Source organism: Actinomadura sp. 9N215, assembly GCF_044326345.1.
In the GTDB taxonomy this organism is placed as follows: Bacteria; Actinomycetota; Actinomycetes; order Streptosporangiales; family Streptosporangiaceae; genus Spirillospora.
In genome coordinates this window covers 1-57,671 of the sequence record NZ_JBIRBA010000035.1, presented here as the reverse complement: position 1 = coordinate 57,671, position 57,671 = coordinate 1, and the positions used below count along the sequence as shown (strand labels likewise).

At 67.1% G+C, this 57,671-nt stretch carries 52 protein-coding genes and 2 pseudogenes (1 of these 54 running past the window's edge); 38 read left to right on the top strand and 16 right to left on the bottom strand.

Annotation, left to right across the window (positions count from 1 at the left end; genetic code table 11):
- A protein-coding gene (locus ACH34T_RS38845) for a LysR family transcriptional regulator (protein WP_396025992.1) crosses the window boundary here: on the top strand, positions 1-548 show its 3' portion. 358 nt of this gene lie to the left of the window's left edge; 548 of the gene's 906 nt are visible here — the last part of the coding sequence; the start codon falls outside the window, past its left edge; it ends in the stop codon at positions 546-548.
- Between the two features lie 99 nt (positions 549-647).
- Here the strand turns inward: ACH34T_RS38845 and ACH34T_RS38840 are convergent, their stop codons facing one another.
- Together ACH34T_RS38840 and ACH34T_RS38835 are read right to left on the bottom strand one after the other, a co-directional pair.
- On the bottom strand, positions 648-854 hold the full coding sequence (locus tag ACH34T_RS38840) for a hypothetical protein (RefSeq protein ID WP_396025991.1): 207 nt from the start codon (positions 852-854) through the stop codon (positions 648-650).
- 152 nt (positions 855-1,006) lie between these two features.
- The gene (locus ACH34T_RS38835; protein WP_396025990.1) at positions 1,007-1,765 is read right to left on the bottom strand and encodes a poly-gamma-glutamate hydrolase family protein; all 759 of its coding nucleotides are present in this window, start codon (positions 1,763-1,765) and stop codon (positions 1,007-1,009) included.
- 243 nt (positions 1,766-2,008) lie between these two features.
- Here ACH34T_RS38835 and ACH34T_RS38830 point away from each other — a divergent pair, with 243 nt between their 5' ends.
- Complete coding sequence (locus ACH34T_RS38830; RefSeq protein ID WP_396025989.1) at positions 2,009-2,149, top strand: hypothetical protein; 141 nt, start codon at positions 2,009-2,011, stop codon at positions 2,147-2,149.
- Between the two features lie 11 nt (positions 2,150-2,160).
- Here the strand turns inward: ACH34T_RS38830 and ACH34T_RS38825 are convergent, their stop codons facing one another.
- Positions 2,161-4,812, bottom strand: a complete 2,652-nt coding sequence (locus ACH34T_RS38825) for an AMP-binding protein (protein WP_396025988.1) — start codon at positions 4,810-4,812, stop codon at positions 2,161-2,163.
- Between the two features lie 106 nt (positions 4,813-4,918).
- On the opposite strand from ACH34T_RS38825, the gene ACH34T_RS38820 reads away from it, so the two are divergent.
- From ACH34T_RS38820 to ACH34T_RS38810, 3 genes are read left to right on the top strand one after another with little or no spacing between them, the layout of a single operon-like run.
- Complete coding sequence (locus tag ACH34T_RS38820; RefSeq protein ID WP_396025987.1) at positions 4,919-5,896, top strand: iron ABC transporter substrate-binding protein; 978 nt, start codon at positions 4,919-4,921, stop codon at positions 5,894-5,896.
- A gap of 4 nt (positions 5,897-5,900) precedes the next feature.
- Positions 5,901-7,412: an ABC transporter permease gene (locus ACH34T_RS38815; RefSeq protein WP_396025986.1), complete on the top strand. Its 1,512-nt coding sequence runs from the start codon at positions 5,901-5,903 to the stop codon at positions 7,410-7,412.
- The gene (locus tag ACH34T_RS38810; protein WP_396025985.1) at positions 7,409-8,500 is read left to right on the top strand and encodes an ABC transporter ATP-binding protein; all 1,092 of its coding nucleotides are present in this window, start codon (positions 7,409-7,411) and stop codon (positions 8,498-8,500) included. Before ACH34T_RS38815 ends, ACH34T_RS38810 begins: the two co-directional genes overlap by 4 nt.
- A 409-nt stretch (positions 8,501-8,909) precedes the next feature.
- Here ACH34T_RS38810 and ACH34T_RS38805 read toward each other — a convergent pair whose 3' ends face one another.
- Positions 8,910-9,047 carry a hypothetical protein gene (locus ACH34T_RS38805; protein WP_396025984.1) on the bottom strand — a complete coding sequence of 46 codons (138 nt, stop codon included), beginning with the start codon at positions 9,045-9,047 and terminating at the stop codon, positions 8,910-8,912.
- A gap of 7 nt (positions 9,048-9,054) precedes the next feature.
- On the opposite strand from ACH34T_RS38805, the pseudogene ACH34T_RS38800 reads away from it, so the two are divergent.
- Positions 9,055-9,177: pseudogene (locus ACH34T_RS38800) on the top strand (integrase core domain-containing protein); the annotation flags it as partial.
- 388 nt (positions 9,178-9,565) lie between these two features.
- On the opposite strand, the gene ACH34T_RS38795 reads toward ACH34T_RS38800, so the two are convergent.
- The 4 genes from ACH34T_RS38795 to ACH34T_RS38780 all read right to left on the bottom strand — a co-directional run bounded on the left by ACH34T_RS38795 (position 9,566) and on the right by ACH34T_RS38780 (position 12,648).
- Entirely contained in the window at positions 9,566-10,288 is a 723-nt protein-coding gene (locus ACH34T_RS38795; RefSeq protein WP_396025983.1) for a S1 family peptidase, read from the bottom strand.
- Between the two features lie 1,087 nt (positions 10,289-11,375).
- Positions 11,376-11,708: a DUF6193 family natural product biosynthesis protein gene (locus tag ACH34T_RS38790; RefSeq protein ID WP_396025982.1), complete on the bottom strand. Its 333-nt coding sequence runs from the start codon at positions 11,706-11,708 to the stop codon at positions 11,376-11,378.
- Positions 11,684-11,881, bottom strand: a complete 198-nt coding sequence (locus ACH34T_RS38785) for a DUF6193 family natural product biosynthesis protein (RefSeq protein ID WP_396025981.1) — start codon at positions 11,879-11,881, stop codon at positions 11,684-11,686. Before ACH34T_RS38785 ends, ACH34T_RS38790 begins: the two co-directional genes overlap by 25 nt.
- 107 nt (positions 11,882-11,988) lie before the next feature.
- Positions 11,989-12,648 (bottom strand): DUF4360 domain-containing protein, encoded by a 660-nt coding sequence (locus ACH34T_RS38780; protein WP_396025980.1) that lies wholly within the window; start codon positions 12,646-12,648, stop codon positions 11,989-11,991.
- Positions 12,649-13,453: 805 nt separating this feature from the next.
- On the opposite strand from ACH34T_RS38780, the gene ACH34T_RS38775 reads away from it, so the two are divergent.
- The 15 genes from ACH34T_RS38775 to ACH34T_RS38705 all read left to right on the top strand — a co-directional run bounded on the left by ACH34T_RS38775 (position 13,454) and on the right by ACH34T_RS38705 (position 28,070).
- On the top strand, positions 13,454-13,660 hold the full coding sequence (locus tag ACH34T_RS38775) for a hypothetical protein (protein WP_396025979.1): 207 nt from the start codon (positions 13,454-13,456) through the stop codon (positions 13,658-13,660).
- Between the two features lie 803 nt (positions 13,661-14,463).
- Entirely contained in the window at positions 14,464-15,642 is a 1,179-nt protein-coding gene (locus ACH34T_RS38770; RefSeq protein ID WP_396025978.1) for an NAD(P)/FAD-dependent oxidoreductase, read from the top strand.
- Positions 15,643-15,670: 28 nt separating this feature from the next.
- Complete coding sequence (locus ACH34T_RS38765) at positions 15,671-16,054, top strand: cupin domain-containing protein (RefSeq protein ID WP_396025977.1); 384 nt, start codon at positions 15,671-15,673, stop codon at positions 16,052-16,054.
- 52 nt (positions 16,055-16,106) lie between these two features.
- A complete protein-coding gene (locus ACH34T_RS38760; RefSeq protein WP_396025976.1) occupies positions 16,107-17,744 on the top strand; it encodes an ABC transporter substrate-binding protein in 1,638 nt (545 codons plus the stop codon).
- A complete protein-coding gene (locus tag ACH34T_RS38755) occupies positions 17,741-18,715 on the top strand; it encodes a quinone oxidoreductase family protein (protein ID WP_396025975.1) in 975 nt (324 codons plus the stop codon). Before ACH34T_RS38760 ends, ACH34T_RS38755 begins: the two co-directional genes overlap by 4 nt.
- Before the next feature lie 101 nt (positions 18,716-18,816).
- Positions 18,817-20,022: a CaiB/BaiF CoA transferase family protein gene (locus tag ACH34T_RS38750; protein ID WP_396025974.1), complete on the top strand. Its 1,206-nt coding sequence runs from the start codon at positions 18,817-18,819 to the stop codon at positions 20,020-20,022.
- 11 nt (positions 20,023-20,033) lie between these two features.
- A complete protein-coding gene (locus ACH34T_RS38745) occupies positions 20,034-20,636 on the top strand; it encodes an isochorismatase family protein (RefSeq protein WP_396025973.1) in 603 nt (200 codons plus the stop codon).
- On the top strand, positions 20,636-21,574 hold the full coding sequence (locus ACH34T_RS38740) for a hydroxymethylglutaryl-CoA lyase (protein WP_396026029.1): 939 nt from the start codon (positions 20,636-20,638) through the stop codon (positions 21,572-21,574). The genes ACH34T_RS38745 and ACH34T_RS38740 overlap by 1 nt, the downstream gene beginning before the upstream one ends.
- Before the next feature lie 45 nt (positions 21,575-21,619).
- Positions 21,620-22,363, top strand: coding sequence for an arylmalonate decarboxylase (locus tag ACH34T_RS38735; RefSeq protein ID WP_396025972.1), 744 nt, complete (start codon positions 21,620-21,622; stop codon positions 22,361-22,363).
- Positions 22,364-22,420: 57 nt separating this feature from the next.
- Positions 22,421-23,203 (top strand): putative hydro-lyase, encoded by a 783-nt coding sequence (locus tag ACH34T_RS38730; RefSeq protein WP_396025971.1) that lies wholly within the window; start codon positions 22,421-22,423, stop codon positions 23,201-23,203.
- Positions 23,204-23,327: 124 nt separating this feature from the next.
- Positions 23,328-24,098, top strand: a complete 771-nt coding sequence (locus ACH34T_RS38725) for a GntR family transcriptional regulator (RefSeq protein ID WP_396025970.1) — start codon at positions 23,328-23,330, stop codon at positions 24,096-24,098.
- A gap of 10 nt (positions 24,099-24,108) precedes the next feature.
- Complete coding sequence (locus tag ACH34T_RS38720) at positions 24,109-25,209, top strand: ABC transporter permease (RefSeq protein ID WP_396025969.1); 1,101 nt, start codon at positions 24,109-24,111, stop codon at positions 25,207-25,209.
- Positions 25,206-26,072 carry an ABC transporter permease gene (locus tag ACH34T_RS38715; protein ID WP_396025968.1) on the top strand — a complete coding sequence of 289 codons (867 nt, stop codon included), beginning with the start codon at positions 25,206-25,208 and terminating at the stop codon, positions 26,070-26,072. The genes ACH34T_RS38720 and ACH34T_RS38715 overlap by 4 nt, the downstream gene beginning before the upstream one ends.
- Positions 26,069-27,061: an ABC transporter ATP-binding protein gene (locus ACH34T_RS38710; protein WP_396025967.1), complete on the top strand. Its 993-nt coding sequence runs from the start codon at positions 26,069-26,071 to the stop codon at positions 27,059-27,061. The genes ACH34T_RS38715 and ACH34T_RS38710 overlap by 4 nt, the downstream gene beginning before the upstream one ends.
- Positions 27,042-28,070: an ATP-binding cassette domain-containing protein gene (locus ACH34T_RS38705; protein WP_396025966.1), complete on the top strand. Its 1,029-nt coding sequence runs from the start codon at positions 27,042-27,044 to the stop codon at positions 28,068-28,070. Before ACH34T_RS38710 ends, ACH34T_RS38705 begins: the two co-directional genes overlap by 20 nt.
- A gap of 760 nt (positions 28,071-28,830) precedes the next feature.
- Here ACH34T_RS38705 and ACH34T_RS38700 read toward each other — a convergent pair.
- Positions 28,831-29,631: a hypothetical protein gene (locus ACH34T_RS38700; RefSeq protein ID WP_396025965.1), complete on the bottom strand. Its 801-nt coding sequence runs from the start codon at positions 29,629-29,631 to the stop codon at positions 28,831-28,833.
- A gap of 378 nt (positions 29,632-30,009) precedes the next feature.
- On the opposite strand from ACH34T_RS38700, the gene ACH34T_RS38695 reads away from it, so the two are divergent.
- The gene (locus ACH34T_RS38695) at positions 30,010-30,225 is read left to right on the top strand and encodes a hypothetical protein (RefSeq protein ID WP_396025964.1); all 216 of its coding nucleotides are present in this window, start codon (positions 30,010-30,012) and stop codon (positions 30,223-30,225) included.
- A gap of 839 nt (positions 30,226-31,064) precedes the next feature.
- Here the strand turns inward: ACH34T_RS38695 and ACH34T_RS38690 are convergent.
- The gene (locus ACH34T_RS38690) at positions 31,065-32,555 is read right to left on the bottom strand and encodes an ABC transporter substrate-binding protein (RefSeq protein ID WP_396025963.1); all 1,491 of its coding nucleotides are present in this window, start codon (positions 32,553-32,555) and stop codon (positions 31,065-31,067) included.
- 386 nt (positions 32,556-32,941) lie between these two features.
- Here ACH34T_RS38690 and ACH34T_RS38685 point away from each other — a divergent pair, with 386 nt between their 5' ends.
- The 4 genes from ACH34T_RS38685 (at position 32,942) to ACH34T_RS38670 (ending at position 35,074) form a co-directional block, all read left to right on the top strand.
- Positions 32,942-33,628 (top strand): GntR family transcriptional regulator, encoded by a 687-nt coding sequence (locus tag ACH34T_RS38685; RefSeq protein WP_396025962.1) that lies wholly within the window; start codon positions 32,942-32,944, stop codon positions 33,626-33,628.
- A gap of 154 nt (positions 33,629-33,782) precedes the next feature.
- On the top strand, positions 33,783-33,977 hold the full coding sequence (locus ACH34T_RS38680) for a hypothetical protein (protein WP_396025961.1): 195 nt from the start codon (positions 33,783-33,785) through the stop codon (positions 33,975-33,977).
- Between the two features lie 83 nt (positions 33,978-34,060).
- Positions 34,061-34,834: a hypothetical protein gene (locus tag ACH34T_RS38675; RefSeq protein ID WP_396025960.1), complete on the top strand. Its 774-nt coding sequence runs from the start codon at positions 34,061-34,063 to the stop codon at positions 34,832-34,834.
- Positions 34,835-34,879: 45 nt separating this feature from the next.
- Positions 34,880-35,074, top strand: a complete 195-nt coding sequence (locus ACH34T_RS38670) for a hypothetical protein (protein WP_396025959.1) — start codon at positions 34,880-34,882, stop codon at positions 35,072-35,074.
- 127 nt (positions 35,075-35,201) lie between these two features.
- Here ACH34T_RS38670 and ACH34T_RS38665 read toward each other — a convergent pair whose 3' ends face one another.
- Entirely contained in the window at positions 35,202-35,420 is a 219-nt protein-coding gene (locus ACH34T_RS38665; RefSeq protein ID WP_396025958.1) for a hypothetical protein, read from the bottom strand.
- 149 nt (positions 35,421-35,569) lie between these two features.
- Between ACH34T_RS38665 and ACH34T_RS38660 the strand changes: the two genes are divergently transcribed.
- Positions 35,570-35,710: a hypothetical protein gene (locus ACH34T_RS38660; RefSeq protein ID WP_396025957.1), complete on the top strand. Its 141-nt coding sequence runs from the start codon at positions 35,570-35,572 to the stop codon at positions 35,708-35,710.
- A 96-nt stretch (positions 35,711-35,806) separates the two neighbouring features.
- On the opposite strand, the gene ACH34T_RS38655 is transcribed toward ACH34T_RS38660, so the two are convergent.
- Positions 35,807-36,127, bottom strand: a complete 321-nt coding sequence (locus ACH34T_RS38655) for a hypothetical protein (RefSeq protein ID WP_396025956.1) — start codon at positions 36,125-36,127, stop codon at positions 35,807-35,809.
- Between the two features lie 34 nt (positions 36,128-36,161).
- Positions 36,162-36,521 (bottom strand): YncE family protein, encoded by a 360-nt coding sequence (locus ACH34T_RS38650; protein ID WP_396025955.1) that lies wholly within the window; start codon positions 36,519-36,521, stop codon positions 36,162-36,164.
- A 607-nt stretch (positions 36,522-37,128) separates the two neighbouring features.
- On the opposite strand from ACH34T_RS38650, the gene ACH34T_RS38645 reads away from it, so the two are divergent.
- The 6 genes from ACH34T_RS38645 to ACH34T_RS38620 all read left to right on the top strand — a co-directional run bounded on the left by ACH34T_RS38645 (position 37,129) and on the right by ACH34T_RS38620 (position 41,172).
- The gene (locus ACH34T_RS38645; RefSeq protein WP_396025954.1) at positions 37,129-37,458 is read left to right on the top strand and encodes a DUF317 domain-containing protein; all 330 of its coding nucleotides are present in this window, start codon (positions 37,129-37,131) and stop codon (positions 37,456-37,458) included.
- A 97-nt stretch (positions 37,459-37,555) separates the two neighbouring features.
- Positions 37,556-38,020: a hypothetical protein gene (locus ACH34T_RS38640; protein ID WP_396025953.1), complete on the top strand. Its 465-nt coding sequence runs from the start codon at positions 37,556-37,558 to the stop codon at positions 38,018-38,020.
- Between the two features lie 246 nt (positions 38,021-38,266).
- Positions 38,267-38,758 (top strand): DUF2975 domain-containing protein, encoded by a 492-nt coding sequence (locus tag ACH34T_RS38635; RefSeq protein ID WP_396025952.1) that lies wholly within the window; start codon positions 38,267-38,269, stop codon positions 38,756-38,758.
- Positions 38,758-38,979, top strand: coding sequence for a helix-turn-helix domain-containing protein (locus tag ACH34T_RS38630; RefSeq protein WP_396025951.1), 222 nt, complete (start codon positions 38,758-38,760; stop codon positions 38,977-38,979). The genes ACH34T_RS38635 and ACH34T_RS38630 overlap by 1 nt, the downstream gene beginning before the upstream one ends.
- Positions 38,980-39,313: 334 nt before the next feature.
- Entirely contained in the window at positions 39,314-40,525 is a 1,212-nt protein-coding gene (locus ACH34T_RS38625) for a hypothetical protein (RefSeq protein WP_396025950.1), read from the top strand.
- 506 nt (positions 40,526-41,031) lie between these two features.
- Positions 41,032-41,172, top strand: a complete 141-nt coding sequence (locus ACH34T_RS38620) for a hypothetical protein (RefSeq protein ID WP_396025949.1) — start codon at positions 41,032-41,034, stop codon at positions 41,170-41,172.
- Positions 41,173-41,652: 480 nt separating this feature from the next.
- On the opposite strand, the gene ACH34T_RS38615 is transcribed toward ACH34T_RS38620, so the two are convergent.
- A complete protein-coding gene (locus ACH34T_RS38615; protein WP_396025948.1) occupies positions 41,653-42,180 on the bottom strand; it encodes a luciferase family protein in 528 nt (175 codons plus the stop codon).
- Between the two features lie 112 nt (positions 42,181-42,292).
- Here ACH34T_RS38615 and ACH34T_RS38610 point away from each other — a divergent pair, with 112 nt between their 5' ends.
- Complete coding sequence (locus ACH34T_RS38610) at positions 42,293-42,667, top strand: winged helix-turn-helix transcriptional regulator (protein WP_396025947.1); 375 nt, start codon at positions 42,293-42,295, stop codon at positions 42,665-42,667.
- Positions 42,668-42,747: 80 nt separating this feature from the next.
- On the opposite strand, the gene ACH34T_RS38605 is transcribed toward ACH34T_RS38610, so the two are convergent.
- Both ACH34T_RS38605 and ACH34T_RS38600 read right to left on the bottom strand, forming a co-directional pair.
- Complete coding sequence (locus tag ACH34T_RS38605) at positions 42,748-42,975, bottom strand: hypothetical protein (protein WP_396025946.1); 228 nt, start codon at positions 42,973-42,975, stop codon at positions 42,748-42,750.
- Between the two features lie 389 nt (positions 42,976-43,364).
- Positions 43,365-43,496: pseudogene (locus ACH34T_RS38600) on the bottom strand (IS3 family transposase); the annotation flags it as partial.
- A 571-nt stretch (positions 43,497-44,067) separates the two neighbouring features.
- On the opposite strand from ACH34T_RS38600, the gene ACH34T_RS38595 reads away from it, so the two are divergent.
- From ACH34T_RS38595 to ACH34T_RS38580, 4 genes are all read left to right on the top strand, one after another.
- Complete coding sequence (locus ACH34T_RS38595; RefSeq protein ID WP_396025945.1) at positions 44,068-47,967, top strand: RICIN domain-containing protein; 3,900 nt, start codon at positions 44,068-44,070, stop codon at positions 47,965-47,967.
- Between the two features lie 79 nt (positions 47,968-48,046).
- Positions 48,047-55,198, top strand: a complete 7,152-nt coding sequence (locus ACH34T_RS38590; RefSeq protein WP_396025944.1) for a polymorphic toxin-type HINT domain-containing protein — start codon at positions 48,047-48,049, stop codon at positions 55,196-55,198.
- 147 nt (positions 55,199-55,345) lie between these two features.
- A complete protein-coding gene (locus tag ACH34T_RS38585; RefSeq protein WP_396025943.1) occupies positions 55,346-57,292 on the top strand; it encodes a WD40 repeat domain-containing protein in 1,947 nt (648 codons plus the stop codon).
- Between the two features lie 240 nt (positions 57,293-57,532).
- The coding region (locus ACH34T_RS38580) for a transposase (protein WP_395992756.1) at positions 57,533-57,671 on the top strand (139 nt) is incomplete at its 3' end.

Below are 57,671 nucleotides of genomic sequence, written 5' to 3'. Positions count from 1 at the left end.
AACTGCGTGTCGAAAGCATCGGCATGGCCGCCGAGAACGCTCTTGTCGCCGTGCGGGCGGGGGACGTCGACGTCGTCATCGTGCCCTCCTACGGCGGCGCACCGCTGGACGTGCCCGATGGGCTGCACAACGAATTGCTGTTCCACGACCCGGTACGGCTCGCGGTTCCCGCCGACCACCCGGCGGCGCGCAGCCGGGTCCCGGTCCAGATCGCCGACCTGGTGGACGAACGCTGGATCGCCGGAGCGCCGGGCAGCTTCTTCGGGCAGTTGGTGCCGCGACTGTGCCACCAGGCCGGGTTCCGGCCCGACATCACGCATCACAACGGCGACTCCGCGATCATCGCCTCACTCGTCGCCGCCGGCCACGGCATCGCCTTCATCCCGGCGTCCGCGGATCTCGGATCATGGCCCGGCGTCGCGATCCAGGAAGTCGACGCCAAGGACGCCGAGCGCGACGTACTTGCCGTCATGCGCGCCAGCAGCCGCCACCGCCCGACCGTCGGCACGGTGCTGCAAGCCATCCGGCATCGATGCCCTCCGGCCTGACACCTCCGTAACCGGCTGACCGAGAACGGCGTCTGGCCGTCCCCCGGGAGGCGCCACGACTTGGATGGTCCGTCTCCCATCTACCTGGAGGACCTCCTCTCAACGGACGACACGCGCCTCGCCTGAGGGCTTTGTGCGGGTGGGGCGGCAGCGGAGTTGCTGGGTCATGGCCTTGTTGACGACGAGGACCACGGCGCTCACGATGACGGCTCCGCCGAGCAGCAGGTTGGGGCTCAGCGGCTCCTGGCCGAGCAGTGCGCCCAGCGTCACCGCGACCATCGGGTTGACGTAGGCGTAGCTGGCCACCGTAACCGTAGTAGGCCGTCTCGTATTCGATTGATGGGACGTCGCCGATCGCGGTATGCAGTCGGCGGTCGTTGTACCAGCCGCTCCACTCGACAATGACGTATTCGAGCTGGTCCCGAGTTGGGGCCTACCAGATCCGGCGTGGGGATCAGTCAGCCTGCGACGGTGGCCAGGGCCTTGTCGACCGCCGCGGTGTATTTCTTGAACGCCGTGGTCTGATGGGATGGGTCCTCGATCCAGGCGCGGTTCAATTTGCCGTCTGCGAAGAACGCCCTGCGCTGGGCGGTGGTCAGTTCGAGTTGTACGCCCATGCCCCTGCGGTTCTTGTTGACGATGTTCTCCTTGCTCATCCCGTCGAGGTCGTCGGGTGCCGGCTCGACCGAGAAGTCGGCCTCCTTCAGCGCCGCCACGACACGAGAGCGCAGTAGTGCGTCGCGTCCGCCGATATAGGTCCTGGCGGTGTCGCCGCTCATCCCGTGCCAGGAGATCGTGTAGCTGACGCCTTGGGCCAGTTTGAGCCCCTTGGGTTCGTCGAACCTGGTGGAGGTGATGTGCAGGTCCTGGTTGCCTTCGCTCTTGATGCCCTCGAAGGAGTAAAAGCCATAGCTCTGACGTGCTCTCGCGGCATGGTCGGCAAGCTGGGTGGTGCCGGCCTCGATCGCACCTCCATGGATGGCGATATGCGCGGCTTTGGCCCCGGGTGGCCAGCGGAGGCTGCGCCGGTAGTCCTGGCCCTCCTCCTCGTTGCGGGCGAGATCGGCGTAGTCGCGATACTTGTCTGCGGTGTCCCGCGCGTCGGCGCGGGAGGGCGTTGCACGATTCGTCGGGAAGGCACTGGCCGCGACCGGTGCAGCGATGCCGATCGTGACGCTCACCGCCGTCAGAGCGGAAGCAGCCATGGTGAGTTTCATGAATCTCCTCCATGCTTCGCGGTCCCTCGAGCCCGGCGGGGCGCAATCATGTGGGCTCATTCATGGCCGATCATCTCCGGACACTATGTCAACCCATACCCAACAAACCGCCAAACTCCCGCAAGTACCTCGTCGGCAAACGATCTTCGTTCGCCATTACGGCGATCAGCCAGCCGAATCACATTGAACCGCTTTCCAGACGACCCTTGCGACCTGCCAATTCATGTTCGAACGTGGCCACTGATGGTGTGGATCGCGGTGATACCCGCCCTGACCGTGCTGCGACTGGCCACGGGTGGTCTGCTGGAAACCGTTCCGCGGGCTGTTGCGATCGCCGGTGATGGCCACCTCCGCCGTGCCGATCGTGGTCTGCGTTTTTCCTGAGGTTTCGGTGGTCACTGCGAGGGGCCTCTGAACAGGACGGACAGATCGTCCGCCTGATAGCCGACGGTGAGAGGCGGCGGGGAGGTGTGGCCAGCCTCGTCTGGTGACGGGTGACCTCTGTCGGTCACAGGGTGAACCTTCCCGGGTTCTTGGAGACTCGTCCGCAAGGCTGGGGGTGGCTCAGGTGTCGGTGACCGGAAGGTCGTCCTGCTGCTTCGGCCGGTCGTATAGCGGATGGCCCTCGTGGCGACGGCGGTGTAGGCCAGGCCGGCCGCGAGTGAGGCGAGCAGGGCCAGGGGCTCGGAGTGCTCGTCCAGCAGCGGGTAGACCTGCCAGTGGACCAGGTAGATGTAGAGCGATCCGGCGGCGAGCGGGCCGGTGAGGCGGTTGAGCCAGGCGGTGCTCGGCAGGAGCGGGACCCAGATCAGCAGGGCCACGCCGATGATGAGGATGATCTCTCTGAGCTGCTCCCCTGGGCCGAAGTATCCCGGGATCGTGGCCAGCCCGATCGTGGTCACCAGCAGACGTTGCCCCACACCGGCGGCCTTCGCCGCGGCCCAGCCGAGGGGGAACATCCAGAGGGCGGTGATCGCGTCCGGCAGGTCCGTGAGCCCACCGAGGTCGTAGCGGACGATCAGCATGGCCAGCAGGAGCCCGAGGGCGAAGGGGAAGGGCGAGCGCCGCTCCGCCGGTTCCAGGGCCGGGACGCTCAGCCACGCGGCCATGGCGAGCAGGATGTAGACGATCACCTCGATGAACCAGTAGTTGCTGTCGCGCCCGGTCGCGCTGTTCAGCAGCAGCGCGTCGACCAAGTGGTAGTCGGCGGTGAGGAGTGCCGCGAGGACGATCCAGGCGACGCTCGGCACGGCTATCCGCGCCAGGGTGCCCAGGACGTGCCGGCGGCGTTCGCGCCTGCCCGCCGAGGTGAGGTGGAAGCGGGCGAAGTTGAAGCCCGCCACCGCCAGCAGTACGTGTGCCCCGCCCTGGATCCAGAAGAGGCCGATGTGGGAGCCGACGATGAGGACGATCGCGGCGGCGCGCAGCGCGATGCCCGTCTCCAGCGCCCGCAGCCTGGTGCCGCGGGCCGAGCGCCGCAGGTCGCGGATGCGCCGCGTGGGCCAGTCCGGGGGAAGGTGGCCGAGTGCTTCCTCCAGCTTCAGCGACATCTCCACGTAGGACAGCGAGTCGCCGCCCAGGCCGACGAAGGTGTCGTCCTCGGTGACGCCGGGATGGTCCAGGACCTCGGCGTACAGGCGGCACAGGTCCGTGGTGGCCGCCGGGTCGGTGCGGGCCAGCCGGAGCACGGCATCGTAGTCGAGCTTGCCGGTAGGGAGCCGGGGCAGGTCGGGCAGGACGTGCACGCTGACCGCCTTGGCGGGCAGGCCGCACTCGGCCGCCACGAGCCGCCGGACGATCCGTCCCGCGGTGTCGCCTGTGACGGCCACGACCAGTCCCGCGTCGTCGCCGGCGCAGCATGCGGTCAGGCCGTGTCCGGCGAGTGTCTCCTCGACGTGCTGGAGGTCGATCCGCAGGCCGTACGGCTTGGCGAACCGGCTGCGGCGTCCGATGATCTCGTATGTCCCGCCGGGCAGGCGCCGCGCGACGTCGCCGGTGCGCAGTTCGTCGACGGCGCGGCCGAGGGCCAGGTCGGCGGGGCTCTCGGCGTAGCCGAGCATGACGTTCGGCCCGGCGTACACGAGTTCGCCGGTGTCGGATCCGGGGACGTCCGGCAGCGGCTCCAGGCGGAAGGAGCCGCCGGGGATCGGGACGCCGATCGCCCGCGGATGGCGGGACGCGAGTTCGGGCGGCAGGTAGGCCATGCGGGCGGTCGCCTCGGTCTGGCCGTACATGACGACCAGGTCCCAGCCGTGGCGCTTTCCGAGCGCCGCGTAGCGTTCCACCTGGGCGGCGGGCAGCCGTCCGCCCGCCTGGGTGAGATAGCGCAGGTCGGGCAGCCGCATGTCGGCGAAGCCCACCCGGTCCAGCAGCTCGAAGGTGTAGGGGACGCCTGCGAGGGTCGTGCCGCAGGCGACGCGGAAGAGTGTCCAGAAGCGGTCGTCGGTCACCGAGAGGCCGGTGAGGACGAGGCCCGCCCCGCGCAGCAGGTGGCTGTTGATGACGGACAGGCCGTAGCAGTAGTACATCGGCAGGGTCGTGGCGGCGCGGTCGCCGGCGCGGATGCCCAGCGAGGCGGCGATGGACGCGGCGTTCGACCGCAGGTTCTCGTGCGACAGCCGGACGAGCTTCGGTGAGCCCGTCGAACCGGACGTGCTCAGCAGCAACGCGAGGTCGGGGTGCAGCGTGTGTGCGGAGCCTGTGCGGCGCTCGTCGAGCGTCCCGTCCGGGTAGGCCACGACGTCCGGGTCGTAGGCGTCGGTCAGGGACCGCAGGAAGCCGGGTCGGTCGTGCGGTGCGAGCAGGACGGGGTGCCCGGACGACAGCGCCGCCAGGTAGACGACGAGGGCGTCGACGGTGTTGGCGCCGGCGAGCAGGACGAGCCGCCGTCCGGTGCCGAGGCGCCGGGCGGCGGCCGCCACCCGGTCGGCGAGCTCGCGGTAGGAGAGGGCGCCGTCGGCGGTGATGACCGCCGTCCGGTCGCCGTGACCGGCCAGGTCGCGGGCGAACGGGACGACCGCGGGCACCGAGGGATGGGGGTTGCTCACCCTGGGCATTTTAGGTAAGGCTAAACTAAATGCCAATCTTCTTCTAGATCACCCTCCCGAGGAAATCATGCGAAACCCCCTGCGCCGATACTCCTCCGTTTTGATCTTGACGGCCCTCGTTCTCTCACTCGGGACCGCATGCGGCATCGGGGGCGACGCCGGCCTGGTCATCTACTCCGGTCGCAACGAGGGGCTGGTGAAGCCGCTGCTGGAGAAGCTGGAGAAGGCCGTCGGCACCGACGTCGAAGTGCGGTACGGCTCCAGCGCCGAACTGGCCGCGCAGATCCTGGAGGAGGGCGGCAAGTCGAAGGCCGACCTCTTCCTGTCCCAGGACGCCGGTGCGCTCGGCGCCCTGGCGAAGGAGGGGCGCCTGGAGAAGCTGCCCCAGACGTCCCTCGACAAGGTGCCCGCGAAGTTCCGTGGAAGCGCCGGGGACTGGGTCGGACTCTCCGGCCGCGTCCGCGTGCTGGCCTACCACCCCACGCAGGTGCCCAAGCCGCCCAACACGGTGCGCGACCTCGTCAAGCCGGAGTGGAAGGGCAAGGTCGGCTACGCGCCCACCAACGCCTCCTTCCAGGCGTTCGTCACCGGTATGCGGGTCCTGGACGGCGACGAGGCCACGCGCGCCTGGCTCAAGGGCATGAAGGCCAACGGCGTCAAGGCCTACAACGACAACCTCGCCTTGCTGGACGCGGTGAACTCCGGGCAGGTCTCGATCGGGCTGATCAACCACTACTACTGGTACGAGAAGGTCGCCGAGAAGGGGGAGGGAAGTGTCACCGCCAAGCTGCACTACCTTCCCGGCGGCGACCCCGGCGCGCTGATCAACGTCGCGGGCACCGGGGTGCTCAAGGGCAGCGAGCACCAGGCGACCGCGCTCAAGGCCGTCGACTATCTGCTGTCGAAGGAGGCGCAGACCTACTTCAGTGACAAGACCAAGGAGTATCCACTGGCCGCGGGGATCGTCGGCACCGTGCCCGGCCTGCCTCCCCTGGACTCGCTGAAGGCCCCCGAGATCGACCTCGGGAAGCTCGACTCGCTGCAGCAGACCCTGACGATGCTGCGCGAAGCGGGGATGGTCTGAACCGATGGCCGCGGCCCGCGTCCCGAGGACCCTGCTCGGTCCGGCGTGCCTGGCCGGGGCCTTCGCCCTGCTGCCGCTCGGCTACCTCGCCGTGCGGGCCCTGGAGCGGGGCCCCGGATTCGCCTGGGACGTCGTCACCACCGCGGGCACCGCGCAGCTCCTCGGCCGCAGCGTGGTCCTGGCCGCCGTCGTGGTGGCGGCCTGCCTCGTCCTGGGGATCTCGCTGGCCTGGCTCACCGTGCGGACGTCCCTGCCCGGCGCCCGCGCCTGGTCGGTGATCGCCACCCTGCCGCTGGCCGTGCCCAGCTACGTGGCCGCCTTCGCCTGGCTGTCGGCAGTGCCGGACCTGTCCGGATTCACCGGATCGGCGTTGGCGCTGACCCTCGTCAGCTACCCCTACGTCTACCTGCCGGTGGCCGCCGCGCTCCGGGGCATCGACCCCGCGCAGGAGGAGACGTCCCGCTCGCTCGGATCGGGCCCGGCGCGGACCTTCCTCCGTGTCGTCCTGCCGCAACTGCGCCCGGCAGCGGCGGGCGGCGGGCTCCTCGTCGCGCTGTACGTGCTGTCCGACTTCGGCGCGGTGTCGCTGATGCGGTACGACACGTTCACACGCGGCATCTACACCTCCTACCAGGCCAGCTTCGACCGCACCCCGGCCGCCGCGCTGAGCGTGGTGCTGGTGGTGATGACCATCGCTCTCGTCGCGCTGGAGACCCGGACCCGTGGGCGGCGCGGGCACGCCAGGACCGGAACCGGGACCGCGCGTCCCGCCGTCCCGATGCCGCTCGGACGGCTGACGGTCCCCGCCCTGTCCTGGTGCGGGGCGGTCGCCGCCGCCGCCGTCGCGTTCCCGCTGGCCACGCTCGCTTACTGGCTGGCCACCGGGAACCGCTCCACCTGGGACCCGGCCGGGCTCCTGAGCACCGCGGGCGCCACCCTCGGCGTGGCGGCGGCCGGCGCCGCGCTCACCACCGGGCTCGCCCTTCCCGTCGGCGTTCTCGCGGCCCGCCATCGGGGACGGGCCGCCGAGCTGATCGAACAGGCCGCCTACGCCGGACACGCCCTGCCGGGTATCACCGTCGCCCTGGCCATGGTGTTCTTCGCGGTCCGTTACGCCACCCCCGTCTACCAGGAACTGCCGCTGCTGGTCTGCGCCTACGCGGTGCTCTTCCTGCCGGTCGCGGTCACCGCCACGCGCGCCGCCGTCCTGCAGGCGCCGCCCGTCCTGGAGGACATCGCCCGCTCGCTCGGCCGCGGGCCCCTGCGCGTCCTGGGCAGCGTGACCGTGCCGCTGGCCGCCCCCGGCGTCACGGCCGGCGCGGCCCTGACCTTCGTGATCTGCATGAAGGAACTGCCGGCCACCCTGCTGCTGCGTCCCACCGGCATGGACACCCTCGCCACCAGGCTGTGGACCGAGACCGGCGTCGGGTCCTACGCCGACGCCGCCCCGTACGCCGCCGCGCTGATCCTGCTCGCCGCCGTACCCTCCTACCTCCTCGGAAGGCAGCGTCCATGACCGATCTGCGCATCAAGGAGCTGACCAAGGTGTACGGCCCGGATCGCGGTGGGAGGACGACCCCTGGCACCCCCCGGAGCAGCACGGGCACGACCGTCCTGGACGGGCTCAGCCTCGACGTCCCGAGCGGTTCGCTGGCCGCCGTGCTCGGCCCGTCCGGCTGCGGGAAGACCACCCTGCTCCGCGTCATCGCCGGCTTCCTGCGAGCCGACGCGGGCACCGTCACGGTGGGCGGACGGACCCTGACCGCCCCCGAGACGCACGTCCCCCCGGAACGCCGCCGCATCGGCATCGTCCCCCAGGAAGGTGCGCTGTTCCCTCACCTGAGCGTTGCCCGCAACGTCGCCTTCGGCGTCACCGACCGTTCGGGACGCCGGCGTCGCGCCGAGGAGATGCTCGAACTGGTGGGATTGGCCGGATACGGCGGCCGGATGCCGCACGAACTGTCCGGTGGACAGCAGCAGCGCGTCGCCCTGGCCCGCGCCTTGGCCCCTGAGCCCACGCTCGTCCTGCTCGACGAGCCGTTCAACGCCCTGGACAGCGCACTGCGCGCCGGAGTACGCGCCGACGTCCGCGCCGCTCTGCGCGCGACCGGCGCCACGGCCGTTCTCGTCACCCACGACCAGCAGGAGGCCCTGTCCGTCGCGGATCTCGTCGCCGTCATCCACGAAGGACGAGTCGCGCAGTGCGGCGCCCCGCAGGAGGTGTACAGCCGTCCCGCCAGCCCCTGGGTCGCCGGATTCGTCGGCGACGCCGTCCTCCTGCCCGGGACCGCCTCGAACGGCACCGCCACGACGGCCCTCGGCACGATCGAACTGCGCGCACCTGCCGAGGCACCCGGCGACGGCACAGTCATCCTGCGACCAGAGCAACTGAGGCTCACCGAACCCACCGGAACAACCCCCGGCGGCACGGTGACCGACGTGCGCTACTACGGACACGACGCCATGATCACCCTTTCCGTCGAGGGGCTCGAACGCCCGGTCGACGTCCGGGTCGACGGCCACCTACACCTCCGCCCCGGCGACCAGACCGGCCTCCACCCCACCGGCCAGGCCACCTTCCACCCCGGACCGCCCCGACATTGAGCCCCTCAACCGGCACCGCCGGAACCGGGGGTCGGGACAGCCCCTGGACCGGTGCCCGATGCGCCTGGAACAACCAGGACCCAGGCTGCCCTCAGTGCGGCCCAGGCGGCGGCCGCCATAGCTATCGTGGACGCTGTTCGAGCAGGTCACAGCTGGTGGGCCGCGCGAGACTCGAACCCACAACCTACGGATTAATAGCTGCGCCATGGGGGTTGTGTCGGTGGGCGACACGCCAATAAACCCACACCACATCATCGCCACTGGCGCGCTATCGCCGCGCGCAGGGTGAAGCTCGGTTGTGTCGCAGAGTGCCGCCCGCGAGGGCATCTCAATGGGTGGCCCGTCTGGGCAGTGTGCTTCTTTGTGGATGAGTCTGTTGTTTGCCCGGCTACTGTGGGTCGCCGGTTTGTCAGGAGTAGAGGAACTGGTCGGGCGGCAGGCGCCATATCTGGAGTGTGCTGGTCAGTTCGGACTCGTCGGCGGCTGTCGCGGCCCGGACCATGACGGCGCCGATGTCGCGGTCGAAGAGTTCAGCCGACTTGACCAAGAAGTGGGTGCGGCGCTCGGTCGGCGGAACCAGCGTGTGCTGGGACAACGCGCTGGCCGAATCGTTCTTCGCAGCATTGAAGAACGAGTGGCTCAACCGTATGAAATTTGCCACACGAGCAAAGGCCCGGTTGCACGGTTGAGGATCCCGTGGATCACGTTCCAGCCTGCAGAGCATCACCGATCTTGGAGTCATGCCCTTTGTTTGTTCCGACCAACTCGATCAGGGCGGGGTCATCGCCTTCTGTCGCCGCTCCGTCATGCCTGCTCTTCACGGCTGACACGGTGGTATTTATTGGAGGCCGGCCCGGCTTTTGGGCGTTGATTGGTGTGCAGTCCGAGGATGATGAGCGGCTCATGGCGTAGACGGAGCCGATCGTCGAGCAGTCGTCCGGGCCTGGCGCACACCGTTGGTGACGAATAGCGGGACGGTCCGCGGGCGCGGCGTGTGGCCCGCCATGCATGCGGAAACGCCCGGCCGGGAGGGGTTCCGGCCGGGCGGTCCGGGCGCGCGGGCGGTCAGACGCCGGCTGTTGAGCGGATCCAGGAGCGGCTGGCGGGCACGCTTCCGTAGGTCTGCGTTGACCGGCCGTCGGCTGTGGAGGCGACGCCGACCTGCTGGCCGTTGTAGCGTTGCGGGCCGCCGGAGTCGCCGCTCCAAGCGTTGCCGGTGATCCTGCTGCTGCAGATCGCCTGGCCGCTGTGGTAGTCACGGCACGTTGTGGAAGTGACGCGGACGTCCGCGCACTTGAGCTGTTCCGAGATCGGGCCGTTGTAGCTGGTGTAGCCCCAACCGCAGATCTGGTTCGTCGAGCCGTTCGGCGGATTGGTGTCGGCGAGCTGGGAGAAGGTGGTGTTGTGGGCGCTGGACAACTGCACCAGGGCCAGGTCTCCCTGCGGCGACACCTGGTAGTTGGTGACGGCGATCGTGGTGGCGCGTGATCTGTAGACGCTGCCGACGCGGACGGTGATGCCGCTGCTGACGCAATGCCGCGCGGTCAGCACCCAGGTCGGGGCGATGATGGTGCCGGAGCAGGTGAACGATCCGCCGCTGCGATAGATCGAGGCGGCCCACGGAGCCTCGGCGTCGGTGACGAAAGAGCCGCCGATGATGGGCGGCGCGGCCTGGGTGGCCGGACGGTGGTTCTTGCTGGATTGATCGGCTGCTGTGGCAGGGTGGGTCATTCCGAAGATCAGGACCAGAACGGCACCTACCAAGATACCAGCGCGTCGGGGGGACATCACGGCTCCTTTGTGGGGGTCTACGCCAAAGGCCCCCTAAAAATAGATCAGCAGCCGACTTATGGAACCCTTTCAGGGCACACCAGTTTTTCAGTGTTAATATTTTCGACCGTTGAACACTCAGCCGAAGATCTGCCGATCATACGTGATCTCCAAGCACTCTGGCAGGCGGCCGGAGGCATGGCTTCGCCGGCTTCGTACAAAAAGCGAGGGCTGCTTTGAGGTGAATGGCTGTAGTGCGCAGCCATCGAGGACGCAGGTCGACGCAAGGTAGGGCAGACGTGGCGCGGCGGCCAGAGCGAGGTACGCCTTTATGAGGGTGTGTGCTGGCTGGCAGGGGAGGCGGCCGTTGAAGATGTCGCATTGGGTGGAGTTGATCTCCGAGTCGTACTGAACCGTCGCCTCCCGATACGTGGGTGGTGTGACGGTGCCGTCCGCGCGTGCCGGTTCCGGTTCAGCGGTGGCGATGCGTACGCTGCTGCGGGACGTGGCCGTCTTCACCGGCCGTGACGCCGAACCGGAGCGCCTGCTGGCCGCGGCCGACCAGTGGCGGGTGGTGGCGATCCACGAGGTGAAGGGCACGCCGAGGTGGGCGAACCACGCTGGTCACGCACGTGGCGCCCGGGGCCGACCGCTACCCCGTCGGACGGTTGTTCCTCGGCCCTGCACAGCCCACACTCCTGCCCGGTGGCCGACGACATGGGCGAAGTGCTGTATGGGTTGGTGGCGCTGCCGCATGATCATAGTCATCTGGCCGCGCTGAAGTGTTCGCTTGGTATCTGCGGCATTTCGCCCGCAGGTACCTGCAACTGTGCGGTTCGCCGACGGTACCGGCATGTGCTGTCGGCGCGCGACTTCCTGAAAGCGGTCCCCGCGGTCGGAGCGTGGCTTTGTGTGCTGGCGTTGATCGAGCACCGCACCTGTCGGATCAGGGTGCTGGGCGCGACCGCGCATCGAGGTCGTGCTCACCGGTATCCGATTGCCGCGAATGAACGCTGTCATGCAAGCGTTGCGTATTCGAAGATGCTCATACGCGACGGTGCCCCCGCTACGTCCTTAGGCGGGAGGTTTGAAAATGTCCGTGTGTTTACGCAAGTGCTCCGAATCGGCGCCCTAACTGCCTATGTCCCAGGTCAGGCAGTGTGCTCGCCGCGCACGCGGGGATGGCCCTCCCCGCCCGCCGGTAATTGGGCGGCTTATCGGCCACCAGCGCCCACTTGACGGTGCTTCTTCGACTTGACCTGCGCGGACGTAGTTTTCGGCAGGTGCAGGGTCCGCAGTCGGGTGGGAGTCGTTGGACCACCATGGCGATGGCTTGGGCGGCGGTGGCCGCGGGTCCGACGGTTTGGTTTCGTAGCCGGCCCTCCACCATGTAGCCGTCTTGGTCGGCCCGATTTAGGGGATGTCCCAGGTCCACCATTGGTCAGTGCTGCGGCTGAAGTGGAGCTCTCCCATTCCCGTCCAGGGGAACAGTTCACGGAGTCTGGGTTCGGCGTAGGCGGCGTCGAGGAGTTCGGCACGGACGCGAGCGTTGGCTTGGATGTCGCGCCACGCCTCTTCGACGAGACGATGGCTGGGAGGATCTGCGTCCATGACCGGCGGCCCGCGCCGCGCCTGCGGGTTCGTGTCCGGGCCGCACACACGTTCATACCGCCGAGGGACGACGGTGCCGGGGATCATGCTGACGTGAGGGCGGGCGGTCACGCGGGCTGCGGGCAGGTCTTCCAGGCGAAGTGGTAGGTCGTCTTGATCGTGCCGTCGGTGGAGTCCATGGCGATGAAGCTGACCTTCGAAGGGTCAGAGGTGCCCTGATGCACGCGCAGTTCCGTGCGGATGTTGAGGTTGCGCGCCTCACCGCACGGTGAGTATACGAGCTGGGACTCGTCCACCTCGTCGGTGGACGCCCAGCTGTTTCTGTGTGGGCCGTTCAGGGACTGCGAGTATTGCCTGGCGAGCGGCTGGCCTTGGAAGTAGTAGTCGGCGGACTGGGTGGCGGTCGCGCCGGTCTGCAGCGAGGCGTAGCCGCGGTAGGTCGTCGATGAGATGGCGTAGGTGAAACCCTGTGGGACGTGGACCTTCAGGGCGATATGGCAGTACTTACGGGCGTCGGTCGGCGCGGAGGAGCCGCCCGCCTGCGCCAGGTAATCGGCGTAGGTGACGGTGAAGTCGTCGCGCCTGGGCACTAGGGCGATGCCGACGGTGCCGGACCGGCATCCTGGGCCGGTCAGGGTCGCGATCTCAATGGTGACTCCTCCCGGGCCGTGCACGAGGCGCGGGCCCGCCGCGGCCGATGTGGCCGGCGTCGCCGTCACGGCGAGCGCGGCGGCGACTGCGGCCGTGATGGCGGCTCTTTTGCGCATGCGTTCCTCTTCACTGGGAGCGGACGCTGATTTCGGCGACCGAAATGCGACTGCCGGGCGGGCCCTGCTCGCACGCTCGACAATGGACGTAGCCCCAGGAACTGAATGGAGGGTAACTTTTGCGCCCAGGTATTGTCAATCATTTCATTCTTCAACATCGCATTGCCTGAATGGCATCGACGTTCAGGCATGTATCGTTCCACTTGAGCATCGGAAAGGGCCGGGCCTTGAGGGGCAACGATCCGCTGCCGAAATGGCCGGCAGCGCGTCGCGGGAGAGCGTCGACGGCGCGCCTAGCATGGCTCGGCGCCTGGCCCGCACCGACACCCTCACCAAACCCAGCACACCCTGAGCATTGCAACGCGACAATCACCAGCATGAACGCGCCGCAGCAAGCCACCTACCGTGTCGTCTGCATCGACACCACCCAAGCCATCCAAACCAGTGCTCTTTTCTCAACTTCGAGAGCAGATTGGTGCTGGTCGTACTCGACGCCAAGCACCACGATCATCGGCAGGGCCGCGGCGGTGCTGCGGGAGGCCCCGGCCTCGCACGCCGGGGACTCCCGCAGTGACCGGTCAGCCGCAGGTGAACTCCTTATATTCCGACTCCGTCCGGGCGGTGGCCGTGTCGCCGTCCAGGTGTGCCTTGTGAAAGCCGAGTACTGCGAAGTAGGCAGCCCGACAGTTGGAGGAGGCGACGCTGGTCACAAGCTGGTTGGCGGTCTAGTAGGGCGCCTCCATGGCCAGGCTGCCGTACGAGGCGATCTCCCAGCCGGTTGAGGTCGCGCACCCAGAAGTGAAGCGTGGCCGTCGCCTTGAGCCAGGTGACCGGCACCTCGCAGGATGAGGATGCCTTGCCGACGGCGATGAAGAAGTCCCCGTCCTGCCGGAGCACCTCACTGGAAGCCCGGCAGACCACCCCAGCACGCGGCGGCGTAGGCGAGTACGAGTCCTTTCTTCATGCGGGCTCCTTCGAACGCGCCGTCACGGTCTGTGCAATGCCGCTGTGATCACATGTGGCCAGCGTCCTCGGTAAACCACCGCCCGGCATGGCCGGAGAACGTGGCTGCACGAACTGCCGGGGTGCCGTTACCCGAGGGCTCGCGGTCCTCGCGCCGGTATCGCCCGGCGGCGTGCCAGTCGGAGCAGTGGCGCAAGCTCAAACGCGGGAGCCAGGAGCATGCGGCCGCGCTGGCCGAGCTGGTCGGGTCCCGCCGTGCACAAGCTGGAACGCATGAACGAGGCCTGCCAAGCGCGGGAGGCTCTGGCTCGTGGTTCCCGGGGTCGTCCACCCTGCACCAAACCATCGGTCTTCTGACAGACCGACCCGGGCCAGCAGCCGCCTCTGGGATCTCAGACAGGCACTAAAGCTGGAGGAGGCCGACAAGGCGGTCGCCCGCGATGAGCACGACCGGCTCACCCCCACACCGACGCCGACGGCCGGCAGTGGGACGAGATGAGTGTGGGGTTCCGGACGGGAGCAGTGAACGGTTGTCTCGACCAGGCCCACGGCGACGGAGGCGGGCTGGAACAGGGCGCTCCGCTTTGCCGGGCGCCTCTCCCGGCTGCCGGCTGGTCAGTTGGCGAGGTCGGTGTCGTCCAAGCAAGATCGCATACAATCCCGGAAAGATTTCGGGCATCCTCCCTTGTCGACGAGCTTCGGTTGGCATATCGTTCCCGCATTGTATGCAACATGGTTCATCTGGAAGGCGCTACCCGAGGCACCTCGGAGTGGGCAGCCAGAGTCCTTGTCCTCCTGAGCGGAGGGCGGAACAGACCGATCGCCGAGTGATAGCGGAGGGGTGGGCACAGGGTGTCGGAGTCCCAGGTAGTCGTGGTCGGTGGTGGAGTGGTGGGCGCCGCCGTGTCCTACTTCTTGTCGCTGGAGGGCGTCGACGTCACGCTCGTCGAAGCGACGGCGATCGCCGCAGGTGCGTCGGGGCACGGGCCCGGCTTCTTCAACACGTTCGGCGGCGACTTCGTACCCGGGGCCCACCTTGCGCTCGGGGTCGAGAGCGTCCGTCTCATCCATGAGCACCGCGAGAACCTGGCGGAGGTCGCCGACTCGCAGGACTGGTTCAACGACAAACCTGATCTGACGATCTCGTTCACCGATGAAGGTGCCGCTCGCCTGAAGGCGCTTCACGAGGAAGCACCCACCGCGTTCGGAACCGGCATCGAGGCGCGAGAGTGGCTGACCGGCGAGGAGGTCCTCAAGAAGGAACCGTTGATCAGTCCGGAGGTGAGGGGCGGCTACTTCGCGGAGTCGGTGGTGCAGATCGACGGGCTGCGGCTCGCCAACCTCTACACACGAGCCGCCCAGAAGCGAGGGGCCAGGCTGTTGTACAGCCCGGTCCAAGGCCTCGACATTCGCGGTGACCGGGCCACCGGGGTCCAACTGAGCGACGGCACGCACCTACCGTGCGACGACGTGGTGCTCGCGATGGGGGCCTGGACCCCCCTTGCGTCCATCTGGACCGGTTTCCCGATGCCGATCTGCAGCCTCAAGGGCCAACTGCACATCCTCAAGGTCCCGGGCGTGCGGCTCAAGCACCACATCATCGAGCGGGTCGTCGTCATGCAGTATCCCAACGGCCTCATTCTGCTGGGTGCGACACCGGATCCGGCCCCCGGCGGTGGTCTCAAGGCGCCGATCGACTACATCCGCCCGCTGAAGGACAGCGAACCCATCCCCGAGGACACCGAAATGCTCATGCGGGTGGGCATCGAGCGATTCCCGTTCCTCAAGGACGCCGAGATCGTGCGCGACCTCAGCGGGGTCCGGCCGATGTCGCCCGACCTCATGCCCATGATCGGTCGGATCCCCACCTACCGCAACGTGTTCATGTCGGCCGGCCACGGACGCAAGGGCATCCATCTGTCCGCCGGCACCGGAAAGCTCATCGCGGACCTGATGCTCCGTGGCTCGACCGACCTGATCGACGGGCCGGAGACCCTGTCCCCGGCCCGATTCACCCCGGCAGTGCTCTGACCTGCTCACTGCAGAAGGACGACACCCTGTGGACACCGCACGCAGCCTGACCCCGACGACGGCGACCTTCATTCCCAAGGACAGCAACCCACTGGAACAGATCGGCGCCATCGAGGGCGTCGAGCGGCCTGGCGGGCTCGCGGCCAGGATCCTCGTCGCCGGCCGCGACATGGTCCTCATCGAGGTGCACAAGGCCAAGGGCAACGTGGACCAGCGGCACGTCCACGACGACCACGAAAGCATCGCCCTGCTGCTCAGCGGGCGGATGGAGATCGAGATCGATGGCGAGTCCTTCGTCGCCAACGCGGGCGACTCGTGGATCCACTACCCGGGTGTTCCCCATTCAAGTCTGGCCCTTGAGGACTCGGTCCATCTGGAGATCAAGTCTCCGCCCAGGAAGACCTGGGTCTGATCGCGGCTCCCGCAACGTCCCGCCTCGGAACATCAGCGAGAGGTAGCACGACATGTCGAAGTTCTCCCGTAGATCAAACCTGTTCCTGGGGTCCGTGTTCAGCCTGACACTCGCCCTGGGCGCGTGTGGAGGTGGCGGGTCCGGAGGGAAGTCGGGGTCAGCCGACAGGACCTTCATCTGGGCGGCCGCGGGGGTCCCGTCGAGCCTGGACATCTGGCAGACCTTCGAGGGTGACGCCAGCCGTTACATGGGCGTCGAGTGGGGATCCACGCTCGTCGAGTACGACCCTTCCAAGACCGGGTCCAACGGGTGTGACCGTCTGACATCTTCGGACGGCGTGCGTCCGCACCTGGCGAAATCGTGGACCTACGACGGCAACCGGCTTCTTTTCACGCTGCGCGACGACGCCGTCTCCACCCACGGCAACAAACTGACCGCTGAGGACGTGGTGTGGAGTCTCCAACGTGCCCAGGAACTGGCTAGCAATGCTCGTTTCGTCCTCTCCTCGGCCACGGCAGTCAAGACCAAGAACGCCTTCACTGCGATTGATGACCACACCGTCGCCATCAGCCTGGATCGTCGCACGGCCCTCGATGCGGTCATCTTCACCTTTCCTCAACTGGCCGTCATCGACTCCCAGGAAGCGAAGAAGCACGCGACCGCAAAGGACCCGTGGGCGACGGAATGGCTCAAGACGAACGTGGCCTCGTTCGGCCCCTGGAAGCTGAAGTCATTCGGCCCCGGAAGCGAGGTGGTCTACGAACGCAACTCCGCCTACTGGGACCAGAAGGCTCTGGGTGACTACGACAAGCTGATCTTCAAGAGCGTGCCCGACCCGAGCACGAGATTCCAGCTCCTCAAGACCGGCGGGGCGGACTACGCGGAGAAGCTCAGCTTCGACCAGTACAAGTCCCTCAAGTCGGAGAGGGGGTCGGTCCAGGTGCAGAACTGCGTGTCCGCCAACCGCGACACCCTGATGCTCAACGAGTCGTTCGCGCCCTTCGCCAACCAGGACGTCCGCCTGGCGATCTCGAAGGCCATCGACCGTCAGAAGCTCACCGCCGGCGTCTACGGCGGTTACGCGACTCCGGCGGACCAGGGCCTTGGCTCGTTCTACTTCAAGTCCGGCACCGGCTCGCCCAGCTTCGCCTACGACCCCGGTCGGGCCAAGCAGCTATTGAACGCCTCGGGCAACGGCAACCTCAGCTTCAAGATCCTGGTCTCGCCGAGCCGGCCCGGTGCGTACGCCGAATCTCTCGCGGTCCAGTTGAAGGGGATGCTGGCCGATGTCGGTATCACCGCCAACATCGACGTGGTCGCCGGCGCCACGCAGTTCAGCGACGCCTACTACAAGGGGACGTACCAGGCCATTCTCTATAACGAGGCGCCGGCGATCGCCGACCCCTTCTATTCCGCGGCGCTCTACAACTCCGAGCGAGGGATCAAGACCTTCGGATACAGGAACGCCGCCTACGAGGCGGCCATCACGAGCCTGCAGCAGACCGTGGACCCGACCCGGCGCGAAAAGGTAATGGGTCAGGTGGCCAAGGTCGTCGACGAGACGGTCCCGCAGGTCTATCTGACTGACAACCGTTACATCTACGCGATGCAGAGCTCGGTCAGCGGCTTCATGAACGCACCCAACGGGTCGCCCATGGTCTACCGGCTGAAGAACGGCGGCCGACCATGAGAGCAGTCGTGGCCGACAAGGTCGGGGGGCCGGAGGTCCTGCAGGTTCGTGACGTGCCCGTGCCGGAGGTCGGCCCGGGGGAGGTGCTGGTCCGAGTCCTCGCCGTAGGCGTCAACTACATCGACGTCTACCACCGGACCGGCCTCTACCCGAAGGACGTGAGCCAAGGTCTCGGGCTGGAGGGGGCAGGGGAGGTCGTGCAGACCGGGCACGAAGTGACTGCCTTCTCGACCGGCCAACTCGTGGGGTGGATCGGAGGTAAGGCCAGCTACGCCGAGTACTGCCTCCTCGCCGAGAGCGAACTCATCCCCCTGCCCGCGGGCACGGATCCCGAGCTGGCAGCGGGCGTCCTCCTTCAGGGACTCACCGCCCACGCGCTGGCGACGTCCGTTTACCCGATCGGGAAGGACGACCCCGTGCTGGTCCACGCTGCCGCAGGAGGCGTCGGGCAGATGTTGACGCAGATGGCGTGTATGCGTGGCGGCGTCGTCCACGCGACGGCGTCCAGCAACAGCAAGGCGCAGGCCGCGACCGACGCGGGAGCCACCTTCGTCTACGACTACGACGACTTCGTCGACGGCGTGCGGAAGAACACCGAACGCGGTGTCGCCGCGGCGTACGACGGGATCGGTGCGGCCACGGCGAGCCGGAGCCTGGACGCGCTGCGCCCGCGCGGCGTGCTCGTCGTCTACGGCGCCGCGGGTGGACTCCCAGAACCCTTGGACCTGCAGCGACTCAACGCCCAGGGTTCCCTCTACGTGACCAGGCCGACCGTCATGGAGTACACGAGCCGTCCCGGAGAGCGCGACTCGCGGACGGCGGACCTGTTCGACTGGATCGCCCGCGGCCGGCTGCGGGTGAACGTCGCGCGCCGGTACTCGCTCGACGAGGCCGCTCAGGCCCACAGAGACCTGGAGTCCAGGTCGACCATCGGCAAGTTGCTGCTCATTCCGCACGACTCCACCCGCTGAGACCCGCGGCGGCACCACAGGCGCTCGTGCCGAGCGCGCGACCTGCCGCCCGGCCCGGCCCGACCCCGCCAGGCCAGGCCAGGCCATCGAAAGGACACCACGTGACCCACTCCTCGCCGTTGCCATTGGAGGGCCTCCGAGTCATCGAGCTCGGACAGCTCCTGGCCGGCCCGTTCTGCGGGCAGCTTCTCGGCGACTTCGGTGCCGACGTCATCAAGGTCGAGGACCCGAGGCACGGTGATCCCATGCGCCAGTGGGGCAGGGAGCGGCCCTACGGCAAGTCGCTGTGGTGGCCGGTGGTAGCCCGCAACAAGCGCTCAGTGACCGCCGACCTGCGCGTGGCCGAGGGCCAAGAGCTGGTCCGGAAACTGTTGCGGGACGCCGACGTGCTCATCGAGAACTTCCGCCCCGGCACGCTGGAGAAGTGGGGGCTCTCCCCGGAGCGGCTGTGGGAGATCAACCCCGGCCTGGTGATCACCCGGGTGACCGGGTTCGGGCAGACCGGTCCGTACGCCGCCCGGGCGGGCTACGGGTCGATCGGCGAGGCGATGGGCGGTATCCGCTACACGACCGGCGACCCCGACCACCCGCCGGCACGCACGGGCATCTCGCTCGGCGACGGCCTTGCCGCGGTATTCGCGTGCATCGGGACCCTCGTAGCGCTGCGGGCGCGAGACACGACCGGGCATGGTCAGGTGGTCGACGCGGCCATCTACGAAGCGGTGCTCGCCATGATGGAGTCGTTGGTGCCGGAGTGGCAGGTCGGAGGCTACCAACGCGAGCGCACCGGCTCGGTCCTGCCGAACGTGTCGCCCAGCAACGTCTACCCGACCGCCGACGATCAGTCCATTCTGATCGCCGCCAACCAGGACACGGTGTTCAGGCGCCTGGCCGCGTGCATGGGTCGCGACGACCTCGCCACCGACGCACGGTTCAGCACTCACGCTGACCGGGGCACTCACATGGACGTGCTCGACGAGATCATCAGCGCGTGGACGCTGCGGTTCGGTGCCGGCGAGCTGCTCGACAAGCTGCACGACGGCGGCGTCCCAGCCGGTCGGATCTACCGGGCACAGGAGATGTTGGCCGACCCGCAGTTCGTGGCTCGGAAGTCGATCGTCACGCTCATGCACCCTGACTTCGGTGAGTTCGCGATGCAGAGCGTCGTGCCGCGCCTCTCGGGGAGTCCCGGGACCGTTCGTTCCATCGGGCCGGAGCTGGGGCAGCACAACCTGGACGTGTGGGGGAGCGAGCTCGGCCTGTCCTCTCCGGAGATCGAGAAGCTCCGGGAGGCCGGGATCATATGACGGACGACGTGGTGGCGGGCTTCGGCGGCCGACTTCAGCCCGGGCGGTCGCCGGTCGTGCTCGGGATCGACATGGTTCGCGCGTACTTCGAGCCGGGGAACGCTTTTTGCCTCCCGGTGTCGACGATTCTCGAAACGGCCCGTGCGGTGCTCGACTCGGCTCGCGCGAACGGCGTACCCGTCATCCACACCCGGGTCGAATACGGGCCCGGCGCTGCGGACGGAGGGCTGTTCGTCGCCAAGGTCCCGGCGCTGCGCCAGTTCGGCCCTGGTGCGGCCGCCGGCGCGATCGTCGACGCCGTGGCGCCCCTGGACGACGAGCTCGTCGTAGTCAAGCAATACGCGAGTGCGTTCTTCGGCACCTCGCTCAGCACGACGCTTCGCGTCCTCGGCTGCGACACCGTGGTGATCTTGGGTGTCAGTACCAGCGGGTGCGTCCGGGCCACCGCCGTCGACGCCGTCTCCTCCGGATTCGTGCCCCTGGTCGTGGAGGACGGCGTCGCCGACCGGGCCACGGCGCCGCACCAGGCGGCGCTGAGCGACATCCAGGCCAAGTACGGCGAAGTCGCGTCATCTTCGGCCGTTCTGGACTACCTCGGACAAGTGGGTGGGTGATGGTCATCGACCGTGCGACGATCCTCGAGGTGTCGCCTCGGGACGGTCTGCAGAACGAGCAGACGCAGTTGTCAACGGCGGAGAAGGTGGCCTTGGTCCACCGCGCCGTCGCCATGGGCGCCCGGCGCGTAGAGGTCAGCAGCTTCGTCAACCCGGCGCGGGTGCCCCAGCTGGCCGACGCCGATGCCGTCTTCGCCGGCCTGCGGCGGGAGCCAGGCGTCAGCTACGCCGCCTTGGTGATGAACGAACGCGGGGTGGAGCGAGCCGTCGCCGCCGGCGCCGACGAAGTCAACATCGTCGTCGTGGCGACGGACACCTTCTGCCGCCGCAACCAAGGCGTCGACACGAGCGAGGCTGCGCGGAACGCCGTACGGCTGGTGGACACCGCGCGGCGGGCAGGCCTCTTCACGACCATCACGATCGCCGCGGCCTTCGGGTGCCCGTTCGAGGGAGATGTGTCCGAGGCGCGGCTGGAGCACGTGCTGGCGAAGATCGCAGGTGCTCATGCGGACGAGGTGGCGCTCGCCGACACGATCGGGTGCGCCGTCCCCGGACAGGTCTCGGCCCGGGCCCGTCTGGCGCGCGGTGTCCTGGGCGACGACGTCACCCACCGCCTGCACCTGCACGACACCAGGAACACCGCCATGGCGAACTCGATCGCGGCGTTGGAGGCCGGTGTCGAGGTCCTCGACGCGAGCCTGGGCGGGACCGGAGGCTGTCCCTTCGCGCCGGCCGCGACCGGCAACGTCGCGACCGAGGACCTGGTCTACATGCTCGACCGGATGGGCGTGCGCACCGGCATCGACCTGACATCGGCCCTGGGGTCCGCACGGTGGCTTCTGGCGAACCTTGGCAGCTCCCGCGCGAGCGCTCTGGTAAACGCGGGCCCTTTTCCGCAACCAGGGCCGGACGACTGGTGCGTGCCGCTAGCCCCGTGAACCGGGCTCGTCCTTCCGTAAGCAATCTCCAGGAGAGGAGCAGGAATGCCGGATGCCGTCGGCCATCGGGCCAAGTTCGGCGTGATCGTCCCGTCGACCAACACGGTCGTGGAGCACGACTACAACGCGGTCTCGCCCCGTGGAGTCACCTTCCACGCCGGCCGGATGTACATCGAGCAGCCGGCGCTCGCGTCCGACCAGGACTTCGAGGGCTTGCTGGTCCAGATCCGCGCCTCGATCAACACCGCTATCCGCGACGTCATGACGGCCCAGCCGGACCACCTCGTCATGGGGATGTCGGCCGAGACGTTCTGGGGTGGCGTGGACGGGAACCAGCGGTTCGAGGACGCCGTCCGCGCCGCTTCGGGGCTGGCGGTGACCACGGGCGCCACCGCCACGTGCCACGCCCTGAAGACCCTCGGGGTGCAGCGGATCGCCTGCGTCACGCCGTACCAACCCATCGCCGACGCGGAGGTCGAGCGGTTCTACACCGAGTCCGGATTCGACGTGGTCGCGGTGAAGGGGCTCAAGTGCCCGAGTGCCACCGCCATCGCGGCCGTGACCGAGGACGAGCTGATCGCAGCGATGAAGTCCTTCGACATGGACGGCGTCGACGCCGTGGTCCAGGTCGGCACGAACCTTTCGATGCTGCGTCTAGCGCCGTACGCCGAGAGGTGGCTCGGTGTCCCCGTCGTGGCGATCAACGCGGCCACTCTCTGGCAGGCGCTGCGGTCCAACGGGTTCAACGATCGGTTCGACGGCTTCGGCACGCTGCTCCGCGACCACTGAGCCGCTCGACCGCACTTCACCGTCCCTACGTCCCTACCCACGCCCACAGGAGTACCTATGACAGCAACGCTCCCCGGCGCCCCCTCGCTGCCGGAGGAGGCCTGGTCGGCCAACAGGCTCAACGAACGCGTCACCAACACCGGCGGCATCTGCCCCGGGTACGTCCAGGCCAATCTGGCCATCCTCCCGAAGCGGGACGCCTTCGACTTCATGAGGTTCGCCCAGCGCAACCCTCGGCCCTGTCCGATCCTGGAGGTGACCGACCCCGGAGACCCGGAGCCCAAGCTGACCGCCCCGGGCGCCGACCTCCGCACCGACCTGCCGAGGTACGCCGTCTACCGGTCCGGGCAGCTCGTCGACACCCCCACGGACATCGTCGGCCTGTGGACCGACGACATGGTCGCCTTCCTGATCGGGTGTAGCTACTCGTTCGAGCACCTTCTCGTGGCGGAAGGTCTCCCGGCGCGGCACCTTGAGCAGGGAGTCAACGGCTCGGTGTTCCTCAGCAACATCGAGTGCGTGCCCGCCGGGAAGTTCCGCGGAAAGATGGTGGTCTCGATGCAACCGATTCCCGCGGGCCTCGTGGAGAAGGCGGTGGAGATCACTGCCGCGCACCCGGAGGTCCATGGTGGACCGGTCCACATCGGCGCGCCCGAGCAGTTGGGGATCCATGATCTTGCACAGCCGCAGTGGGGAGATGTCGTCCGCTTGGCGCCGGGGGACGTCCCGGTGTTCTGGGGATGCGGGATCACTCCGCAGCAGGCGGCGATCGAGTCGTGCGCAGAGTTGATGATCACCCACTATGCCGGTCACATGTTCGTCACCAGTCAACGCATCTGAAGATGAACGAATGTGGAGCTAAACCAATGCCCCGCACGGCGATCCCCCCAGGGTGCACCCGTTCGCGGGGGTGCGCCGGCCCGGCCCGCCCGGGTCTGCGCCCAGGTCCCGAGGAGTTGACGTCATGGCAGCTGTAGACCTCGTCTACGAGACTCTCCGAGAGCAGATCATCAGCGGCGTCCTGCCCCCGGGCGCCAAGCTGGGCGAGGAGGAGCTGGCCGCCTCCTTGGGCGTCAGCCGTACACCTGTGCGTGAGGCGCTGCGTCGTATCGCTTCCGAGGGACTGATCGAAACGGCCCCCAACAGGGGGTCGTGGGTGCGGACCTGGAGCGACGACGAGCTGAGATCGCTCTTCTCCGCCCGAGCGCTCCTCGAAGGCTACGCGGCACGGCTTGCGGCACCGCGGATCACCAAAGACGAGGTCCGGCACCTGAGCGCACTGTGCGACGCGATGGAGGCGGCCCAGCACCGGGACCTGGCGAGCGTGACCGCGCTCAACGACGAATTCCACACGGCGATCAGGGAGGCATCGGGAGACCCGGTCGTGCCCGGCTTGCTCGCCGGACTCATCCAGGTCCCGGTCGTGGCACGGACCTTCCGTAGCTACAACCCGGAGCGGATGGCGCACACCATGACACAGCACCGGGAGCTGGTGGCCGCTCTCGCCTCAGGCAGCACAGCCTGGGCCGAGGCGGCGATGAGCACACACGTCCTGTCCGCAGGAAATTGGCTGCTCAACCGGTACGCCGAAAGCCGGCTCCCTGCCGATGCGACGGGCGCTGCCGATGAGACGGGCGCTGCCGATGAGACGGGCGCACCGTCCAGTTCGGCGGTCGAGTCCCCGATATCGCCGACCACGGCGACCAACGGTGTCGAGCAAAGCCCCGGCGAGTGAGGGAGTACCCGTGACCAGCGTTGACGGACTCCGCGAACAGGCGGCAGCCGCCCCGCCGCAGGCCTCGGGCCGGCAGGCGCGCGCGCCGCGTTCGCGCTGGGCGCTGAGGTTGATCGTCAGGCGCCTGCTGATCCTGCCGCTCTCGCTGTTCATCTTGGTGACCCTGAGCTTCGGCCTCATCGAGCTCATCCCCGGGAACCCCGCGGTCGCCATCGCGGGGTCGGGAGCGACGCACGCCGAGGTTCAGAGGATCTCCACCCAACTGGGTCTGGACCGCCCCCTCGCTGAGCGATACCTGGACTACCTGGGCGACACGGTGCGCGGAGACCTCGGCACGTCGTACTTCAGCGGGCAAAGCGTCGCGACCGAGCTCAGGCACCGCATGCCGGCGACCCTGGAGCTGATCGTGCTGGGCCTGGCGCTCGCCAGCGGCGTCGGACTCGGTCTGGGGACGCTGATGGCCTATCGGGCTCGGGGGTTCTCGGCGCGACTGTCCAACTGGCTGACCTCGGTGCTGCAGTCCGCCCCCGACTTCCTTCTTGGGCTCCTGCTCATCTACCTCGTCTTCTTCAAGCTCGGCTGGGTGCCGTCGCCGGTGGGGCAGCTGGGGCTGGCCGATGAGAGCGTTGCCCCCAAGACCGGTTTCATGCTGGTCGACACGTTGCTCGCGGGTCGCGCCGACCTGTTCGCAAGCCATGTGCAGCACCTGGTCCTGCCGGTCGTCACCTTGGGACTCGTGTACGGCGCCTTCATGGCCCGGCTCACGGAGTCGTTGTTGAGCAAGGCGTTGCGAGCACCGCAGGTCGAGTTCGCGCGAGCCTGCGGACTGCGGGAGCGTGACGTCCTCCGCTACGCCGTGCTCGACGTCCGGGGCGCGCTGCTCACCTATGTGGCGATCCTCTTCGGCACCCTGATCGGAGGAGCGTCCATCCTCGACAGGCTCTTCTCGTGGCAGGGCGCAGGCGCGTGGGCCCTGGACGGCATCCTCAAGCTGGACGCGCCCGTGATCCAAGGCTTCATCCTGGCCGCCGGCGCGCTGACCATCCTTGCCTACCTGGCATGCGACGTCGCGTCCACACTGCTGGACCCGAGAGTGAGGGACGACCGATGATTCCCGAGGCCGTCCCGCGCGTCCTTGACCACCAGCCGTCGCGGATGAGGCGGCCCGGACGCCGAGGGCTCCCCATCTGGACCTCGGCTCCGGTCATCGTGGGTTCGCTGGTCCTACTGGGTCTGCTGCTGGCCTCGCTCTTCGCGCCGTTGCCTCACGACCCGGTGAGACCGGACGCGCTGAGCGTGTTGCGGCCCCCGAGCTGGGACCACATCTTCGGGACGGACCGCGATGGGCTCGACGTCTTTTCCCGCACGATCGCGTCCGCCTCCAGGGACGTTCCCCTGGCCCTGGGCGGGGCGTTGGTGTCCCTCCTCATCGGGGCTCCGATCGGGCTGCTGGTCAGCTTTCCCACGCGCCTGGCCGACTGGGTCATGCGCGCGCTCGACCTGTTCCAAGCCTTTCCCCTCGTCATCTTGGCCGTGGCCCTGGTGACGCTGACGGGCAACGATCTCCAGAACGTCGTCATCGCCATCATCATCATCAACGCGCCACGGATGATCCGGCTCGTCCGCACGGAGGCGCTGGTGCTGCGCAGTCGTCGTTTCGTTGAGGCGGCCCATGCGATCGGCGCGTCCCGTAGCAGGGTGCTGTTCCGCCACATTCTCCCGAACGTCACCGAGATCATGATCGCGCAGACGGCGCTCGCGGCGGCGCAGGCGATCGTCGTCGTGGCGGCGCTGAGCTTCCTGGGCGTCGGCGTCTCACCGCCCGACCCCACCTGGGGGCTCATGATCCAGAGCGGCTCGCAGCAGATCAGCACGGGACAGTGGTGGGTCGTGCTGTTCCCGGGGCTGGCGGTCGTCGTCGCCGTCAGCGCCTTCAACGCGATCGGCCGCGGTCTACAGGAGGCGCAGAGATGACGGTCCTGCTCGACGCGAGCAACGTCTCGGTCAACATCGACACGCCGCGCGGCGACCTGCACGTGGTGGAAGACGTGTCCTTCTTGCTTGGCGAGGGCGAGGTCCTAGGTGTGGTGGGAGAGAGCGGATGCGGAAAATCGACGACCGTCCGGTCCCTCATCGGTCTGCTGCCCCGAGGAGGCCGGGTCACCGGCGGCTCCGCGCTGTTCGACGGGGTCGACCTGTTCGCCCAGGGCCCGGCCTCGCTGCGTGCGATCCGCGGTGACCAGATCGGCTTCGTCGCCCAGAACCCCTTCGGGCTGCTCAACCCCGTGTTGCCGATCGCAAAGCAGTTCCGGACCTTGATCAGGGCGCACCGTGCGGGCCTGGGCAAGGCCGAGTGTGCGTCCATGGCGCGCGAAGCACTGCTTCGCACCGGGATCCACGAACCGGACCGAGTCCTGCACGGCTACGCCCACCAGCTCAGCGGCGGCATGGCCCAGCGCGTCGTGATCGCGATGGCCACGATCCTCGACCCGCGGTTGCTCATCTCGGACGAGCCGACCACTGCCCTCGACGTGACGATCCAGCGACAGGTTCTCGAGCTGATGCGCGATGTCGTCCGGCTCGGGAACCGCTCGATGATCCTCGTCACCCACGACCTGGGCGTTGTCGCGCAGTTCTGCGACACGGTCATCGTCATGTACTCCGGCAGTGTCGTGGAGAGCGGGAAGGTCGCCGACGTCTTCACGCACCCTGAGCATCCCTACACCCGCGGTCTGCTTGCGTCCGTGCCGGGCGGTGGGCGCGGCGAGACGCTCCCACCGGGCGGGCCCCCCGCGCGGTTCGAGCCGGCGCGCGGCTGCCAGTTCGCGCCCAGGTGCAGCAGAGCCGAGACGCTGTGCAGCGTCGAGCCGCCGCCCACCGTGTCGAGCCTGGACGGGGACCGGCGGGTCCGCTGCCACTTCGTGGAACTTGAGGAGGTGACCCATGGCGCACCTGCGGGTTGAGAACCTGACCAAGACCTTCCACGTCGGTGGCGAGTCGGTCCGGGCCGTGCGGGGCGTGTCGTTCACCATCGAACGTGGCAAAACCCTGGCGCTGATCGGCGAGAGCGGCTCGGGGAAGTCGACGGTGGGCAGGCTCGTGCTCCGGCTCGTCGACGCCGACGCCGGTCGGGTCCATCTGGGCGACGTCGATGTGCTCTCGCTACCGCCACGCCGGGTCCGCGCGCAGCGTCGCGAGATGCAGATCGTCTTTCAGGAGCCGTTCGAGTCCCTCAATCCGCGGATGCGAGTGGCTGACATCGTCGCCGAACCGCTCGTCATCCACGAGCGTGGGCTGACCAAGGACCAACGGCGGCAACGCGTGCGTGACGTGCTCGACGAAGTAGGACTGGTCGACTACGGCGATCGCTATCCGCAGGGACTCAGCGGCGGCCAGCAACAGCGGATCGGCATCGCCCGTGCTCTGATCACCAACCCCAGTTTCGTGGTGCTCGACGAACCCACCTCATCCCTGGACCTGTCGGTCCAGGCACAGGTGCTCGACGTGCTTTCCCAGGTGCAAGAGCGACACGGCCTGGCCTACCTGTACATCTCGCACGATCTGGCCACCGTCCGAGAGATCGCCGACGATGTGGCGGTCATGTACCGCGGCGAGTTCCGCGAGGTCGGTCCAGTTGCCGCCATCACGTCCGATCCGCGCGACCCCTACACGAGGCTGCTGATGTCCGGCTTCCTCAGCGTGGATCCGCGCGAGGCGCCGGCGCCGCTACAGAGCGCACCGGCTCGGCCGGGCGTGGACCTGAACGAGCCGGGTTGCGTGTTCCGCGCACGTTGCGTCCATGTCGCGGAGGAGTGCTCAGGCACCGACTTGTCCCTGTCTCCGGTCGGCGACACCAAGACGTTGCGACAGGTGCGGTGCGTCCGACACGACGAACTCGCCCCGGCTCCTGGTGACGTCCTGCGCCGTGGCGCAGACCCGACCAGCCCGTCACCCGACCGTGAAGAGCGCTAGGCCCATGACCACCGTGGCGATCCGGACGGAATCCGCTTTCGAGTTGTGCCCGCGCCTCCGTTGACCAAAAGGACCCGGCCGTTTGACCACTGACCCGGCACGCCGAGTTGAGCGGCGCCGCCGGTGGACTCGCCGCAGCGCGCCACTATCCGACCCGCTGCTCCGCTACGAATACCCATTTCTGGTAGGAGGTGAATCGGAAGAGGGTGGCCAGACCGGCGCCGATGCCGGAGGCGGCGTTGTAGCCAGGGGATCGTTTCGTCCGAGCGCATAGGTGACGAAGCTGCGGATTGTGTCCCCCGCTGGGCTGAGTCAAGGCTGACGGTGGAACCATCGTCTGGTCCTGCGAACCGCCAGCGCGCCCCGGAGGGCTGGTGACCCTTGCGGACGTATTTCGTAACTCACGAGGTTGCCCTGATCGGGTCGCCCTTCGCGCAAAGTTGATCGTTCACTGCTCGGTCGCATCTGCCGCCGGCGCGACGGCCTCATCCAGTGCGTCCAGGTACCTAACAAACATGAATGCCTTCGGTGCGCTCAGAGACGGACGGGCAGATCCGGACACACCAGTAGGGCGCGGACGCAGCGCTCGATCTCGTCGCGGATGGGATGGGGGCGACTGCACGCTCAAGCCGTCGGGTCGGCCACCAGTCAGTCCTGGTATCGCTTGCCCGGATAGATCGTGTAGACGTCGCCGACCGAAGTCACTCTTCTGCGGATGAGCGGACGTTGCGTTGCGCAGGCGCCTCACAGTCTTGATCGCCTACCACCGCCACCACGACCGCGGTCGACGACCGGTCAGCTCCTGCCAGGTGTCGCACGCTTCCTTCCAGGCAGCGTCAACTTCTCGTGCGGCCGCATCCCGCTCCTTGGTCACCTCGGCAAGCTTGCTGCTGGCCGCGGTCTCGTTCGCCGCGGTCTCGGTCTTGAACCGCTCGATCTCGGAGGCGATCTCGGCCGCTCGGTGCTGCTGATCCCTACGGAAGTCGTTGTCCTCCTGTACCTGGTTATGGATCCGGTCGACGAATTCTTGGACCTTCTCCTCCGAGAAAATGTTGCTGCGAGGGTACGGTATGGAGCACCTGCGTTTGTTGCGATCTATCAGCTTGATAAAGTTGTTATCCGTAGCAAATTTGATGTCGACCCTAAGGCCAGCCAACCACATCAGGTCGGGTGACTCCTGCTCTTCGGACGCCTTCTTTGCAATCAGGAGAGCGTGCTCATGCAGCCACAGCCGTCCCAAGGGATCTCCCACAGGCCTGCCTCGCGTCCACCGCAGAAGCTCCTCCCGTTTCCCGCTCAGTTCTCGGACGCGTTCCCGGCCGTTTGCCCTGATGGCCTCAACGTTGCGCTCTGCTGCCGCCACCCGCTTGCGGTTCTCGCTCTCGACTCTCTGTCTCCGTTTGCGAGCGCTGCGCACAGCCCGCCTCTTGTCACGGTATTCAAGGCCGAAGGTGTACTTCCACTCGACCGTGCGACATGGGTAGAGTACGAATTGACGTACCGCCCCAAGTATCCCGCCCACAATCGGTACAGAAATAAGAAGTAAGATCTTGACGTCCAAAGGTCATCCCCTCGTCTGCCCTGGGGGGCAGTGTTCCAGGCTGCCGGGCCGTTCGGATCCACTTCATGGCAATTCGTATTGCACCTCTGCAGATGGGCCGGCAGGACGTCCCCTCCAGGGGGCTCCATACCCAGCCGCGATGCAAGGGCAGACGACCGATCATCACCGGCCGGACATCCTTCTACCGCGTGGTGGGTGGTATTGATCCGGGCAGATGTCGGATCCATCTGGCCGGTGCGCCGAACGGCACCTGGACCCTTAACGATGCAGCGCGCCCACGTGGAGATGTACGTGCGGTGGCTACAGAAGGTCCGCCGGTTCCGGCCCGCTCCGGTGTCACGACGGCTGTCAGTGGTAGCCGGCTTCTACCGGACCTGCGTGATCGACGGGATCATCGAGCACTCGCCCGCCGACGACGTCCGCCGCCTCAACGTCTCACCCGAATCGCCCACGCTCGGGATATCCCATCTGCAATGCAAGGCCTTGCTGTCAGCCGCGCGCGCCTGGGCCAAGCGCAACGGCTTCGCGCCGGTGGCCATGCCCGCGCCTGCTTGGGTTGCGGATCTTCGAGGCCAGCAGCGCCTACATCGATGACCTGGGCGAGGAACATGGCCACGGGGACCTGCGCGTCGTTGGCAAGGGCACCCGGATGGTGTTGATACCTCTGCCGCCGGCAGTCGGCAGAGCCATCGACCATGCCACCGGGGAACGGTGGGACTGAGAACCAGTGCGGGGGCCGCCGTCCGGACGTGCTATCAGGGCAAGTGAACCCGATGGCCGAAGACCGGACGAATTGCGCCCAGCTCGAGCCCGGATCGAGCCGCCGAGCAGGCATCGAGCAACCGCGGGGGACGAAGTGGGGCATGCCGTGCGCTCGGCGAACCGGGCATTTTCTGTGTTTGTGCAGGTCACGGGTGGTGGACCCGCTCGAGCAGCCGTCCCCGTTCGAGAACCCGGACAACGTGGTCTTCGTGATGAAGGACGGTGTGGCGCACCGCGACCTGCTCACACCCCCGCCGCCTGAACCCACGAGCGATCTCCGGCCACCGAGAAATCACGGCAGCGGCCCTTGCTCGGCCCGGGCCTGCTCGGCCGTCCCGCTGGGGCTTGGGGCGTATAGGCCATGCACTGGGCTTAACCCGCGAACCCGCGAACCCGCGAGCAAGTGCGAAGCACATTCTTTGGATTCTCGTCGAGCTGCCCCTGAGGGTGTCACGGCGAGGGTCCGATTGGTGGCGCATCGTGGCAATCCCGTTCAACGTGTTCCGTCGTCGTTGGCGGCCAGGGTGTCCGCCCATGACTGTTCGGTCTGACCGACGCTCAGGGCGGACACCCCCAGCCACGACTCCGTGCTGCCGGAACGCGGGGATGCCCTCTCGTCCGTTCAGGGCGGAGGAAGGCGGCTCCCGTTCGCGGGTCGCCGTCCTACCGGCTCACTGGTCGATGGTGACCTTGCCGAAGTCGTACAGGTTCCCCGAGGGGAAGTCCGGGACGAGGCCGTGCACCTTCGAGGAGTACACGCTCACCGCGGGGTTCGACGCGGCGAGGATGCTCCCGCCCCGCTCGTACTCGATCTTCTTCATCCGCTTCTGGATCTCGCACTGCTCCTGTGCGTCGGACGTGGCGTAGAGCTTCTTGGCCAGAGATTCGAATTCCGGGTCGTGCCAGTGCTGGTGGTTGAAGGCGTCGTCCGTGCTGGTCGTTTCGTCCACGGCCTCCATGTAGAGACGCGTGTCGTAGCCGGTGTAGAACGTCCGCTGGCCCCACTTCTCGAGATAGGCGCCCAGCTCCATCTTCTTCACATTGATGGTCACGCCGATCTTCTTGGCCTCCTCGGCCAGGATCTGGACCAGCTGGAGCATGCCGGGCTTGTTCGCGGCGGTCTCCAGGTCGATGGTGAGGTCCGACTTGCCCGCTGCCGCGAGCAGCTTCTTGGCCTGGGGAAGGTTCTGTTCCCGCTGGGGGACGTTCGGGAGGCAGGAGTCGATGCCCATGTGGTCGTTCGCCAGCACTCCGAGGCCGTCGAAGGCGTTGGTGAGCGCGAGCTTGCGGTTCATGATCAGTTGCATCGCCTGCCGGACGCGCACGTCGGTGAAGGGCGGCTTGTCGACGCGCATGTTGATGCTGACCTTCAGGACGTTGTCGCTCTTCATGACCTTCAGGCCCGGTGTCTTCTCGATGGTCGGCAGCGAGGTCTGGAGGATGTTGGTGCTCGCGTCGATCTGCCGGCCGATCAGCGCGTTGGTCGAAGCTTCCACGCTCTTGAAGCTGATGACCCTGACTTTGTCGAGCTTGGCCTTCGGCCCCCAGTAGCCGTCGAACCTCTTGACTTCCGTTTCCCGCCCGGGGGTGAACTTGGAGAGCATGAACGGACCCGTCCCGATCGCCTGCTCGGGCTTGGAGCCCTTCCTGTCGAAGATGATGTTGCTGTTGGTGACGGCGAACTGGAACGCCCCGAACGGTTTGGGCATCTTGAACTTCACCGTCAGGTCGTCGACCTTCTCGATGCCCTTCGGGTCGATGAAGTCGATGTAGTTGCGCTCGATGAGCGCGTTCTTCTTGTCGAGGACGCGCTGGAAGACCGCGATGACGTCGTCCGCGCTGAACGCGCTTCCGTCGTGGAACTTGACGTTCGGACGGAGCTTGACCGTCCATTCGGTGTTGTCCTTGTTGTGCGTGATGCCGGTGGCGAGCGCCCACTGGTAGCCGCCGTCCTTGGTGCGGTGGGCGAGCGGCTCGAACATCGCGGCGTTGCGTACGTAGAAGTCCTGCGACCGCAGGTTGGAATAGGCGCCGAGAGTGGAGATCGTGCTGGCGACCACGCCGACGCGCAGCATGCCGCCGGACGAGCCCCCTCCTCCGTCCGACGACGATCCTGACGAGCATGCGGCCACGAGGCCGACGGCCATGGCGGAGGCCACCATTGGCGCGAGCATCCGGGGATGTCTCCTGTGTCCCTTGCCGACCATTCGACTCAACATCCTTCCTCCTAAGAAAGACGCTGGTGCGGGTGGGATCGGAGCTCTTGCCCGGAACGAGGCCGGTGGGCGTCCGTGGGTGCCGTGCTCCGCGAACGTGCGCGAACAGAAGGTCGTTCTGTCCGGCCAGGTCTGGCTAGTTTGTATGACGTACGAAAGCAGACGTACTATGCCGCGTCAATATCGAAACCGGACAGGGTCTGCTGAGAGGGTCGCAGTGTCGCTTATGAACATTGATTACGTCACACAACTACCGTGTGATACACCCGTTGGAGGTTGACCTTGACATTGGCGTATGACTAACTTACGTCATACAAAAACGAGGAGAAGGCATGTCAGAGCCCGGACCGGACCTGCGGATCGACCGCCCTGCGGAGACCGTGCCGCAGCTCGTCGTGCGCAGGGTCCGGCAGGCCATCCTCGAAGGCACGCTGGCGCCCGGGCGCCGGCTCACCGAACGCGAGCTCATGGAGCTCACCGGCGTGAGCCGTACCTCCATCCGCGAGGCGGTCCTGCACCTGCAAGCGCTGGGCCTCGTTGAGACCTCGGGCCGCAAGGGCGTGCGAGTGGCGGTGCTGGGCAGCGACGACGTCCGGCAGCTGTATGAGGTGCGGGCGGCGCTGGAGTCCGAGGCCGCATCGCTGTTCGTCCAGCGCGCCACCGACAGCGAGGTCCTGGAGCTGGTCAAACTCACCCGGCCGGGCAAGAGCGATGATGAGGACCAGCTCTCCTCGATCTACCATTTCGACGAGTTGTTGCTGGCGGGGGCGAGGAACGCCCTGCTGACGTCCACTCTCGCGCCGTTGCACGCGCGCATCCACGCGCTGCGCCGGTTGTCGCTCAGCATTCCGGGACGGCGGGAGCAGTCCGAGCAGGAGTACCGCGACCTCGTCGCGGCGATCACCGACCGCGACGCCGACCGCGCCGCCCAGCTCGCCCGGTACCACGTTGCGGCCGCGAAGGAGGCGGCGCTGGCTGCCATCGCGAAGCTGGAAGAAGGACGAGTTGCAGGGGCATGAGCGACCGGAGGGGACGCATGCGGAGCGAGTCGGCTGACATCGCGATCGTGGGCGTAGGGCAAGGCTTCGGGCAAACGGACTTCCGCGCGCTCTACGCCGCCACGGATCGGCCACGGACGCCTACGCCCCGGCGGCCGGCGCCTACGTCGGCCTGATGTACCAGCGCTACCGGGAGATGTACGGCGCGGGCGAGGACGCGCCGGCGCCGCTGGCGATCAACAACCGCCGGCATGCCGCGCTCAACCCGGTCGCCGTCTTCCAGGACGAGTTCACCCGCGAGGACTACCTGAAGTCCCGGTCCCGGTGCATCCTCAAGTTCGCCGTTGAGCCCCTGGAGGCCGTCGCATGAGTACGCACGCGAGCGAACCGCTCGTCCCGCACGAGGATCCCGGCGGCGACCTACCGCCGGGCCGTGCACACGAACGGAGCGCAATGATCGCGACACCCTTCTCAAGCGAGTTCCTGTACTGGATCTCGCTCGACTTCCGCAGCTCGGACCCGGCGGACGTCGCGCGCTTCAACCGGTTCTACGACGAGACGCACATCCCCGAGGTCCTCGACAGATATCCGGGCTTCGCCGCCGCGCACCGCTATGCCCTCCACCGGCCAGACCCGCGGGGTGACTTCGGCGGAGGGTACCTGGCGGCCTACGAGGTCGAGGACGAGCAGGCGGTCACCGAGTACCTCGCCGCGACGACCGCTGACGAGAGCCCCCGTCCCCACTACTCGGCCGACCCGCCGCTCTGGCCGGAGTTGCTCACCCATCGATGGCGGGTCGTCTACGAGAAGGTCGCGGAGACCGCGCCCTCGACGGGCACCCCGGACATGATCTACATCATCGGGATCGACCCGCCCGCCGACATCGGCGACGGACTGGCCGAGTTCGACGCCTTCTACACCAACACGCATATGCCCGAGGCAGTGGCCAACGCCGGCTTCAGTCGCGGGACCAGGTACAAGGTGCGGCGCACACTCGAGCATCCGGATCCCGGCTGCCCGTTCTACCTCGTCGTCTACGAACTTGCGGGCGACACCGACGAGCTGGTCGCCGAAACGCAGCGCAAGTTGGGGAGAGAGGGCCCCTGGTGGACTCCGGGCCCCGCCTCTTGGACCAGACACACGACGCCGTGGCGGCTCTGGTACCGGAACGTCGCGTTCATTCCACGGCCGCCATCACCGGGCGGGGCGACCGTCCGGCAACCTTGAGAAGGGGAGGCGTGTTGGACCTGGCGCACCACTGTGTGCGGCCTGGTGGACGAACGCATCGGCGACTGGGCCCGCCTCAGCCGACTGGTCTTCGTCCGCACACTCACCTACACCCCGTCCCGGGAGATCAAACGCTCCGACCTGCGCGCGTGGCTGTCCACCGGCACCAGACTCGACACCATCGCCGACGTCCGCCTACCCAACCGCACCCAAGAGGGGCATCAGCGGCCGCGCTATTGAGCACGGTCAGGTGCATTGTCCGGCTAGGGCCGTGCCGACTAGGGCCGTGCGGGCGAGGGCCGTGCCGGACGTTCCGAACAGCCGACGTAGGTGTGGTCGCGCAGCCGTGCGGTCATCGGGTCGCTGGTCAGGAATGCGAGGTACTCAAAGTCAGGCCGCGCGGCTGTCCTGCGGCGTAGAGGTACTCGGTCGCGACGAAATGATAGGGGCCGTTCAGTGTTGCCGAGCGGGTGACAGCGTTGCCGTCGACGTTGAGGGTTCTCACTTTCGGGAAGTAGGTGAGCGCGTCGGTTTCGGCGTATCCGATGGCGTTCGGGGTGCGGTCGATGTAGGTGAGCAGGTCCATGGTCGTGTTCACCGTGCAGGCCACCGGTGCGCTCTGAGGATCGGTCGGGCATGCGGCCGAGGCCGGAAAGTCGGTATTCCGGGTGCCCAGGACGGTCCGGGTGGCGGCGCAGGTCGTCCAGACCGGGGCCGCTCCCTACAGCGGCGATTGTGATCGACGCGCCGGAGCAGGCGTTCTCGTATTCGTTGGCCACGTTGTGGGCGATCGAGGCGAAGGCGGTCGAGCCCTGGACGGTCAGCGCCCCGATCGCGCATATGGGATCGGGGGTGATGGCCCGGTTGGCCAGATAGATCCCACCGGTGAGACCGAACAGCAGGAGTAGAACGGCACCCACCGCAATCACCTTGAACCAGTAGCGACAGTTGTGGGGTCTGCGCTGCTGGATCTCACTGCCCCGGCACAGTGCCGCCGTCGATGATCTGGTAATTGCGGTCGTAGGACGCGCCGTACCTCGAGGCCAGCTCTTTGAACAGGACCAGCAGCTTGAAACCCGCGCCTTGGTTCAGCGAGAAGACAGGCAGGACGATCTCCGACCGGCCATCGGGGGCTGCATCTCCTCGCCGGGGGTGTCGATGGTCTTTCGCCGCACGTGCTCCGAATCGCGGACCTTTAAATGGACGACCTGGCGTCCCGGGGAACTGGAAGGACAGCGGAAGGGCGAAGTCGCTCTCCACGATGTCGTCCCGGCCGGCGCGCGAATCGTTCAACGACGGTTTCAAATTTTCCGACGCCGCCCCGCTGTTAACCGGCAAGCGACTGGCGGGCGGTCTCCTTGAGGGTCTTGGTGTCGATGGCGGAGATCGCGTCGCCGGCGGCCAGCGCGACGTACAGCGTCTTGCCGTCGGCCGACGGCACCATGCCGCTGGCGCCGTGCCGGCCGTCGATCGTCTTGCGGACGTGGCCGGAGTAGTCGGCGACGACGACCGCGTTGGTCGAGGCGCCGCCGGTGATGAACACCCGTTTGTGGGCGTCGTCGACGACGATGTCGGCGAAGACCGGCAATGGCAGCGGTCCTCCGCCGGCCGCCGAGGCCGAAACTGCGGCGGCGACCAGACCGAGACCGGCGGTCAGTGCGACCAGTCCCGTGGCGACCTTTTTCATTCTTTCCGCCATACCGCGCAGAACGCTGTGCAGGGCCCTGCATAAGGGCATCGCTTGGGAACTCTTCGGACGGGATCTGCGCGCGGGGTCACCCGCGCATCCCGAAGGTCGCCGCAACACCCATGGCACGGCAAGAGCCCGTCAGGGTGATGGACGTTCGAGACCGCCCCGGAAGGGCACTTCTGATCTGGGAGGTCATGCAACTCCGCGGTCGGCTTACCCGCAGCGGCGGCCTCTTTTGGTAACTCCAGTCGACTCTGCGGTGCCGCCACGCCTGAGTCCGGCAGCGCGGGCTGCAGAAGATCGTCCCGGCCTGATGCTCCACGCCCTCCAGCCACGACCGCCCGCACTCCGGACAAGCATTCACCCGTTCCGGTGAGGGGTCCTGGATCGCCTCCACCCGGGCCCGCGTCCTCAACCGCAACCACCGATCCGCGCCCGGCACCCATCAGAGCAAAACCGCGCGTCCCGCCGCATCCGCCCTGGCAGACGCTCCCCACAGCTCGGGCAGCAACGCCCGTCGGTCACCGGCACCCCACCACGATGACCACCACATCCCACACGGCCGCTGGCCGGGCCGGGATCGCCCGTCACCGCACTCAACGTCTTGGCGCGCGCGGGATGGACCATCACCAACGACCGGAAGGCGAACGCGTACGCGTTCCCGCAGGAACGCCGCGTGCTCGTGGCGTTCCTGCCCGAGGGCAATGATCACGCCCCGAACGAAAAGCTGTGGGTGATCCGTACCTACGAGGACCTGCACCAGATCGTGTGGGAGGCCACCTTCTCCTCGGCCGCGCCCGCTGAGCTCATCGCCGCGTTCCTGACCGACCCGGCCAACCCCAAATCGCTCGACCCCGACCGCGAGGACGACGCCCCGGCCACCACCACCCTGCCCGTGTCCGGCAACGCATCACCCACGTCCGACGAGAGGTAGCCGACGCCTGGCGGCACGGGACCGGCTGGCTCAGCCCGTCCCGTGACGCTGCCCTACCGTGCCCGCCGAACCCGCGCCACAGGAAACGGAGCAACCCGTGCCAACACCCACGCCGAAGCAGCTTCTGGACACCCCTATGCCCTCCAATAGCGCCGACGCCGCCACCATCGGTGAATATCTCAAGAAGCTGCTGGTCACTGTGTGGCGCGAAGGCGAGTTCTTCTCACCGGTCAAACCGTTCGGCCGGGCCAGCTGGCAAACCGAGGTGCATACCGTCATGGCCCGCGCCGGTCACATCCTTGGCCTAGCCGACCCGTGGGGCCTGCTGGAACGGGCCGACACCGTCCACGCCAACGACCTGACCATCGACGCCATCGAGGCAGTGTCGGTTCTGCCCGGCGACCAGCGCGAACGGGACACGGTCAGCATCGTCGCCACGACCACCGCAATGTTCGAGGTGTACGAAAGTCTCATGGCCGCGGACGACGTGCCTGATACCGGCATGTCGACGGCGGAACAGATCTTGGACGCCTGGCGCGATTCCATCCAAGACCCGACCTAGCCCAGGGGACGCATGACCTTCGGCCTAGGTTCAACGCCAGGGCTCCGGCGTAGTCGGGTGGCGTCCGATTTGTGCTCCAGCGAGGCGACTTCGACAAGATCAAAACGGTTCGCGCAACCGCCATGCCAGGGGAGGTGGCGGCCTCCCCGCCACGATGCGAAACCGCTGCCCACCCTCCGTCCCAACCCTTGCCTCACCTATCGAAATTCGATAGATTGCCATCGAAACTCGATGGAAGGGTCGGCCATGGGAAAGCTGGCAGTGCGCGCACTGCGCGCCGTGCTCGCGGTGGTACTCACCGGCACCATGTTCGTCCAGGCACTTATGCTGTGGACGCTGGTCAGCGGGAACGACCCCGAGGACGGGTCACTCCCGCTGACCCCGCTGCGCGTGACCACGATCCTCGGCCTCGGGACGGTCCAGGTCACCCTGGTCTGCATATGGCGGCTGGTGACGATGGTGCGACGCGGAACCGTGTTCTCCCACGCCGCCTTCCGATACGTCGACGTCATCATCGGCGCGATAGTGGCGGCCGCCCTGGTGTGGTTCACGGTCACGGCCCTCAACGCGCCCGACCAGCGCGACGACCCGGGCGTCACCGTCATCATGGGCGGGGTCGGCGTGGCCATCCTGGGCGGCGCGCTCCTGGTGCTCGTGCTGCGGATGCTGCTCGCCCAGGCCGTCGCGCGCGACGTCGAAGCGGCGCAGATGCAGGCCGAGCTGGACGAGGTGATCTGATGCCGATCGCCGTCGACATCGACGTGATGCTGGCCAAACGAAAGATGTCCGTAGGCGAGCTCGCCGACCGCGTAGGGATCACGCCCGCCAACCTGGCGGTACTCAAGAACGGCCGCGCCAAGGCCGTGCGCTTCACGACCCTCGCCGCGCTCTGCGAGGTGTTCAAATGCCAGCCAGGCGACCTGCTGCGCTGGGAAGCCGAGGACACCACCGGCCGATGACGTGCCCAGGGCGGGCGTGAAACGCCTGGCACCACCGGCCGTGACACCGCACGTAGACCGCATGGACCTGGAGCGCCGATCACCCGCAACACCGTCCCGACCCCGTCGGGCAGATTCCGGTTGGCCCGCGGTTGGCCCGCACCGCAAAGATCACGGAGTTCTCGACGCCGCGACCTAACGCCCGAGTCCCAGCTCGGCCCAGTCCCAGAGCGGGAACTACGCTCTATGACAACCTCGGCAATGACCCGATCTGCCTACACTAGGTCGGCGAAGTCGACCCCATGTCGGTCGTAAACGTACGGTACCGACCCAGCCTGCATCCCGGAACGGTTTCATGACGGACGAGATCACACTGCCCGACGCCGATGATTTGTGGGCGGAGGCGGCGGCATTGGCCGTGCTGCCGGCGCTCATCCCGGCCATGGAACCGATGGGGTTCGGGTTGGTGGACGGTGGGCTGCGGAGCGGGGACGTCGGTAACGGCTGGTGGGGGATGTCGTGGATCGGGGGCGGCCGGGCGGTCGTGTACGGCTACGACAACGACGGCAGTCAGACCCGTGCGCAGGTACTGCCCATCGATCTGCTCGCGGGCGGGCCCGGGTGGCTGCCGTGGGAATGGCTCGACAAGACGATCCGTGATGCCGAGATCCTGGCGTTCGTGTATTGGTGGGACGGGGAGTCCTGGGCGCGGACCCCCTATCCAGAGGGCATGAACGACGGGGCCGCAGGCGGGTCCCACGATGTCGAGGATTCGTACTGGTACCTGGCCGAGGACTACAGCGACGCGGTCACCGCGTACTACGCGCTGGTAAGCGCATGCCGCGCACGTACGGTGGATCGGGCCGTGATCGAGGCGTTGATCAGCCCGCTGGACGCTGAGACCGTGGCCGAGGAGTTCGGCCTTGACGGCACGGAGGGAATCTTCGACATCGACGGCGCCCTGGCGGTAGCGGAGAAGATCGGGGTGAGGCCGGGCTCTGATCGACCCGAGCTCCCGGCGGGAAACGGCGAGCCTCCGGGGCGCCGCGTGTTCATCATCGAGCCGGCGCAGGCCAGGAACATCGTCGGGGCCGCCATGAGCGCCGCGCGGGAGGCGGAACGGCCGCCACCCGCCGCCGGTGACGTCCTGAACGACGTGGTCGAGTGGATGCGAGCCAACGGGCACGAGGAGGTCAGGGCGGCCTTCATCGGGCACCCGCGGCACCCGTTCGCCCTGCGCCACGCCAACGGCACGGACTGGCTCGACGAGAAATTCTCCGAGCTGCTCAACGCGTGGCGGGAGGATGAAGGCGACGACCGGTCGGGACGCTGGCTGTACGTGCAGGTCCACGCACCCCTTGGTGAGGTGAACGTCGAGCGCGCCTACGACCATCGCCCCGCGTTCTGGACGGGCTTCTACGTGCACGAACCGCTGGACAGGCTGCGCGAGGAGATGGCGCGACGCGACGCGGCCTGGCGGCCCGGGTGGGCCTCCATGCTCGATGTGGACTACTTCAAGGACGGCGCGCCGCCGGACCTGTGCTGGCGGCCCGGCACCGCCAGGTAAACCCACGACGCGGCCAGGGCGACGATCCCGAGCTGAGCCAAGCCCCACGTTCCTTGCCCTGTCGGGCGACGATGCGCCCTCCAAGAACGACGGCATGCTCGGCACCTGGGTCTTCTACCACCTGCTGACCACCTTCGACTACAAGGGCCGGGAGCTGATCCTGCGCCGTCCGCCCCCCGGAGCGGCCAGGAAGGTACGCGTCGCCGCCCGGGCGGGCGCCAAGCCCCTGCCGATGTGGCTGGCCCGGGATCACTATGTGCACAGCCTGGGCAGCATTGCCGACTCCGGCCCGCGAGTGGTGGGCGTGAACCTCGGCGGAGGCGGCGAGGCCGTAGCGGGCGTGCCCAGGGAGGTGCCCAAGATGTTGGGGGTTCGCACCGACTACGACCGTCTGCTCGAGACCGGTGCCCAAGGCCACCCGGCCGTCACCTACCCCTGCTACCCGGCGGAGATCCGCTTCGGCGACGCAGTCGCCAAGAAAGGTCTACTGCGAAACGAACCCAAATATGCCGGTCAACGATCCCTGGCCCTCTGGGACAGGGATCGACTCGACGGGCTGGTTCGCCCACAGCTTCTTCAAGCCCTACAACGTCACCCTCGACTTCACCGACATGAACGTCCACATCGCCCGTGGCGAAGTCACCTGATCGCTGCCGGAGACTGGCCAGCCTGGTCGACGTCTCGCGGGTTGTGCTCGACTCCGCGCAGGTGCGGGCGAAAAGGGGGCGAACACACAGGTCCGAGCCTCGTGGACGAGGTAAGCCGGGTTTCAAGATGCACATCTTGTCGGACGCGAACGGACTGCCGCCGGTCGTCGGTGTCTCGGGCGCTAAGCGTCCACGACAGCCAGGGCTTGAGGCCGATGCCGGTCGGTCGGTCGCCAGCCGAGACACGACCCCGACCGCGGCCGCCGACAAAGCCCATGACCGTCCCGACCTGCGCAACCGAAGTTGGAAACGCGAGGACCAGGGCGATGACTCCGACAGTTGTCATGCAACGGCTCATCTGGGGTCAGCCATGGTGAGATGGGCGCGGAGGGCGGCCGCGCCGGATTCGGTGAGCCAATCGGTGAGGGTTCGCATTCCAGGATGGACAACGCGCAGGGCCTCGATGTCGAGGACGCTGTGTCAGCCGTTCAGCCCGGCTGGGTCTGCGGCGCGCGGTTCACCGGGCGTCTGCGTCTGGGGGCGGAGGTTGTGGCCGGTGGCGTAGTGGTAGGACGCTGTGACCACGGTCTTGGTGATTTCCAGTTCGTTGTCGGTGCGCGGGCCGTAGAGCATCACCACATTGATTGTGGGGGAGTAGAGCGGGTGCCGCTCGCCCCAGCCCTTGGCGATGAGATCTTGCTGGTCGTCCTGCGACAGGGCCAGGTGCAGGCTGCCGTCAGGGTGCACGTGGACGAACTCGGCGTTCAATCGTGGTGGCAGCAGCACCGCCCCGGAGGGCGGAAGCGTGTCGTTGAGAAAGAAGGCCAGCGATCCCGGCTCGGAGACCTCGCTGGGACGGATGACCGCCCCGTCCAGGCTGTCGGCCATCCACTGCTTGAGCCGCTCGGACAGGTGGTCGGGGCTGTTCTGGCTGAGTTGGACGTGGGGGACCGACGGGCCGGTCTCGGGGCGATGACCGGTACGAGCGGGCAGGTTGAGATCAGCCATGATGTCGTTCCTCCTTATTGCCGGATCCTCCGGCGAATGGAAAGCTAACATCCTTGAGCTAGTAGGTTCCTAGAGGAAAGTGACTTCCCAGGGAGTGATGAAGGAGGCGGTAATGCGTAGACCTGTCGATGCGACCGAGGCGTGCCCCATCAGTCCCGTGGTGGATCTGGTGTTCAGCCGGTGGTCCACACCGATCCTGTGGGTGCTGAAGGAACACGGACGGCAGCGGTTCGTGCAGATCCAGCGTCACCTGCCCGCCATCACCTCGAAGGTGCTTACTCAACGCCTCCGGCAACTGGAACGAGACGGGCTCATCACCCGCGCGTACTACGCGGAGATCCCGCCCCGGGTGGAGTACGAGATCAGCGACCTGGGACGCACCCTCAGCCCGGTTTTCGCCGCCCTCACCCAATGGTCCGACACGCATTTCGCAAACGTGGAAGCAGCCCGCCACGCCTACGACGCGACCGACCGCCCCGCTCCTTGAGGAAGAACCGCTCCCGTCGCGAAGTGACGTTATGACCCGCCCCGTCCGGTTCCCACCCCCGAACGCCCGCGCGACCGAACTCACCCGCGCAGCTGCGCGCTGCTCTCAAGCGAGCCGGACGGATACGCCACGTCGAGCAGGACGTCGAACGGCTGCGGCAAATCTTCCGCGCCGAGCACATGCGGCTGCCCGACCTGGTCGAACAGGCCATGGGCCGCCAGCCAACCGCATTGCTGGGCCAGCTTGAAGCCGCCTGCTCCGCCGAGCAAGACCTGGCCGAAGCCGTCGAGGAGGACTTCACCCAGCACCCTGACGCCAGATCATCAACAGCTTCCCTGGAGTCGGCCCGCTGATCGGCACCCCGCATCCTTGCCGAGCTCGGCGACGACCGTACCCGCTTCGCCGAGGCCCGCAGCCTGAAAGCCTCCGCCGGGTCAGCACCGGTCACCGGGCCAGCGGCCGGTCCCGGCACATCGTGACCCGCAAGGTGAAGAACGACCGCCTGGCCGCCGCCGGCTACGTCTGGGCCTTCGCCGCCTTCCGCCCTCACCTGGGGCACGAGCCCACTACGACCGCCGCCGAGCCGTCGGCGACGCTCACACCGCCGCCTGTTCAACCGCCTGATCGGCTACCTGTTCCACTGCCTCCAGACCCGCCGCACCTACGTCGAAGCGATCTCTTCCGCCCCGCCTGACGGCATCGCATTGGCCAGTTCGATGCGGGTGCGCCAGCGCTGCCGGTTGAGCAGTTCGGTCTGCATCCGCCCCCAGAACGACTCGATAACCGCGTTGTCGAAGCAATCGCCGATCGAGCCCATCGAAGCGACCAGCTCCTCGTCCGAGTGATCGATGTCCGTGACAGGCATAGACGCACTGCGGGGCCGAGCGTCGTGTGGTGTCGCAATGCAGTTGTTCACAAGATCGTGGCGCAGACCGGAACAGTGGGCCTGGAACTCCGCTGTACAACGTGCGGTTTAGAAGTCGCATTCTCATGCTGTGTGCCGGCGTGTTAAGACACGACCTCGGCGGGGAAGTGTCACTGGCCTGCTACTTAGAGCAGCGAATAGGTCATTTAAACATCGACTGATGGCCGGATCAGGTCAGAACCCTGATTGCGTTCCGAGGTTGGATGTTCACCTTTTGTCGTCAACCTCGGCATGGGGATTTAGAGAGGACGCTTATGCGGTTCATGTGGGATACTCAACCGCAGTGTGATCTAGACCACATATTTGATGAGGTAATTACCCTTTCGGGTCGGCGATCTCCGGTTTACTTTTAGCGCATCTTTGACGGGCTTAACCTTGCGAGGTCATGGTGCGCGTCTCTGCTGGTCGGGTCTTATTGCTTCTGTCATTGCTTGTTGACGGGATGTGGCGGCGTTCCCGAGGCCTTTCGGGGTTGATGTCACTGGTTCTGCTGGCCTCGCTGGTTTCGGTGCCTGTCGTCTCCGCGCAGGCGAAAGAGACCGCTCCTGCTCCGACGCCCATGGACGCCGCGTCGACGAAGGCCAGGCAGACCGGTGATCCGGTCGAGGTCGCCGGGCGGACGTCGGAGACCAGGAAGTTGACCGCCCTGCCCGATGGGCAGTTCGAGCTGGAGACGGCGCCGGTTCCCGTCCGCGTCCAGCGGGATGGTGTCTTCCACGACGCTGACTTGACGCTGCAGCGGACGGCCGGGGGCGGATACGCGTCGCGGATGTCGGTCAACGGGGTGACGTTCGGCGGCGGTGGCGATGACGTCCTGGCCACGATGACCAGGGACGGCAAGAGCTTGACGCTGACCTGGCCGGGGGCGAGGCTTCCGGTGCCCGTGCTGGACGGCCCGAGCGCCACTTTTGTGAACGGCGGCGGCGCGGGAGTGGACCTGGTGGTGCGCTCGACGCCGGCCGGGTGGTCCCACTACGTCGTGGTGAAGACGCCGGAGGCGGCGAGTGACCCGGGGCTGGCCAAGATCGAGTTCGGGGTCCGTGCTTCGGGCGTCCAGCTGAAGGAGCTGTCCGGCAACCGGCTGGCGGCTGTGGACGAGGCCGGAAACGAGGTCTTCGCCGCACCTGAACCGTTGATGTGGGAGGGGCAGGCGAACGCGGCGGACGGGGCGTCCGTGAGTACCGAGGAGATCGCGGCCGGGCCGGCGCCCAAGGCGAGTGTGGCGCCGATGGCGGTGGCTACAGGCGATGGCGTGCTGACGTTGACCCCCGATCTGGACCTGCTCACGGCCGCGGATGCCAAGTTCCCGATCGTGCTGGATCCGTCGTGGCAGACCTGGAACGGACGCAGGGAAGGCGACAGCGACGGAGGCAGCGCCAAGGGGTCCGGCTGGGCCTATGTCGATCAGGTGTTCCCGAACCAGTCGTACTGGAAGCCGGACCGGTTGCCCACGGGTCGTGAAATCGAGGACCACACCAACAAGCGTTCTTATGTCCGGATGGATTCCACGCCGCTGCACGAATGGTCGGGCAGCGTTCAGGTCAAGGTCAACTCGGCCGCCATCACCTTTGACGTGCTGCATGCGTGGTCGTGCACGGCACGTGATGTCCGCTTGTACAACGTTGAGCACATCTATTCGTCCACGACCTACAACTCGCGTCCGGGCGCGTTCATCCCCGAGGGTTCGGGTTGGGAGACGAATGGCCTCGCGACCGCTTCGGTCAATGTCGGACGCCCCGAGTGCGGGGATGGCGGGTCGTCGAACGACGTGACGTTCACCCATTCCCATCTGACCCGTCTCGTCCAGTGGGCGACGGACCACCGGTGGGACTTCTTCACGATTGGGCTTTTCCCGGACGCGGACTACAACGACACCCACACCTGGAAGGTGATGGACGTCGATCCACGGATGGTCGTGAAGTTCTCCCGGTATCCCATGCCGGTCAAGGACGTCCACATGAAGAACGGCGGGACGGCCAAGTACGGATGTGTGCGCGGTAGCGGACGTCCGTGGTTCGGGGTTTCCAGGGATCGGACCGCCAATGCGCTGGTCACCGACTATGACGGTGACAACTCGGGTGGGTTCGATGGGCAGCCGCTGGCGGCCGAGTACGAGCTGGCTCCCCTTGGCAAGCCCGAGGAGAGCTGGAATCGCTGGGTCCCGCCACAGGGCACGTTTCAACATGCCGGCGCTGACGGCTATTTGCATGCGTCGTTGACGGTGGTCAAGGGTGATGATTTCCCAGCGACTCCTGACGGCGGGACGAGTTGGATGTGGCGCGTCCGCGGGCTGGACGATACGAACCTGCGCGGTCCATGGTCGGCCTGGTGCGAGTACACGGTGGACGCCCGCAGACCGAACACGCCGGAGGTGTCATCGCCCGAATACCCTGCCGGCGCGACCTCGGGATATGACCCGGTCGCCCGGAAATATGTGCCGGGCAACTTCACCCTCGCGCCCGCCGGTTCCGGCGACGTGGTGACGTACCACTACAAGTTCGCCGACGGAACCGAAGGAACGAAGGCGGTCACGGCGGGCGCGTCGTCGACCATTTCGTGGACGCCGAAGCGGTTCGGACCCCAGTGGGTCGAGGTGACGACATTCGACCGGGCCGGCAATCCGAGCGTCGCGAAGAAGTACGAGTTCGGCGTGGAGCAGCCCCCGCGCGACGCGGCCTGGTCGATGGACGAGCCCACCGGCAACGTCGCCCGCGCCGTCGGAGGGAACGGCTCGGTGAACCCGAACGCCGATCTGGTCTTCGGTGGCGGCACGGCGTTCGGAGAGGCGGGCAATCTCGGCGCGGCCTCACCGACCGACCGCGCGATTCGCCTCGACGGTTCGTCGCAGTTCGGCGAAGTGAAGCCGTGGACGGATCTGGAAGGCAATCCGGTCACCCTGGTCGACACCAGCCAGCGGTTCATGTTCTCGACCTGGCTGAAGCTCGCCTCCGTCCAAGGTGACCAGGTGGCGGTCAGCCAGGCCGCGGCCGACGGGACGGTCTTCGAACTCGGCTTTCTCGGCGGCAAATGGACGTTCCGGCATCGCAAGGCCGACGGCACCGTCCTGACGGCCGTCACGCGCGACATGGCGCAGGCGGGGGACGGGCAACCGTGGACCGCTCACTGGGTTTCGCTGATGGCCGGCTACGACCCGGTCAAACAGGAGCTCTGGCTGCGGACCCAGGCCGAGGGGAGCCGCCAGGTGTGCGACCCCGCCGAACCGTGGAACTGCACCACCAAGAGGGTCATGCCGCCAGAGGTCAAGACCGCCCCCACGGCCTGGGGGCCAGCGGCCGGTTCGGGATCCCTGCTGGTCGGCGCGACACCCGGCGCCGCCTCGGGCAAGAGCGCATTCTGGAACGGCTGGGTGGACGATTCTCAGCTGTGGCCGCTCGCGCACCCGGACGAATCCGTCCTGGACGTGATCTACGCCGAGTCGGTGCAGAATCGTGAATTCGCAGGCAGGACGCTGCGCCTGAACAACGTCAATTCCGGTCATTGCCTGGACGTCGCGGGCGCCGGTACGGAAAACGGCACCAATGTGCAGCAGTGGAACTGCAACGCGCACCCGGCGCAGGATTGGCAGTTCACCGATGTCGGCGACGGTTACTACACGTTGACCAGTGCCAACAGCGGCAAATGCCTGGACGTGGACGGGACGGACGGTTCAGGCACCGCCGACGGCCGCAACGTGTGGCAGTACGAGTGCAACGGCAGCACGGGTCAGCAGTGGAAGCCGGAGAAGAAGGCCGGGGGCCACTGGCTGAAGTCCCGGCGGAGCGACAAATGCCTGACCGTTGACTCGGGCTCGGCGAACCCGGGGGCGAACGTCCTGCAGTGGTCTTGCGCGGACCCGGTCGCCGAGGAGCAGCTGTGGAACATCACCGCGCTGAAGCGCCATCACCTCGACGGAATCAAGTATCGGCTGCGTGTCGCCAGCACTCAGAAGTGCCTGGACGTCGCGGGCGGTTCCACGGCCGACAAGATCTTCGTGATGCCGTGGACGTGCAATGGCGGTCCCTGGCAGGACTGGAAGTTCGCTGATTACGGCGACGGCTATTTCATGCTCATCAACGTCAACACCATGAACGGCGATCCGGCGGCGGTCCGGTGCCTTGAGGTGGCCGACGCCCGGACGCAGGCCGGCGCCGCCGTCCAGCAGGGCACCTGCGAACCCGGGGCTGAGCATCAACTGTGGAAGGTCGCCGGCGTCGCCGACGACGGCGGCCTCGGCTACCGCCTGATCGCCAAGCACAGTGCGCTGGTCGCCGACGCGAAGGACGACGGAGCGCCGGAGAACGCGCGCGTGCTCCAGGCCGAGCCCGCAGAGCCGATACCACTGCGCCATATCTGGAAGTTGGAGTACCGGCCGTGAGGGCATGGGCGGCGGCAGGCCGCAACAGCCGGATTCCGGACGCGAAACCTGTGGTGCCTTTCGTGGAAATGAGGCGTCGGTGAAAGGTGTGTTGCGCGTCCTCGGCCGGGCGTATGGCCTGATCGGCGCTGTGGCGGTCCTTCTCGTCATGGTGCTGCTGGCCGGGATGGCCGGCGAGGCGGCCGCCGCGGCGCGGCCCACCCTGTCGGAGGACGGCGCCGCCCGTCGTCCGGCCACCCAGAAGACGCCTCGCGTCAAGGGCGAGGCGGTCAAGGCCCGGGCCGCGGAGCTTCCCGGCACGCCCGGGACGCCGATCACAGCCAAGCCCGCCGCGCCGGTCTGGCCGGAGCCCGGCCAGGGCACCGCGGATCTGTCCGCGCTGACCACCAAGGACGGCTTGGCCCCCGGCGGCCGGACTGCCGGAGGATGGGCGCAGGCCGGAAAGCTACCGGTCTGGGTCGGCGCGCCCACCCCTCGCAAGGGGGAGCGCGCGGCGGCGCCAGCGGTCCCGCCGCGCGTGCGAGTGAAGATGGCCGACCGCAAGACCGCCGAGAAGGCGCGCAGCGAAGTGATCGCGACGGTGTCGGCGGCGCAGGCCGGCAGCGTCAAGGTCGGGCTCAGCTATGCGCGGTTCAGGAACGCCCACGGCGGCGACTGGGCGTCCCGGCTCCGCCTGGTGCAGCTGCCCGCATGTGCCCTCACCACACCTGAGCAGGCGCGATGCCTGCAGCGCACCGTGCTGCCCACCGTCAACGACGCCAAGACCGCGACGTTGTCGTCTGATGTGTCCGTCCCCGCCGGGGCGGAGAACTCGACGGTGCTGGCGGTTGAATCAGGGCCGTCCGGTCCGTCCGGCGACTGGGGCGCCACCAGCCTGACTCCGGCGTCCAACTGGAACGCGGGCAGCAACACCGGCGAGTTCTCCTGGAACTATCCGATGCGGCTGCCTCCGGTCCCCGGTGAGCTGATGCCCGAGGTCACCATCGCCTACAGCTCCGGGGCGGTGGACGGCAAGACCGCCGCCGACAACTCCCAGGCGTCATGGATCGGTGACGGTTTCGACTACTGGCCCGGATTCATCGAACGCAAATACAAGCCCTGCATCGATGCCGGCCACGCCTCCGGTGACCTTTGCTGGGGCCGTCATAATGCCGTGCTGTCACTTAACGGCCGTTCCACCGAACTGCTCTACGACACCGCCGCGAAGACCTGGCGTCCTCGCGTCGACGACGGCTCCACCATCGAACGGCTCGCCGGCGCCACCAACGGCGACCATGACGGCGAGTACTGGAAGCTGACCGATATGGACGGCGTCCAGTACTACTTCGGTGTTAATCGTCCGGACGACTGGGAGAACGGCAAGACCGAGACCAATTCGGCCTGGACCGTCCCGGTCTACGGCGACGACGACGGCGAACCCTGCCACGAAAGCAGTTTCAAGGACTCCTGGTGTCAGAAGGCGTGGCGATGGAATCTCGACCACGTCGTCGACCCGCACAGCAGCACCATCACCTACTTCTACAAGAAAGAGACCAACCACTACACCCGCTATCTGCAGACCAGCGGCGGCACCAAGTACAACTCCGGCGGATATCTGAGTCACATCGACTACGGTCAGCGCAAGGGCGCCACCTACGGCGTCAAGGCGGCCGCCCGCATCCGCTTCACCGTCTCCGACCGCACCGACCTGCCCGACGACCGGATCTGCGACGACGACGAGACCTGCGGATTCGGCAAGACCTCGCCGACGTTCTTCGACCGCAAGCGCCTCACCAAGGTCACCACCAAGCTCCGCGACGACCAGGCGACCGGCGCCGAGGACCCCGGCTACAAGATCGTCGACACCTGGGATCTGGGCCAGACCTACCAGAACAGCGCGCTCTGGCTGCACACCATCGACCAGACCGGCCGTGACGGCGCCGACACCAAGGCCCCGCGTATCACGCTGTTCGGCCAGCTCATGACCAACCGCGTGATCACCGGGCGGTCCGGTACCGGCGTCGACGCCCTGCCCGGATATGACCGGCCCCGCCTGGTCGGCATCGACAACGGCACCGGCGCGACCACCACCATCGGCTATTCCGACCCCTACGCCAGCCCCACCCCGGCGGGGGAGTGCGTCTATTCGGCCGGAAACATGCCCGACCCGAAGAACAACACCACACGCTGCTTCCCGGTGAAATGGGAGCAACCCGACGGAAAACTGATCAACGACTGGTACCACAAGTACGTCGCCGACTACATCATCGAGGCCGACAACACCGGCCAGTCCAGATCGCAGACCACTAAATACCACTACCTCGGTGGTGCCGCCTGGCGGTACGCCGAGGATGACGGGATGACCAAGGACAAATGGCGTACGTGGTCGCAGTGGCGCGGTTACGCCAAAGTCCGCACCGTCACCGGCGACGGCCTGAACGGCGAACAACAGTCGCGCGCCGAGACCGCCTATGCCCGTGGAATGGACGGAAACTACCAGGGCAAGGGCAATCCCCGGCAGAGCGTGACGGTCACCGACTCCAAGAATCTGCTCGGCGGGATCGGCGACATCGACGTGCTCGCCGGTACCGTCCTGGAAACCCGCACCTTCAACGGAGCGTTCACCGACGCCGCCGAAATCGGTGCGAGCGTGTCGCGGCCCAAGTGGACCAAGACTCTCAGCCGCACCTTCCACGACACCAATTCCGACGACGACATCACCGTCGACGGCGGACGCGTCCAGCCCCAGTGGACCAGGAGCCGATCCCGCAAGGCCGACGGCACCGACTTCAACACCCAGACCACCTACGACTACGACTCCCTGGGCCGGACCGTCGCCGTCGACGACGAAGGCGACCTCACCACCACCCACGACGACACCTGCGCCCGCACGGTCTTCCCCAGCGGCACCGCCCCCGCCGGCGCGATCCAGACCCTGCCGATCCGCACCCTGTCGGTGTCGGTCGACTGCGACGACGACACCAGCCACGAACCCAACCTCGTCGCCGCCGACATGATCTCCGACACGAAGGTCATCTACGACGGCAAGACCTACGGCGCGTACCCGACCGTGGGTAATGCCACCAGGACGGAGAAGGCCACCGGCGTCTCGGACGGCCGCTCCACCATGGCGCCCGCAGTCACCACCAAGTACGACGGCTATGGCCGCGTTCTGGAAGCCACACAGGTGGGCGACCCCGCCACGCCCGACGACGACCGCACCACCAAGTCCGGCTACACCGACGCGGCCGAGGGCTGGCTGAAATCCAGCACCCTCACCACCCCGCCGGTCAGCGTCGGCGGCGCGACCCCGGTCGGCTTCACCACGACCACCGAGTACAACCCCGCCCGCGGCATGCCCACCAAGATCACCGACCCCAACGGACGGGTCGGCGAGGGTGAGTACGACGGGCTGGGACGTCTCGCCCGGGCCTGGCTGCCCAACAACACCCGCAGGAACAACCCGGACCGGCCGTCCACCACCTACGCCTACGCCTTCCCCAGCGACGGCAACCCGGTCTCGGTCACCACCAAGACGCTCACCAAGACCGATCCGGTCACCTACGAGGCCTCAGTCGAGCTGTTCGACGGCATGCTGCGGCCCCGCCAGTCGCAGAACGAGGCCGTGGGCGGCGGACGGACGGTCACCGACACCAAGTACGACAGCCGCGGACTGGCCTTCAAGACCAACGCCGCCTACGTGCTCACCGGCGACCCGTCCGGCGTGCTGACCACCGCTGACGACAACCAGATCCCCAGCCAGACACTCAGCACCTACGACGGTGCCGAACGCATCCTGGCCACGACGCTCTACAGCTACTCCACCAAGAAGTGGACCACCACCAACAAGTACGACGGAGAGCGCACCACGGTCGTCCCGCCCTCGGGCGCGATGCCGACGGCGTCCCTCACCGACGCCCTCGGCCGGACGGTGGAGAGCCGCCAGTACAAGACCGCCGACCTGGACGGCGCCTACCTGGCGACCAAGATCGTCTACGACGGCGCGGGCCGCCCCTCCGAGGCCCGGGACGCTGCGGGCAACGTGTGGAAGACGACCTATGACGTGCAGGGTCGCCCGGCCTCCAGCACCACCCCCGACAAGGGCACCTCGACCGTCACCTATGACTTCTTCGACCAGGTCAGCACCAGCACCGACGCCCGGGGCACCACGCTAAGCCACACCTACGACAGACTCGGCCGTCCCGTCGCGGTCAAGAACGGCGCCACGCCGCTGACCTCCATGACCTACGACACCGTCCCCTACGCCAGGGGGCTGCCCGCCACCGCCACCCGGCACATCGGCAACGACGCGTACACCACCGCCATCACCGGCTACGACGGGCTCTACCAGGCCAAGGGCACGACGGTCACGATCCCGGCGTCCGAGGGCGCGCTCGCCGGGACCTACACCACCACGCAGACCTACAACTTCAACGGCTCCCCGCTGACCACGTCCTATCCGGCGGTCGGTGGCGGCACCGGACTGCCCGCCGAGGACGTCACCACCGAATACAACAGCGACGGCCTGCCCGACTGGACGCACGGCCTGGCCGCGTACGTGGCCGACACCGTCTACGACGGGCACGGCGACATCACCCAGCTCGCCATGGCGTCGGTGTCCGACAAGTTCATCTGGCAGACCTTCGACCGCGACCCGGCCACCAATCGCCTGACCCGCTCCACCGTCAAGCGGCAATCCTCGTCGGCCGCCTACGACCTGGAGACCAAGTACGACTACACCGACGCCGGTTCGATCAGATCCATCCTGACCAACACAGCGGACAAACCCGCCGACCGACAATGCTTCACCTACGACTACGCCCAACGCGTGACCGAGGCTTGGTCGACGACGAACAACGACTGCGCTGCCGCCCCCACCACCGGCACCATCGGTGGGCCCGCCCCCTACTGGACGAGCTACCAGTACGACCCGTCCGGCAATTACGGCGACAAGGTCGGCAACCGCACCAAGGAAACCCAGCACGCCTTTACCGGCGGGCCCACCGCTGACAAAACCCGCACCTACACCTACCCCGCGCCCCTCGGAAACAGCGGGGTCGACAGCCCCCATGCGCTGAAGTCGCTCACCGAAACACAAGGTGGCAACAGCGTCACGGACCTGTACACCTACGACCAGACTGGCAACACCACCACGCGTCCCGGCCAGAAACTCCTCTGGGACGCCGAAGGCAACCTGTCCAAGATCACCGACGACGCCGGCAAGGAACTGGCCAGCTTCATCTACGACGCCGCGGGCAATCGCCTCATCCGCAAGGACACCAACGGCAAGACCCTCTACCTGCCCAGCCAAGAGGTAAAGGTCTCCAATAGCGGAACCGTCAGCGCGATCCGCTACTACAGCCACGCCGGGCAGACCGTCGCCTACCGCACCGGCACGTCCAGTTCCACCATCCAATTCCTCATCCCCGACTATCAGGGCAGCGCGGACACCACCGTTAACGCCATCGATCAGAACACCTGGAGCTACCGCCGCTTTGCACCCTTCGGCACCGAGCGCAGCGGCCCCCTGGGCACCTGGCCCGCCATTCTCGACAAGGGCTATGTCGGCGGCACCAAGGACGCCAGCACCGGCCTCACCCACCTCGGCGCCCGCGAATACGACCCCCTCACCGGACGTTTCCTCAGCGCCGACCCCGTCACCGGCGGCGGCGACCCCCTCACCGCCAACGGCTACTCCTACGCCGGCAACAATCCCGTCGACCACGCCGACCCCACCGGCCAATACCGCGACGGCGGCTTCCGCCCCGGCGGCAGCAGCTACGGCAATCACGGCAACGCCGAACGCTGGGACAATGCCCATCAGCACAGCAACGCATTCCGTCGCGGCGGAGGTGGACGCGCCCGCGTTCCGCAGCCATCATTGCCGGGAGGCGGCGGCTGCTGGGTCGGCTGCAGAGGCACCGTCGGCGGAGACCCCGTACCGGTCAAGAAACACTGCGGCTGGAAATGCAAAGTCGGCAAGGCAGGCGGCTTCATCAAGAAGCACCAGGCCACCATCGCCGGAATCGCGGCAGGCGCAGCATGCGCGGCCGCCACCGGTGGCGCCGCAGTCGTCGGCTGCGCCGCCATCGCCGGATGGGTCTACGGCGCGGTCAGCTACCACCAGAACACACCAGCCGACCAACGAACACTCCTGGGCGGCTTCAAATCCGCCCTCACCGGCGCAGCAATAGAAGTCGGCATGACGGTAACCGGCATCAAAGTCGCCGGAGTCGTGAGCCCCCTGGTCAGAAGAGTCGCACCCAAGATCCTCAACAAGCTCCGCGGCAAGCCGAAGGGCGGCAGCCCAGGCGGAGCCGGCAACGGCGCGGCGAAGACCGCGCCCGCAGCGGCCAAGAGCAGCGGAAAAGCCACAGCGAGCAGGCCTGTAAGCGGCGGACAAAGTCCCTGCAACAGCTTCGTGCCCAGCGCCTCCGTCCTCATGGCCGACGGCACTCGCAAGGCCATCGACAAGATCAAGGTCGGCGACAAGGTCCAAGCCACCGACCCCGCCACCGGAACGACCTCAACTCAGCCAGTCGTCGCCACCATCACCGACACCGGCGCCAAACGCCTGGTCCAACTCACCGTCGACACCGATGGCAAACAGGGCGGCGAGACCAGCGTCCTAACCGCCACCGACGGCCACCCCTTCTGGACCCCCACCACCGCCACCTGGACCGACGCCGAAAAGCTCAAGCCCGGCATGTGGCTCCGCACCAGCGCCGGCACCCACGTCCAGCTCACCGCCGTCAAGACCCGCACCGCACACCAACGCGTCCACAACCTCACCGTCGCGGGCACACACACGTACTATGTGGCCTCAGGAACAACGTCCGTCCTCGTCCACAACTGCAAGGTAAAGGTATGGGACATCCTCGACGCTGATCCGCAGGATCCTATTCCTGGAAATATGGGTAACTGGAATGGAGCAGACCTGGCGGACGGCTCCTATCACTATGTAGTGAATCTCGATTGGACAGTGCGCGCGGTGCACGACGATGAGCTATTTTCATATTCGCAGCACGTCGGGCATACGAGTCTGGCCGAGCAGCGCTCCGTCCTCATGGCGGGCTTGTTCGATGTCGAAGATGGTGCAATAGTGATGTTCAACAACGGGTCTGGTCATTACCGTCCGAAAGACCTGGCCGAACACGTGCCTATTGAGGATGTCGCACGGGCGGCCTTCGAGAACAACGGATTTACAGTGTCGGGTGGGGCCGTGTGGGCGCCATGGCCATCACGCAGCTAGCCATGAAATAGAAGTGCCTGACGCGCGTAGGGAGTCGAGGGCGGGTTAATGGGAGTCGCCGAGCTCGGGGAATGGATAAGGCGATCGTTCGAGTCAAACGCTTTCGCCGCGCGTCGGCTGCGTTGCTTTGACAGTGCGAGAGGGTGGGTGCCGTACGAGGAGGCGGCGGCGTCGACAGAATGGCGCGTGGATTGGGCTACCGAGACCGATATGGATCCGAGGCTGCTGTTCGGATTGCATCTTGGAATGGTGTCAGCGGTGGCCATGGACGTGGTTTCTGAACGTCCGCTGATCGCGGGCTTTGTCGATGCGGGCCCGATGGAGTATCGGCTGTGGGCCTGTGATCTGCTTTCCGGCAGGACAATCGAGACCTTCTGCGAGGCAGTCGCGACCTGCCTGTCGTTCGGGCATCTGGATGGCGAACCGGCCCTGGTGAGCGGACACGAGGACGGACGCCTCCAATTCTGGAGCATGGCGGATGGGAGCCTGCAGAACACCATCGTCACCTGCGATGAAAAGCTGCGTGATCTGTACCTGGCCGGCTCGGAAGCCGTGACCCGAGACTGGACAGGAAGCATCAGGCGATGGTCAGTACCGACGGGCGAACTCCTAGGGGTAATCACGCCCTCACAAGGGCTGGCATTGTGCGGCGGACGGCTCACCGACGGCCGGCATGTCCTGCTGACCTGCGATGAGGGGCTGACACTGTGGGACGTCCCGTCCTGGTATCCGCAGCGGCTTCCTGTGCCGTCAGAATTCAAGAATGTCCGAGGCGCGATGCTGTCCATCGTGGACGGACGCGATTGCGTGACCATCATCAACGAATACTTCCTGGCCGCCACCTTCGATCTGGAAACATTCGTCCAGATCGGCGCACCGATCGCCGGCCATATCAACCGGAGAGGAGGTGAGTTGACGAGGATATGGCGTGGATCAGAACCGCACGCGAAACCGGCAGTTGTGGGCGAGACGATCGTGGTCCCCACCCGATGGCGAGTCCACCTCTGGGATCTGCGCACCCGGCATGAGGAGCGGCCACCACTCGCCGGCCCAGTCGCGCAATCCCGCGTGGCAGCGGTGCACTGGCAGGGGCGCGACCTGCTGCTCACCGCGTCTTCCTACGACGGCGTCCTGGCCCTGCACGACCTGGGAAGGCCCGTCGACCGCGAGCCAGGCCACGATCAACGAATCTCCGGAATCGCACTGACGCCCGCCAAAGACGCCGTGGTCAGCGTCGACGAGGGCGGGACGATCCTGGCGCGGCGGGCTTCGGACGGCCACCCACTGGCCGCGCCTTTGAACACCGGCGTGGAGGTGACGCACGCGATCACGGCATGGCAGGACCAAGGCGACATCATCGCGGCAACGGGAAGCGGCTCAACCGACGTCTCCGACAAAAGGCTGTACCGCTGGAATGTGACACGCGGCGGCAGGCACGGAGAACCGATCGAGGCGCACCGCCGGTTCGTGCCATGGATCCAACGCGCGCAGGTGCGAGAAGAAGAAGTACTCGTCACCACGGGAGGGGCGCTGCCGCCACGCGTCGGACAGCCGAGCGTCATCCGGGTCTGGAGCACCGGCGACGGAGCCTTGCTGGGCGAGGCTTCGACGGATACCCGATCCATGACCAGCGGATTCGTCACAGGGATCATCGATGGTCATCCGGTGGCGGTGCTGTCCACCTATTCCCAGCCGATGACCTTGCTCGCTTTGGACGATCTGTCCGCGCCACTGCGCCACATCCCCCAAGCCGAAGACGACATCGTCCTGGACATCATCAACTCCCACATCATCGCCGCGGCGGCCACGCCAGAACATAATCCGTCCGGCGAGATCCACGCCTGGGACGCCGCCGGCAACCGTTTCGGCCCCGGCGTCCAAGGCACCACCGGCGCCACGGCAGTCGCGGTGAAAGAATGGCCCGAGATCTATATCGGCTGGGAGGACGGCACCGTCACGCTCGTCGACCTGACAACCGGCGAGCTACGTAAAGCCCGACGATTCCCCAGAAGGCCGACCGCCCTGACCGTGCTCGGGAACGGCGGCCTGATCGTTGCATTCGGAAGCGACCTGGCCCGCGTCGCCATCCCCTGAGTCAGTTGGCGGCGAGTTAGTGCGCAGGCGTAACGTGATCGTTTGGATCCGCGGTGCTGAAGGTGGCCCGTCCGTCCGATCCCCGCCTGCGCGTTACCGCCCTCGGCGCGGAGTCGCACTAGTGCAACGAACACGTTCTTCGGCCTGTCGACCTCGACCTGCCCCCACCTGGCGGCGCGCATCGTCGGACTAGGGCCTGTCTGATAAAGGTCATCCCGGGTTTGGGGCTGGTCCGGTTGGATGATCGCTGTGGTGAGGCGAGGCGAGCTGACCGATGCTGCCTGGGCGCAGATCGAGCCGTTGCTGCCGCGGGATGCCGGGCCCGGTCGTCGGTGGCGTGATCACCGGCAGGTGGTCAACGGCATTCTGTGGCGGTTGC

Coding starts and splice junctions, on each gene's coding strand:
- ACH34T_RS38835 (WP_396025990.1), bottom strand. CDS start 1,765: ATGAAACTCACCATGGCTGCTTCCGCTCTGACGGCGGTGAGCGTCACG.
- ACH34T_RS38830 (WP_396025989.1), top strand. CDS start 2,009: ATGGTGTGGATCGCGGTGATACCCGCCCTGACCGTGCTGCGACTGGCC.
- ACH34T_RS38815 (WP_396025986.1), top strand. CDS start 5,901: ATGGCCGCGGCCCGCGTCCCGAGGACCCTGCTCGGTCCGGCGTGCCTG.
- ACH34T_RS38810 (WP_396025985.1), top strand. CDS start 7,409: ATGACCGATCTGCGCATCAAGGAGCTGACCAAGGTGTACGGCCCGGAT.
- ACH34T_RS38795 (WP_396025983.1), bottom strand. CDS start 10,288: ATGTCCCCCCGACGCGCTGGTATCTTGGTAGGTGCCGTTCTGGTCCTG.
- ACH34T_RS38790 (WP_396025982.1), bottom strand. CDS start 11,708: ATGGTGGACCTGGGACATCCCCTAAATCGGGCCGACCAAGACGGCTAC.
- ACH34T_RS38785 (WP_396025981.1), bottom strand. CDS start 11,881: ATGGACGCAGATCCTCCCAGCCATCGTCTCGTCGAAGAGGCGTGGCGC.
- ACH34T_RS38780 (WP_396025980.1), bottom strand. CDS start 12,648: ATGCGCAAAAGAGCCGCCATCACGGCCGCAGTCGCCGCCGCGCTCGCC.
- ACH34T_RS38760 (WP_396025976.1), top strand. CDS start 16,107: ATGTCGAAGTTCTCCCGTAGATCAAACCTGTTCCTGGGGTCCGTGTTC.
- ACH34T_RS38755 (WP_396025975.1), top strand. CDS start 17,741: ATGAGAGCAGTCGTGGCCGACAAGGTCGGGGGGCCGGAGGTCCTGCAG.
- ACH34T_RS38740 (WP_396026029.1), top strand. CDS start 20,636: ATGGTCATCGACCGTGCGACGATCCTCGAGGTGTCGCCTCGGGACGGT.
- ACH34T_RS38735 (WP_396025972.1), top strand. CDS start 21,620: ATGCCGGATGCCGTCGGCCATCGGGCCAAGTTCGGCGTGATCGTCCCG.
- ACH34T_RS38730 (WP_396025971.1), top strand. CDS start 22,421: ATGACAGCAACGCTCCCCGGCGCCCCCTCGCTGCCGGAGGAGGCCTGG.
- ACH34T_RS38725 (WP_396025970.1), top strand. CDS start 23,328: ATGGCAGCTGTAGACCTCGTCTACGAGACTCTCCGAGAGCAGATCATC.
- ACH34T_RS38715 (WP_396025968.1), top strand. CDS start 25,206: ATGATTCCCGAGGCCGTCCCGCGCGTCCTTGACCACCAGCCGTCGCGG.
- ACH34T_RS38710 (WP_396025967.1), top strand. CDS start 26,069: ATGACGGTCCTGCTCGACGCGAGCAACGTCTCGGTCAACATCGACACG.
- ACH34T_RS38705 (WP_396025966.1), top strand. CDS start 27,042: ATGGCGCACCTGCGGGTTGAGAACCTGACCAAGACCTTCCACGTCGGT.
- ACH34T_RS38690 (WP_396025963.1), bottom strand. CDS start 32,555: ATGGTGGCCTCCGCCATGGCCGTCGGCCTCGTGGCCGCATGCTCGTCA.
- ACH34T_RS38685 (WP_396025962.1), top strand. CDS start 32,942: ATGTCAGAGCCCGGACCGGACCTGCGGATCGACCGCCCTGCGGAGACC.
- ACH34T_RS38680 (WP_396025961.1), top strand. CDS start 33,783: ATGTACCAGCGCTACCGGGAGATGTACGGCGCGGGCGAGGACGCGCCG.
- ACH34T_RS38675 (WP_396025960.1), top strand. CDS start 34,061: ATGATCGCGACACCCTTCTCAAGCGAGTTCCTGTACTGGATCTCGCTC.
- ACH34T_RS38665 (WP_396025958.1), bottom strand. CDS start 35,420: ATGGACCTGCTCACCTACATCGACCGCACCCCGAACGCCATCGGATAC.
- ACH34T_RS38650 (WP_396025955.1), bottom strand. CDS start 36,521: ATGAAAAAGGTCGCCACGGGACTGGTCGCACTGACCGCCGGTCTCGGT.
- ACH34T_RS38635 (WP_396025952.1), top strand. CDS start 38,267: ATGGGAAAGCTGGCAGTGCGCGCACTGCGCGCCGTGCTCGCGGTGGTA.
- ACH34T_RS38630 (WP_396025951.1), top strand. CDS start 38,758: ATGCCGATCGCCGTCGACATCGACGTGATGCTGGCCAAACGAAAGATG.
- ACH34T_RS38625 (WP_396025950.1), top strand. CDS start 39,314: ATGACGGACGAGATCACACTGCCCGACGCCGATGATTTGTGGGCGGAG.
- ACH34T_RS38620 (WP_396025949.1), top strand. CDS start 41,032: ATGCCGGTCAACGATCCCTGGCCCTCTGGGACAGGGATCGACTCGACG.
- ACH34T_RS38615 (WP_396025948.1), bottom strand. CDS start 42,180: ATGGCTGATCTCAACCTGCCCGCTCGTACCGGTCATCGCCCCGAGACC.
- ACH34T_RS38610 (WP_396025947.1), top strand. CDS start 42,293: ATGCGTAGACCTGTCGATGCGACCGAGGCGTGCCCCATCAGTCCCGTG.
- ACH34T_RS38595 (WP_396025945.1), top strand. CDS start 44,068: ATGTCACTGGTTCTGCTGGCCTCGCTGGTTTCGGTGCCTGTCGTCTCC.